Source organism: Cupriavidus consociatus, assembly GCF_017814975.1.
In the GTDB taxonomy this organism is placed as follows: Bacteria; Pseudomonadota; Gammaproteobacteria; order Burkholderiales; family Burkholderiaceae; genus Cupriavidus; species Cupriavidus consociatus.
On the sequence record NZ_JAGIQA010000018.1, the window covers coordinates 115,031 to 160,319 of the forward strand.

37 protein-coding genes and 1 pseudogene are annotated in these 45,289 nt (G+C 60.2%); 20 read left to right on the forward strand and 18 right to left on the reverse strand.

Annotated features, from left to right (window positions below):
• Window positions 1-254 precede the first annotated feature (254 nt).
• The 4 genes from J8I82_RS23625 to J8I82_RS23640 all read right to left on the reverse strand — a co-directional run bounded on the left by J8I82_RS23625 (window position 255) and on the right by J8I82_RS23640 (window position 4,161).
• Complete coding sequence (locus J8I82_RS23625; RefSeq protein ID WP_209761291.1) at window positions 255-2,009, reverse strand: P-loop NTPase fold protein; 1,755 nt, start codon at window positions 2,007-2,009, stop codon at window positions 255-257.
• A gap of 453 nt (window positions 2,010-2,462) precedes the next feature.
• Window positions 2,463-2,825: a hypothetical protein gene (locus J8I82_RS23630; RefSeq protein ID WP_209761292.1), complete on the reverse strand. Its 363-nt coding sequence runs from the start codon at window positions 2,823-2,825 to the stop codon at window positions 2,463-2,465.
• Window positions 2,826-2,836: 11 nt separating this feature from the next.
• The gene (locus J8I82_RS23635) at window positions 2,837-3,043 is read right to left on the reverse strand and encodes a hypothetical protein (RefSeq protein ID WP_209761293.1); all 207 of its coding nucleotides are present in this window, start codon (window positions 3,041-3,043) and stop codon (window positions 2,837-2,839) included.
• 38 nt (window positions 3,044-3,081) lie between these two features.
• Entirely contained in the window at window positions 3,082-4,161 is a 1,080-nt protein-coding gene (locus J8I82_RS23640; RefSeq protein ID WP_209761294.1) for a helix-turn-helix transcriptional regulator, read from the reverse strand.
• Between the two features lie 140 nt (window positions 4,162-4,301).
• Here J8I82_RS23640 and J8I82_RS39385 point away from each other — a divergent pair, with 140 nt between their 5' ends.
• The 7 genes from J8I82_RS39385 (at window position 4,302) to J8I82_RS23675 (ending at window position 14,550) form a co-directional block, all read left to right on the forward strand.
• A complete protein-coding gene (locus J8I82_RS39385; protein WP_284183136.1) occupies window positions 4,302-4,826 on the forward strand; it encodes an SHOCT domain-containing protein in 525 nt (174 codons plus the stop codon).
• 19 nt (window positions 4,827-4,845) lie between these two features.
• Window positions 4,846-5,952 carry a chemotaxis protein gene (locus J8I82_RS23650; RefSeq protein ID WP_209761295.1) on the forward strand — a complete coding sequence of 369 codons (1,107 nt, stop codon included), beginning with the start codon at window positions 4,846-4,848 and terminating at the stop codon, window positions 5,950-5,952.
• A gap of 58 nt (window positions 5,953-6,010) precedes the next feature.
• A complete protein-coding gene (locus J8I82_RS23655; protein ID WP_209761296.1) occupies window positions 6,011-7,636 on the forward strand; it encodes a hypothetical protein in 1,626 nt (541 codons plus the stop codon).
• The gene (locus J8I82_RS23660) at window positions 7,612-7,914 is read left to right on the forward strand and encodes a YkgJ family cysteine cluster protein (RefSeq protein ID WP_245180029.1); all 303 of its coding nucleotides are present in this window, start codon (window positions 7,612-7,614) and stop codon (window positions 7,912-7,914) included. The genes J8I82_RS23655 and J8I82_RS23660 overlap by 25 nt, the downstream gene beginning before the upstream one ends.
• A 227-nt stretch (window positions 7,915-8,141) precedes the next feature.
• Window positions 8,142-9,401: a DUF6361 family protein gene (locus J8I82_RS23665; protein ID WP_209761297.1), complete on the forward strand. Its 1,260-nt coding sequence runs from the start codon at window positions 8,142-8,144 to the stop codon at window positions 9,399-9,401.
• On the forward strand, window positions 9,395-11,227 hold the full coding sequence (locus J8I82_RS23670; protein WP_209761298.1) for a phospholipase D family protein: 1,833 nt from the start codon (window positions 9,395-9,397) through the stop codon (window positions 11,225-11,227). The genes J8I82_RS23665 and J8I82_RS23670 overlap by 7 nt, the downstream gene beginning before the upstream one ends.
• On the forward strand, window positions 11,224-14,550 hold the full coding sequence (locus J8I82_RS23675; RefSeq protein ID WP_209761299.1) for a helicase C-terminal domain-containing protein: 3,327 nt from the start codon (window positions 11,224-11,226) through the stop codon (window positions 14,548-14,550). The genes J8I82_RS23670 and J8I82_RS23675 overlap by 4 nt, the downstream gene beginning before the upstream one ends.
• Window positions 14,551-15,401: 851 nt before the next feature.
• On the opposite strand, the gene J8I82_RS23680 is transcribed toward J8I82_RS23675, so the two are convergent.
• The 6 genes from J8I82_RS23680 to J8I82_RS23705 are packed head-to-tail and all read right to left on the reverse strand — an operon-like array spanning window position 15,402 to window position 22,591.
• Complete coding sequence (locus tag J8I82_RS23680; RefSeq protein WP_209761300.1) at window positions 15,402-17,057, reverse strand: acyl-CoA synthetase; 1,656 nt, start codon at window positions 17,055-17,057, stop codon at window positions 15,402-15,404.
• Between the two features lie 28 nt (window positions 17,058-17,085).
• Window positions 17,086-18,228, reverse strand: coding sequence for an acyl-CoA dehydrogenase family protein (locus J8I82_RS23685; protein WP_209761301.1), 1,143 nt, complete (start codon window positions 18,226-18,228; stop codon window positions 17,086-17,088).
• 11 nt (window positions 18,229-18,239) lie between these two features.
• A complete protein-coding gene (locus tag J8I82_RS23690) occupies window positions 18,240-19,370 on the reverse strand; it encodes an iron-containing alcohol dehydrogenase (RefSeq protein WP_209761302.1) in 1,131 nt (376 codons plus the stop codon).
• Between the two features lie 26 nt (window positions 19,371-19,396).
• Window positions 19,397-20,965: an acyl CoA:acetate/3-ketoacid CoA transferase gene (locus tag J8I82_RS23695; protein WP_209761303.1), complete on the reverse strand. Its 1,569-nt coding sequence runs from the start codon at window positions 20,963-20,965 to the stop codon at window positions 19,397-19,399.
• Between the two features lie 37 nt (window positions 20,966-21,002).
• A complete protein-coding gene (locus tag J8I82_RS23700) occupies window positions 21,003-21,443 on the reverse strand; it encodes a MaoC family dehydratase (protein ID WP_011296169.1) in 441 nt (146 codons plus the stop codon).
• Window positions 21,444-21,469: 26 nt separating this feature from the next.
• Window positions 21,470-22,591, reverse strand: coding sequence for a glycoside hydrolase family 88 protein (locus J8I82_RS23705; protein ID WP_209761304.1), 1,122 nt, complete (start codon window positions 22,589-22,591; stop codon window positions 21,470-21,472).
• 163 nt (window positions 22,592-22,754) lie between these two features.
• Here J8I82_RS23705 and J8I82_RS23710 point away from each other — a divergent pair, with 163 nt between their 5' ends.
• Entirely contained in the window at window positions 22,755-23,633 is an 879-nt protein-coding gene (locus tag J8I82_RS23710; RefSeq protein WP_209761305.1) for a LysR substrate-binding domain-containing protein, read from the forward strand.
• 57 nt (window positions 23,634-23,690) lie between these two features.
• Here the strand turns inward: J8I82_RS23710 and J8I82_RS23715 are convergent, their stop codons facing one another.
• From J8I82_RS23715 to J8I82_RS23740, 6 genes are read right to left on the reverse strand one after another with little or no spacing between them, the layout of a single operon-like run.
• A complete protein-coding gene (locus J8I82_RS23715) occupies window positions 23,691-25,283 on the reverse strand; it encodes an aldehyde dehydrogenase (NADP(+)) (protein WP_209761306.1) in 1,593 nt (530 codons plus the stop codon).
• A complete protein-coding gene (locus J8I82_RS23720) occupies window positions 25,280-26,500 on the reverse strand; it encodes an ABC transporter substrate-binding protein (protein ID WP_020423669.1) in 1,221 nt (406 codons plus the stop codon). Before J8I82_RS23720 ends, J8I82_RS23715 begins: the two co-directional genes overlap by 4 nt.
• 56 nt (window positions 26,501-26,556) lie before the next feature.
• On the reverse strand, window positions 26,557-27,585 hold the full coding sequence (locus J8I82_RS23725; protein WP_041680796.1) for a branched-chain amino acid ABC transporter permease: 1,029 nt from the start codon (window positions 27,583-27,585) through the stop codon (window positions 26,557-26,559).
• Between the two features lie 14 nt (window positions 27,586-27,599).
• Complete coding sequence (locus tag J8I82_RS23730; protein WP_209761307.1) at window positions 27,600-28,487, reverse strand: branched-chain amino acid ABC transporter permease; 888 nt, start codon at window positions 28,485-28,487, stop codon at window positions 27,600-27,602.
• Window positions 28,488-28,508: 21 nt separating this feature from the next.
• The gene (locus J8I82_RS23735) at window positions 28,509-29,213 is read right to left on the reverse strand and encodes an ABC transporter ATP-binding protein (RefSeq protein WP_011296176.1); all 705 of its coding nucleotides are present in this window, start codon (window positions 29,211-29,213) and stop codon (window positions 28,509-28,511) included.
• A 2-nt stretch (window positions 29,214-29,215) separates the two neighbouring features.
• A complete protein-coding gene (locus tag J8I82_RS23740) occupies window positions 29,216-29,995 on the reverse strand; it encodes an ABC transporter ATP-binding protein (protein WP_209761308.1) in 780 nt (259 codons plus the stop codon).
• A 692-nt stretch (window positions 29,996-30,687) separates the two neighbouring features.
• Between J8I82_RS23740 and J8I82_RS23745 the strand changes: the two genes are divergently transcribed.
• Window positions 30,688-30,870 carry a hypothetical protein gene (locus J8I82_RS23745; protein WP_209761309.1) on the forward strand — a complete coding sequence of 61 codons (183 nt, stop codon included), beginning with the start codon at window positions 30,688-30,690 and terminating at the stop codon, window positions 30,868-30,870.
• 337 nt (window positions 30,871-31,207) lie between these two features.
• On the forward strand, window positions 31,208-31,606 hold the full coding sequence (locus J8I82_RS23750) for a hypothetical protein (RefSeq protein ID WP_209761310.1): 399 nt from the start codon (window positions 31,208-31,210) through the stop codon (window positions 31,604-31,606).
• Between the two features lie 451 nt (window positions 31,607-32,057).
• Here J8I82_RS23750 and J8I82_RS23755 read toward each other — a convergent pair whose 3' ends face one another.
• The gene (locus J8I82_RS23755; RefSeq protein ID WP_209761311.1) at window positions 32,058-32,309 is read right to left on the reverse strand and encodes a hypothetical protein; all 252 of its coding nucleotides are present in this window, start codon (window positions 32,307-32,309) and stop codon (window positions 32,058-32,060) included.
• A 2,063-nt stretch (window positions 32,310-34,372) separates the two neighbouring features.
• Between J8I82_RS23755 and J8I82_RS23760 the strand changes: the two genes are divergently transcribed.
• The 9 genes and pseudogenes from J8I82_RS23760 to J8I82_RS23795 all read left to right on the forward strand — a co-directional run bounded on the left by J8I82_RS23760 (window position 34,373) and on the right by J8I82_RS23795 (window position 43,860).
• Window positions 34,373-35,149, forward strand: coding sequence for a hypothetical protein (locus tag J8I82_RS23760; protein WP_209761312.1), 777 nt, complete (start codon window positions 34,373-34,375; stop codon window positions 35,147-35,149).
• Window positions 35,150-35,371: 222 nt separating this feature from the next.
• Window positions 35,372-37,339 carry a TnsB C-terminal domain-containing protein gene (locus tag J8I82_RS23765; RefSeq protein WP_209761313.1) on the forward strand — a complete coding sequence of 656 codons (1,968 nt, stop codon included), beginning with the start codon at window positions 35,372-35,374 and terminating at the stop codon, window positions 37,337-37,339.
• A gap of 5 nt (window positions 37,340-37,344) precedes the next feature.
• Window positions 37,345-37,641 (forward strand): hypothetical protein, encoded by a 297-nt coding sequence (locus tag J8I82_RS23770; protein ID WP_209761314.1) that lies wholly within the window; start codon window positions 37,345-37,347, stop codon window positions 37,639-37,641.
• Window positions 37,642-37,707: 66 nt separating this feature from the next.
• Window positions 37,708-38,691: a TniB family NTP-binding protein gene (locus J8I82_RS23775; protein ID WP_209761315.1), complete on the forward strand. Its 984-nt coding sequence runs from the start codon at window positions 37,708-37,710 to the stop codon at window positions 38,689-38,691.
• A gap of 32 nt (window positions 38,692-38,723) precedes the next feature.
• Window positions 38,724-39,104 (forward strand): annotated as a pseudogene (locus tag J8I82_RS39655) (TniQ family protein); the annotation flags it as partial.
• Between the two features lie 123 nt (window positions 39,105-39,227).
• Window positions 39,228-40,802 carry a hypothetical protein gene (locus J8I82_RS23780; protein ID WP_245180030.1) on the forward strand — a complete coding sequence of 525 codons (1,575 nt, stop codon included), beginning with the start codon at window positions 39,228-39,230 and terminating at the stop codon, window positions 40,800-40,802.
• 460 nt (window positions 40,803-41,262) lie between these two features.
• Entirely contained in the window at window positions 41,263-41,652 is a 390-nt protein-coding gene (locus J8I82_RS23785; RefSeq protein WP_209761317.1) for a TIR domain-containing protein, read from the forward strand.
• Window positions 41,652-42,644 carry a caspase family protein gene (locus J8I82_RS23790; RefSeq protein WP_209761318.1) on the forward strand — a complete coding sequence of 331 codons (993 nt, stop codon included), beginning with the start codon at window positions 41,652-41,654 and terminating at the stop codon, window positions 42,642-42,644. The genes J8I82_RS23785 and J8I82_RS23790 overlap by 1 nt, the downstream gene beginning before the upstream one ends.
• A 40-nt stretch (window positions 42,645-42,684) precedes the next feature.
• Window positions 42,685-43,860, forward strand: a complete 1,176-nt coding sequence (locus J8I82_RS23795) for a S8 family peptidase (protein ID WP_209761319.1) — start codon at window positions 42,685-42,687, stop codon at window positions 43,858-43,860.
• A gap of 285 nt (window positions 43,861-44,145) precedes the next feature.
• On the opposite strand, the gene J8I82_RS23800 is transcribed toward J8I82_RS23795, so the two are convergent.
• Window positions 44,146-44,340, reverse strand: a complete 195-nt coding sequence (locus J8I82_RS23800) for a SymE family type I addiction module toxin (protein WP_245180031.1) — start codon at window positions 44,338-44,340, stop codon at window positions 44,146-44,148.
• 418 nt (window positions 44,341-44,758) lie between these two features.
• On the opposite strand from J8I82_RS23800, the gene J8I82_RS23805 reads away from it, so the two are divergent.
• Window positions 44,759-45,253 (forward strand): caspase family protein, encoded by a 495-nt coding sequence (locus tag J8I82_RS23805; protein WP_209761321.1) that lies wholly within the window; start codon window positions 44,759-44,761, stop codon window positions 45,251-45,253.
• Window positions 45,254-45,289: the final 36 nt, after the last annotated feature.

Genomic DNA, 45,289 nt, shown 5'->3' on the forward strand with positions numbered 1-45,289 from the left:
AATCGTGAGTCTGGCGATCTCGATATGCGGCATCCGCCGGAGGCTTTCCATGTCCGCAACGGCAACTGAAGCCTAAGCATAGCGAAGGCTGTTATCCGGCCATTCGAGCCCTTCAACGCGGCAAGACGAGCGACCGTTCATGGCCGTCCTCTGCCCTCGGCGTGGCCTGGTCAGGGCTCGGGGGGCAGAGGATATTGTCGACCCATTGCTCTCGTTCAAGTTTCAAAGACCGATGTCCTATCTGTGTACCCTGCTTAAGGCTGCTCGGCGTCGCCAGTTGTCTGACCGGCTTGTGCAGGTTCAAGCTCGATGGCCAGCGCCGTTGTGGCGAACAACCTCTTCACCAGCTTGCTCAGTCGCGCTGATTCGGGACTCTGATCGTTCGCAATCGCTCGGCACGCCTCCATGAAGCGGTCCGTCGCGTGACCGAAGTGCTGATCGTAGGTGCCTCGTTGGAGTCGCATCTGAATCATGCGGCGCATGAATTTCGGCAAGTCGTCGATGCCCATCTCTCGGATGGCCGACTCAAAATCGTGGGCCGTCGCCCGCTTCATGGCAACTTCTTGCAACGTGCCCCAACCACTGTGTTCGATGATGTGGTTGCAGGCCTCTACCACGGTCGCCTGAGCCTGTTGTTGCGAGACGACGTTGTCGAATGTGGCTTGAATGTCAGGATGCAAGGGGTTGCCAAACGGGTTGTTGTCGTCTTCCGGAGCGGAGCCTCCACGAGCCCGGAACGCCGTAATCCAGGCTTGGATCACCTGCTCAGCCAAACGCTGTCCGCCATCCAATTCGCTTAGAACTCCGTGGAGTTCCGTAGCGACATAGGGATCGAGCAGGCCTGCGACGGCGGAGAAACCGGCGGCTTCTGCAATGAGATTCGTATCGGTCGCCCGGTGGTCCCAGATTACTTTCCTGATGAAGTTGCGGGCACTTTGTCGAGCCTCGATGGTTTGCGCCTCGCCAACGTAACGTTCGATGATAGCCTGGACCTTTTCACTTTCGAAAAGGCCGGATTCCAGGAACTCCACGAGCACCTTCTCGAAATCGTCGCATCGGTTGATGCCGAGTTCGCTCATGAGCATCCGCCAACGGTCTTCGCGCTTTTCCTCTTCGGTGGGCTCGTTCTGTTTGTTACGAAGGAACGTTGACCACTCCGGATTTCCGACGTTCAAAGCGAACTGGAAGTCGGGACCATCCTCAAGCCCTCGGTAATGAATAGCTCCGAAGAGAACGATCGAGGGCACGACTCGCGCTTGAATCGAGTCGCTCAGATCCCTATTCGCGAGGATCTGATTGGCTGCCCGGATCACCTTCCCAATAATCCGAATGTTCGTGAGGCCACACGCGATGATGGCTGGTCTTAGCATTGCCTCGTATTTGGGCGAGGGCAGGAGCTTGATCGCGATTGAGAACGCTTCATCTGGTGTCGTCGAGAGCTTGATCTCCTGGTCGATCACTTTCTCTCGAAACGTGGTCCAAAGCATCCGCTGCTCGCCCTCTGTCGCAAGCTGGTCATCGTTAAGAACGAGAACGAACCGAGTCACGAATTCCTTGGAATATTCGTCAATGAAGCCGAGGATCTCGTCGATCCCGAGCTTCGCGTGCTTGCGTTCGATGTCGTCAACGACGATCACCCTCTCCCTTAAAGCGAGTGGCGCGACGAGCAGCAAGTTGATATCGTTGATGGCTGCGAGCGCCTTGTAGTGGGTGGCCGCAGCTTTCACCCCGCTCGTGAACAAGTTCTTAACGACCTCAAGCTTGCCGCCGCCCACCGCCGCGTCAGGCAAAGCCCCCTCCATTAGCTTGCGTTTGACTTGGTCAATACTCGACAGGCCGAACAGCGATATGTAGAGCGCTTTCTTGACCTTCACGTCTTTGGATTCCGCCTTGACCTCGTTCCAAAGATGGGTCTTGCCCGTTCCCCACCTGCCGGACAAAGCGACGACTTGGTTATCGACGTTTTCGAGCAGTTCGATTAGTTGTTTCTTGGTTCTCACAAGCGACACGGCGGTCCTCCGTCGGCTTCCGGGGGGTAGCGTGCCGACGTTGGCAACGGCTCACCGGGTAAGCTCGTCGGCATTATCGCAGTGGGCCGGTATTCAGATCAAATCACCAGACGACTCACCTCGCGCTTGAAGGAAACCTCGGCTTAAACGACACGGACATGCCACCTCCTATCTAGGCGGTTGTGATACTTGAGGATATCCGAAGTTCGGATGTCCGCTTTGAAAATCGATCCTCGGACAGCCGTTGTTGGCCGGACTCGGCCATCGGCCCTGGCGCGTGAGCGCGTGGGACCGTTCCCAGACGTTCTGGGACGATAACTCATCCACATTGCGCCACTGCGCGACAAAGACCAACATGATGTAGTGGTTCTCAAATCGTGGGACGCGGAAGGAAGCAGCAAGTTCACAACGCTTCCAGGCCTCCGCGTACCTTACTGCTTTTCCCTCCGTGCGCTACTTGTGACCTTGCCACGCGATGTCGTCATCCTCGTCATATGCGGGGGCAAATACAATGTGCGCCCATTGAGGAGTAGATCGTTCGAGCGCGCTTCCACGGCGCGGACGCTGAACGCCATATACAAAGAAATGCTCCCCGGCTTCGATCATTTGCCGCTCGGTCTGACGAAACTCGTACATGGAAAGCGTTGGCGCATTCGTGAAAAAAGCGTTCCCCTCCCACGGTGCTTCAGGGGTCCAGACCCGCCAGACGTACTTGTACATACGAGGGTCGCGGTGAATCGGCGGCGCAAAATAGTGGCCAATAGCGGGCGTGTCCGCCCATATGAGGTTGAACTCGTCATGGCTAGGCATCCACATGATGATGGAACTCAGTCGGCGCTACGTTGGATCAGCGCGAGCAACCTGTTGCCGCGAGCGAACGGACAACCCTGTGAATCATAGGTAAAGTTTCGTGCGATGCTGTATTTGCCCAGTACCTTCATATGGGCGTCATGGGCAATGCCATCTCCATGCTCTTCCGTGGCGATGAAGCCCATGACCAAACTATGCGGATCGCGGATCGTTTCGAGGCACATTGCATGCTCCGTAGTGAGAACGATCCAGATCGTAGGGACTAATGTGGGCCGGTGGTGTCCAGATTCTCGACAGGCGCCGACTCCTGTTCATAGCGCGACAATGCGCACTTCAAATGAGCGACCATGTTTTCACGCATATCCGGTGGCGAGACGATTTCCACAGTCGTGCTCTTTTCCAATAGCAGATTGGTCAGTGGTACCGATGGCACCACCGTCGCCACCAGCAGGAAACCGCCCTCCTCTTCGACAATGATCTGATCATCACTCAGATGCAACGAGCGGAAGGCGTGTTCAATCCGCTTGGCATCAATCATTTCGCTGACTCGCAGAACAATCTGGATCGGCTTTCCTGCGAAAAATTCCATGCTCCTATCCTTCCGGATATAGGCGTCCAGGTTGAATGTCCGATCGCGGGCCAGATCGATGCCAGCGGGCCGGGCCTCGATGATGCGATCCATTCGCAGTGGAAACATCGAACCCTCGGCCGTGCGGCGCCTGTTCTTCACAATCAGATACCAAAGCGGCCCTTTTTCGATCAACGCATGGGGGAGGGCGCGATATTGCTTGGGCGCTGATTCGCGCGATGTCCGATAAGTTATATCAAGCGACTCATCGTTGTAGAGCGCGTGACCGACGATCTGAAACAACTCATGCTTGATCACGGGTGCGACGAGGGGATAGCCCGCATGAAGTCGAGCGGTCTTGTCCATCCAGAGGCGCGCGGCTGCGAGGTTCGATGCGGTGGGATGCTCTTCGAGGACGTGCGTTGCCGCGATGAAGTCGGCCTCCAATGCTCCGACAACGCTAGCGGGAAGATGGCGATAGGCGAGGTGCCGCAGTGTCAGGAGCGCGATGGCCTCGTTGACGGACGGTCGGCGCCCGCCAGGCGTTGGCGACAACGCCTTCCAGACGCGCCCCTTCGTCGCACCGTCCGGTTTCGCGAAACCGCAGTTCTCAAGCTCCGAAAGGGCGCGTCGAATCGTTCTCCTGTCTGCATGTCCTTCGAGTGCGCTTTGCAGCTCGCCAGAGGGATATCCGTTGGGACGGCTTGCCATCAGTTCGAGGGTCGCGATCGCGAGATCGCTTAGTGGCTGCGCGTGGGTGCTGTTCCTCTTCATGACAGGGCTTCGCTGAGTGTGGATGCAATGCTAACAATATGGACACCATCTGACCAGATTCACGAATAGCATCAGGGAGGACTCGATCTGTGACACCCTTTGGCTCGGCTATCCGCCCCCTCCAAAGTGGGGTAACGAGTGTGGGGCAGCAGGTCGATATACCTCTGGACAGGGATCATTCCCAAAGTTGGCTGGGTGAAGGAGAGGCAAGTGTTTTCCTCCGCTTCAAAAACAAGGCTGGGGACCAGGGGCTCGAATCACTGCTTATCAAAGACAGAAAGCCGGGCAATTTCTTCTCTGGCGAGGGGTGGCGCGCAATGCGAATGATCATGTTTCTGTTGGGCCTGTTTGCAATGGGCTCCGTGTTGTACGGCATTTCAGCGGGCGTGCAGACCATCCAACGTGGGCTTGCGCGGCTGCTCAACCATGAGGCATCGGCGGCAAAGCCTGCGCCCGTTACGTTGGAGATCACGGGGTCTGGCAACGCTAAAGACCCGGCTCCGTCGTGTCAGGGCAACATCGGCGCGCTGCGCGAGCTCTATGAACTGCACAAACAAGGCGCGCTTACCAAGGAGGAGTTTCAAGATTGGAAGCACCACCTGCTGAACGCCGTTCACTCAATGTCAAGTATCCGTAGAAGCGGACACTTCCGTAATACCCCCTAAACCTGGAAGGTTTCAAATCATGCCTCTGCCACTCATCATCGGAGCCGCCGCACTTGTCACCGCCGCATATGGTGCCAAGAAAGGCTATGACGGCTATCAAAAGCACTCGGAAGCTGACGAGATCGTCAAGGATGCCAAGGCCCGTTACGAACGCAAGAAATCTGCCGTTGACACCCAAGAAGAGAAAACCACCCTCGCACTCGATCTGTTGGGCAAGAAAGAACTGGAAATCGGCAAGAGCATTGGCGAGTTCAAAACCTTGGCCGACAAACTCCTGCAGCAACTCAATGCCGGACGGGAAAACAAGCTGAACATCAGCATCCCCAAGCATGAGCTGCAAAAGATCGAAAACTACAGCTACACGGCCGTCAGTGTACTGGGCACAGCGGTTGGCGCAGGTGCTGCAGGTGCTGCTGTGGGATTCGCCGTCTATGGCGGTGTCATGGCGCTAGGTGCGGCTTCCACCGGGACCGCCATCTCAGCCCTATCTGGTGTGGCTGCCACCAATGCCACCCTGGCGGCGTTAGGCGGCGGCGCGCTGTCGGCTGGCGGGCTGGGTATGGCTGGCGGTACGGCTATTCTGGGCGCTGCGGTGGCAGCGCCGGTGCTCGCCATTGCTGGCTGGGCTTACAATAGTCACGGCGAGGAAGCCCTCAAAAACGCCCGCAAGGCCAACGACGAAGTCACCCGTGCCGTTGAAAAGTTGATGAAAGCCAGCGAGCAGCTTGCGAAGACTGAAGACTATGCTCGGAATATCAGGGGCGAGTTGACTAAGATCTTTGGGCAGTTCCAGCAATATTTCGACACCCTTAAGGGCATCAACAGCTTTATTGAGGACATCAAGGGCCGGAATGTCGACGTGGAGGCCGAGGTGGAAAAACTCGGCCACGATATTCTCCGCGTCATCGAAAACGGCTTTGCGCTGGCGGCAATCCTAGTGAACCTCATTATTGTCCCAATTTTCCGGCCCACGAAGATCAATGGCAAGGTCATGCACAACAAGGACGGTGTGCCAGAGATGGAGAAGGATGCCGATGGCTCCATGATCCTCAACGATACCGAGCTGGATCTGGCCTTGCGTCAGGCCGCGTCCAAGGCAGAAAGCATCGAAACGGCTCGTCCCTAAACTGGGAGCGTTGCAACTGGCGCGGCGCACAATCCGTTCATCTCAAACACAAGAAAACATGTCGACCGCAGTCGCCAACTACCCTTGGGCCGAAGAGCTCGAAAGAACCGTGGTCAACAGTCTGGTCACCACGTTTGGCTTGGACTTCCTTCTGTTCAAGGACAAAGTTGGCGGCGAGGTGGACACTATCCACAATGTACGCCAGGGCGTCTGGGGCACGGAACAGGAACAGCAGACCTACGAACAGCGTGAGCGTTACGACGGCACGGCGTATCACACGCATCCGAATTACATAGCCACTGGCAGGAGAGACAAAGCCTCGCACCAGGCTGGGCAACTGCACGATGCCTATCGCGGCCAAACCATGGCAAAGGACGAGCAACGTAATCTCGACCATGTTATCGCCGCCAAGGAAATTCACGACGATGCTGGGCGGGTGTTAGCAGGACTCGATGGTGTGGAGCTGGCTAACCAGGGTAGCAACCTGCAGACGACACTTGAAACGATTAACAAGTCCAAGAAACAATCCCCCATCGATGAATATTTGAAGAATCTGCCAAGACTCTTGGAGGGGCATGAAAAGGATTTGACAGAAAAGCAGGAAAAATTGCGCAACCTGCCGCGCGATACCCCCGAGCAGCGGCACAACGCGGAAGTTCTAGAAGAAAAAATCGCAAAGACACAGAAAAAGATAGACGGACTAAAGTCGATCGATGCTGAGGCAATGCGGGAAAAAGATCAGCAGGCGCGAAATAAATACGATAGAGCAATCGATCGTGCCTACTACGGTGGCAGCAAGTTCATGCTGCAAACTGGTTTTGCGGCGGGTCTTTCTGGCTTCAAGATGGGCACCCGACAAATGCTTGGGCTGGTCATGGCGGAGCTCTGGTTCGAATTACGCTTGCAAGTTCCAAGAATTCTTGACACCCTAAAAAAGGAATTCAGCTTCGAAAAATTCGTCGATCACGTACGGAGCACTTTTCGGGGTATCTGGCGGCGTATTCGGCTGCGTTTCAAGGATTTCCTGACCGACTTTAAGGACGGGGTTTTCGGTGGCGTCATGTCCAGCCTGATGACCACGATTTTCAACATCTTTGCCACCACGCAAAAGGCAACGATCAAGATTATTCGGGAGATCTGGGGGCAGTTGTGCAAGGCGTTCAAGCTGATCTTCTTCAACCCTGAGAAACTGGGCTTTACCGATTTGTGCAAAGCCGTGATGGGCGTGCTGTCGGCGGCTGCGGGCGTGACGGTGGGATCGATAGCCCATGCGCAATTGCTGCCGTTGTGCAATTTCCCATTCGGCGCTGAACTGGCGTCGTTCGTGAGCGCTTTGGTCGCCGGGCTGGCAACGCTTGGGTTCACCTATGTATTGCTGCATAGCAACGTGGCACAACGTGCTTGGGCTTACCTCGAATCCATGATGCCGCATGCGGATACGGTGAAGAAGTATCAAGCTATCAATGCGGAACTGGACGGCTACCTGACCGAGTTAGCGCGTCTGGAGTTCGACATGGACACCGAGCAGTTGGCAGCGTTTTCTCGCGATTTGTCCGCTTGCAACGACGAAATGCAGCGTGGTCTCGTTTTGAAAGATGAAATCGCCAAGCAGGGCATTGAGTTGCCTTATGAAATGGGTAATACGGCGAGCACGCGCAAATGGCTGGCATCCCTGGCGAAGTGAACGCGCCGGCTTCGCGCGCTTTTCCCTGTACGCAGTGCGGGCGCTGCTGTGAGAACGTTCATCTCTCCGAGGAAACACTCTTTTTGGATGGCGGTGACGGAGCATGTAGGCACTACCAGGCAGCGAGCAAAGCCTGTTCCATCTACAGCGAACGCCCTGACATTTGTCGGGTTGATCGGATGTATGAGTTGCGATACGCGCGCTTGCACACTTGGGAGGAATTCATTGCTCTAAATCTGCGCGTTTGCGACCATCTCGTATCCCAGTCCAAGCGATAGTCAATGAACCGACTTGGAGATAGAGCAAGCGCGCGCGGCGCCATCTGATATCGACTGAAGGAGCGTCTTCAGAAGTCCAGTGGTTTTCCGTGCTCGCCCAAAGTCAATGTTACTTTGGCATGGCCGATTAACAGGACTAGACAGGATTTTTTTAAGAGTCCGAAGAGTCTTTTCGACAGGCTTGACCGAAGCAGTGCGTGACGCACATATCTTGCAGATCGGACGGCATGAATATCGACGGAGATTGGATGAGCAGCATTGGATGGATCGATTTTTCTTCGACGGACCGCAAGCGCGTGCATGAAGTGCTCGCGCTGATGAAAGAACCGGGCACGCTGGATGAACTCGGCTTCGGACAGCTCCGCGATGCATACGCAGACACGCTCTTTCCCGGCTTCACCACGGTTCAGACGCGCGCACGGTATTTCCTCGCCGTGCCGAAGATCATGCTGGACTGGGCGGAGTTGCCGGACGCGAAGCGCCGCCGCCGACCGCTCGACGAATATCTGAAGATCGCGGAGAACGAATTCGCCAGGACGCTCAAGACCAACTACGATGCGGCGGACCTGGAACCCGAAGGCGTGATCGGTCACACCGTAGTGGAGCAGGGCGGCGTTGCGCGGCGCCCGTCCTCGACTTACTGGAACGGCCTGCGCGTGTTTGAAATCGTACGCACGCAAAGTTCGCTCGCGGAGTTCTGCCGCTACTGGCGACGCGACGGGGGAGCTCAGGAAGTCGTAAGCTCCCACGAAGGCAGCGACGACGCCGGGCAACGCTTCGAGTCCGCCGTGCGACGGCCGCCCGGATCGCGAGGCGACTGGCCGACCGGTCTCACCTTGAAACTGGACGTGGACGAAGCGCTTTTCCTGCGCGAGCGCTTCACTACGGCGCGTGACCTTGGCGACACGGTTTGCGCCCAGTTGCTTTCCAACGACCTGGCGGCCAGTGCGCTGAGCGACGACCACGCCAGCTTTGCCGCGTTCAGCGCATGGGCAGCCGGACAACTCTCGTTCAGCCAGACGTGCCGCAACAACATTGCGGCGGCGCAGCGCTTCAGCCTCGCAGTCGAGGGCGCGCATATCGTTTTCAACCGACTGATTGCGGAAGGCATCGACGATGACCGTCTGCACGCGCTCTGCGATGAGCTCTACGCCGATTGGCGCGCAACAGTCAAACTCGCCGGCATCTTCCATCCGGGCGCGGATCTCGAGTGGCTGAGCGTCGCCGAGGCGGGCGGCACGCGCGTGAAGCGGCGGACCATCGAATTCCTCGAACGATGGAATGCGCTGAATCAGGCTCACGCGCCGAAGCGCTCCGATCTCGATGCCCTTGTCCGTACTCAGGCCGTCGAAAACAAGCCCGCTCGCTCGTTGTTGATCAAGCTGCCGCGCGAGCGTGCCGACTGGTACGGCATGAGTGCGCTCGACTATCGCTGGCAGACCGTGCGGCGCATGTTGAACGATATCGTCGAGGTGCTGCCTTGCTGAAGCTCGAAAGCGATCGTCTCGACTACGGCGGTCAACTGCGCGCGCCTGCCGGCTATGCGTTGCACTCGGCCATCGCAACCACCTTCTCGCTCGATCTCGAAACGCTCGCCGCCGCTTCGCTTGCGCTCTCGCTGGATCAGACGCTGGAAGAAGAGGAGGAAGGCGAACTGTCGAGCGAGCGTGTGGCGTTGCTCGAGTCCATCGATCAGCTTCAGAAGCGCCTGATGGTGTTTTATCAGCGCGGCAACATCAAGGTGCCGGACAAATTCAATCGCCTCTTTACGTTGCTCGAGCCGCTGCTCGTGCCGGTCGTGGCGCTCGAAGGCGCAGACGGTCCGTTCGCGTCCTTCCATCCGAAAGTGTGGCTGCTGCGGTTCACCGCGCTGGATGAGGATGGTGCGGACCGCTGGCGCTTGCTGGTGTTGTCGCGCAACCTCACGTTCGATCGTAGCTGGGATCTCGCCGTGTCGATCGACGGCGAAACGGCACGCAGCGGCAACGGCGATCCGCGTCTCCTCGCGTTTCTGCGCTCGCTGGCGCAGGACCCTCGCCACGTTGCGGAGATCGAAGTCTGGTGCGATGCCCTCAGACATGTCGCTTGGACGGCGCCCGATCAGTTCGACCCGGCGTTCGAGGTGCTGCCGGGCTTTCACGGCGATGAGAAGACCGCTGGCGTGCCGCTGGATCTGCCGGACAAGTTCGGCGATCTGCTGGTCGTGTCACCTTTCCTCGATGCCGATGGACAAAGCATGCTCGCCGAACTGGCCAGCCGCACGCGCGATGACGCGAGACGCACGCTCATCAGCCGGGGGGACACGCTCGACAAGATTGGCAGAGACGCGCTGGACAAATGGGATTGCCTGTCGCTGTCGGAGCGCGTGGTCGACGGCGAGGAGCGGCACGAAAGCCGCGCGCCAGAGCAACAGAATCTTCACGCCAAGCTCATCGTCGCGAAGCACGGTGCGCAGGCCATCTGGCATGTCGGTTCGGCGAATATGACGAACGCCGCGTTCGGGCAGCCGGGCAAGCTGGCGCCGCCCCGTAATCGCGAACTGATGCTGCGACTGACGGGGATGAACCGCAAGATCGGTCCCGACGCCTTGCTGGAAGCATGGAAGACGTCGAACGTGTTCCACAAGCACGAGTTTCGCGAAGCCGGATCGGCCAGCCCCGAGGAAGACAGTGCGATGCGCCGCGCCGTGCATGCACTCAGTTCCACCGGGTGGCTGCTCCATGTGAAGGAAGATCAGAGCGAGCCGGGCCGGTTCGATCTGCGGCTCGACATGCAGCCGGACTGCGCGGCCCTACGATTGCCTGCGGGCTATGAGGCCATCGTGCGCCTGCTCTGCCGCGACGATCCGCGCGCGCTCGGCGCTTCGATGGCATGGACCGGCATCAGCCTGACGGACATCAGCGCATTCCTGCCGGTCGAGATCGTGTCGCCGAAAGGCGTGCGCAAGCGACTCGTCGTGCAGGCGGCGTTGTCCGTTGACTTGCTCGAGCGGCGCAAGGGTGCGCTGTTCCGGGATATCGTCGGCGACGGCAGAAAGCTCCTGCGTTACCTCGCGTTGATTCTGGACCTGGATCCGTCGCGCACCGACTGGTCGCGCGCCGACGGCAACGGGCAGGGCGCAGACGTGTTCGGGCTCGACGGCAAGGGCGCGCTCTACGAGCAACTCCTGCGGGCGGCCTCGCGCGCGCCGCGCCGGATGAGCCGTGCCATCGATATTTACCGGCGTATTCGCGCCGAAGTCGAGACTTTGCCGGAAGGGCTGGACGCGCTCTTCGACAGTTTTGTCGCCTACCATCAGGAACGAAACGCATGAAGCATGAAGCGCAACAGCGCATCCACGACGCGCTGGGTGACTTGAGGGACTTTCAGCGCGCAACAGTCACGCAGGCGTGCATGCGTCTCGACGGCCCGAAGGGGCTTCACGGCCGACTGCTGGTCGGCGATGAAGTCGGACTCGGCAAGACGCTGGTGGCCCGCGGGGTCGTGGCTTCGCTTTTGAGCCGCCGCCTGGAAGACAATCGCGCTGCGCAGCCGCTCAGAGTGGTTTATATCTGCTCGAATCAGGCGCTTGCGCACGAGAACGCGGGCAAGCTCGCCGTGTTCAGCGGCAGTGAGCAGGAGCAGTGGGTCAGTTCGCTGAAATTCGGTCGTCTCGCGGAACTCGGTCTCAAGCAGGACGACCCGGAACCCGGCACGCTGATGGAATCATGCTCACTCACGCCAGCGACTTCGTTTTCGCTGAGCCGGGGAGGCGGGAATGCGCTGGAGCGCTACATCCTCTGGCTCGCTGTGAAGAGTGCACGCCAGATCAATGACACCGAGCACCTGGAAGAGTTCTTTCGCAACGGCGTGAAGGGCGCATGGGAGTACGCTGCGTGGTACTGCGATAACCGGGAGCTCGAGCCTCAGGCGCGCGCGGAGTTCATCGGGCGTCTTAAGGAGGAGCCGAAGCTCGACGCGTCCGCGCGAACTGCGGCGAAAGCGTTGCAACTGAATCTGCATTCGTGGGCCACTCTGATCCAGAGCCTCTCCGAAGCGGCGGCCGAAAAGATCAGGACGATCAAACACGGCTCGCATCTGACGACCTGCGTGCGCGGCGGCATCCGGCAGATGTTCGTCGAAGCCTGCGCGCGCAATCTGAAGGCGGATATCTTTATCCTCGATGAATTCCAGCGGTTTTCGGCATTGCTGCACGCCGGCCCCGCTACGCCGGATGCGGCTGCCGGCGAGGACACCGTTTCGGAGGAGCAGATCATCGCGAGGCGGGTGCTGCATGAAGGCACCGGCTATGCAACGCTTCTGCTGTCGGCGACGCCGTTCAAGGCGCTGACGCATCTCGACGAAGATCAGGAGGGCCAGGCGCACGAGAAGCAGCTCAACGATCTGCTCGGCTACCTGTGCCGGGACGACAAGGACGTGCTCGGTCGTTATGCAATTTCGCGCGATGCCCTGCTGCGGCAATTGCTGACGCTGCCGGCAGCACCGTTGGTGCCGGGCACGCTCAGCACGGTCGAGCGCGACCGCGTCGAGGATGCGCTGCGTCCTTATATCTGCCGCTCCGAGCGGGGCGCAATCGAGCCGGACATCGAGAAGATCTTCGTGACCGTGCGGGCGCACGAACTGGATGCACGCCCGCAAATGGCGGAGATCGATGGATTCGTCGCACTCGACCGTCTCGCACAGGCGCTCAAGTCACTTAGCCGTGGTCACGCCGTGAGCGATGTCATGCAGTTCCACAAGGCCGCGCCATGGAGCCTGTCTTTCCTGAGCGGCTATCAGCTTCGCGAGACGCTTCGCCTGCATGCAAGAGATACGCCCGTCAAGGAGGCGCTGAAGGAAGCCGGCGCGGGCTGGATTCCGTACCAGCGCTTCCGGAACTACAGTCTGGATCTGACGCGCGAGGCGCCGAGCGGACGCTTCGCGCAAGTGTTGCGTGCGGCTGCGCCCGAGGGCGCCGAACGCTTGCTCTGGGTGCCGCCAAGCCTGTCCAACTATGTGGGCTGCGGCCCCTTCAAGGACAAAGAAGGCTTCAGCAAGACACTGCTGTTTTCCTCGCTCGTGCTGGCTCCGCGTGCACTGAGCAGCTACGTTTCGTACGAGTGCGAACGGCGTCTGCTGGCCAGGGGGCGCAAGCGTCACGATTATCTCGACAACCGCGACGCGTACAAAGGCACCTTGCTGTTCGATGGATCGAAGATCGGTCCGGCGTGGGGGCTGATCTATCCGTCCGCGCGTCTGGCGGCCGTGCCGGTATGTCATCCTGGCGTTTCGCTCGATGGAGTCAGGCAGCGCGTGCGCGACGAACTGACGGCGGATTTCCGCCTGCTGTGCGAGCGCTACGGGCACGGGACGCAGCGTTACAGCGCGCGCTGGTACGCGCTCGCGCCGTTCCTGCTCGACATGATTCACGATGGCGACAACGACACGCAGGCATGCGCAACGGGCTGGGCGCGCGCATTCTCGCGATTTTCCGTGGCCAGTCAGACACGCAAGGCGCACGTGCCGCGCGTTCTGGAGGCGCTTGCCCGCGCCGATGGCGGACTTGGCGAGCCGCCTGCCGACTTGCTCGGCTGGCTCGTGGATCTTGCCATCGCCGGGCCGGCGGTGTGCATGCGGCGCACGCTCGGCACGGTCTGGGAGACCGGCGCGGCCGACGACTCCGACGACAAACTGCTCGCGCACGCGACGGACTGCGCATCGTCGTTCATTGACAAGATGAACCGCATGGAATCGCAGCGTGTGCTGCGGGCCGTGCTGCCCAGTGCCAAGCCCTGGGTAGCCGTCTCATCGTACGCCGCGATGGGCAATTTGCAGGCCGTGTTCGACGAGTTCCTGCATCTGCTCAAATCGGTTCATCGCGGCATGGACGAGTCGGTCGGGGCGTTTCACGCGGCCATCGCGCCGGGTGCGGTGTCGCTCACGGCGCAGACCGCGCTTCCACCGCTGAAAGGCCAGATGAAGCGGCACGACGTGACGTTCCACTGCCACTATGCCGTGCCATTCGGTAATCAGAGCAGCACCGAGGAAGAGGGCATCAAGCGGATCACCAACGTGCGTGCATCGTTCAATTCGCCGTTCTGGCCGTTCATGCTCAATTCGACGTCCATCGGTCAGGAAGGACTCGATTTTCACTGGTATTGCCGGCGCGTCGTGCACTGGAGCCTGCCTGCCAATCCGATCGATCTCGAGCAGCGTGAAGGGCGCATCAACCGCTATAAATCGCTGGTGGTGCGCCAGCGTGTCGCGCAGGCTTATGGCGACGCACTGACTTCGACCGCGCCGTTGCAGTCACACGACGTCTGGACGCGACTTTTCGATCTTGCAAGCAAGGATGAGCGCCGAACGGATCTCGTGCCGTACTGGTATGTCCCGCGTGGCTCCGCGTGCCTCGAACGGATCGTACCGGTGGCGCCGTTCAGTAGCGAAATCGACCGACTTGACGAGATTCTGCGGATTCTCTCTCTTTATCGATTGTCGTTCGGCCAGCCACGACAGCAGGAGCTCATCGAGAACCTGCTCAGGCGGAATTACAAGGACGCCGATCTGAGAGAGATCCGCGATGCGCTGCTGGTCGATCTCGCGCCGATCAACCGTGTTCTGAAAGCGACAGGCGAAGACCGCACAGATGCGGCTTAAGGAGGCGAGAGCCTTGGGGTGCTGTCCGCCAGCGGCCGAGCCCGCGTGCAGGTGCGGGCACGGAGCTTGGCGGCGTCACCGCTAAGGGATAGCTGGTAGCTACCAGCTCCTGGTGCGCAGTCGGGCGTCGACGGTATCGGAAACCGCGACAGTCGCAGAACGACCCTTCTGCGCCGTTCGAATCTTCCTCAACACGATGACGGCTATTCGAGTCCAACGGTCATTCGCCCTAATGCTGCTTCGGCAGACGGTCGCCATTTCAGTCATTCAGCAATCAGCGCGTCAAAACGGCAGAAAAGGATCGGAGCAACTTCACGGGTTGCCATGCCTACGGCCGCCTATCACCGCCGATTTAGCCGACCACCATCCGAAATTACTCTGTACTCATGCTTGTCCGGCGCCATCACCCGGCCACTGGCTCCATTTCCGCCCTGCGCCCCTCCGTAAGGCCGCCCAATACATGACCCGAAGTTCCGAAGACAACTCTGCCTCTTCGATCCTGCATCCAGGTGGGAAGCCGCTCAAGTCAATGCCAAGGTCCACCGCCGCAGCTAGACAGATCACCATGCGCCTCGGGCACGCTGAACGCATCTCCGCGCGATAGAGGAAGAGCAGCGCGGCCTGGTAGCCGATACCGTGACGCCTGGCCATATGCCGTGCCTGCCGAGCGGTAGCCCCCCGCCAGTCACGCATCTCGCGCAAGATGTCGCCAAGGCGGTCGATCAACCGGTCTTCGCTGCCAATGCGATGCCGGACACGAGTCTTCTGCTCCGCCACGACCGGGCGCTCACGGATATCCCGAAAGTGAAGAGCAGGTTCGGCTGGCCACCGAAACCCATTCACGGGAGAACTCACGTCGGTACGTGGCCGGGCCAGGGAGCGCCGCAGCTTGCTTGTTGCCTGAGGAGGAACTTCTGGATCTTGCCGGTCGACGTCCTGGGAAGTCGGCCGATGACTACCTTCTTCGGCGCCTTGAAGTGCGCCAAGTGGGCGCGGCAATGTTCGATCAGTTCGCGCTCGCCAACCCTAGCGCCATCGGCGACTTCGACAAAGGCGCATGGCGTCTCCCCCCAACGCTCGTCCGGCTGGGCGACGACGGCTGCCACGCGCACCGCGGGGTGCCGGTAGAGCACCTCCTCCACCTCCAGCGAGTTGATATTCTCTCCGCCGGAAATGATGACGTCCTTGGAACGGTCCCGGATCTGTACATAGCCATCCGGGCAGACGACTGCGAGGTCACCCGAGTGGAACCAGCCGCCGGCAAAAGCTTCCGCCGTGGCCTCGGGGTTCTTCAGGTAGCCCTTCATCGTCATGTTGCCGCGGAACATGACTTCGCCGATGGTCTTCCCGTCCCACGGCACCGGCACAAGGGTTTCGGGATGCAGCACGGCCATGCCTTCCTGCGCAGTGTAGCGGACGCCCTGCCGTCCTTTCCGTTCCGCCAGCGCATCGATGCTGAGGTCGTTCCATTCGGGCTGCTCCACGCAAACCGCCGCGGGGCCGTAGACCTCGGTCAGCCCGTAGATCTGGGTGATCCTGATCCCCATGCGCAACAGGCCCTCGATCACCGGCATCGGCGGCGGCGCGCCGCCGATGAGTCCGTGGACCGGATGGTCGATGCCCGCCTTCCACGCTTCAGGTGCGTGGGCAAGCATCGCATGCACGATCGGCGCTCCGCAGTAATGCGTGACCTGGTGCTCGCGAATCGCATCGAGCACGGCGGCAGCATCCACCCGCCGCAGGCAGACGCTGGTACCGGCGTTGGCCGCCAGCGTCCAGGCGAAGCACCAGCCATTGCAGTGGAACAGCGGCAGCGTCCACAGGAAGACGGCGTGCCGGGGCATGCCCCAGTCGAGCATGTTCGACAGCGCAGCCAGATAGGCGCCGCGATGGTGGTAGACCACGCCCTTTGGGTTGCCCGTGGTGCCGGACGTATAGTTGAGGGCGATGGCCTGCCATTCGTCGACGGGCTCGCCGCCCTCCCAGTGCGGATTGCCCCCGGCCAGGAAGCCCTCGTATTCGATCTCCGCCAGCCTGCGGCCCGCTTTGACGGCGGGATCGATGATGTCAATCACCAGTGGCTTGTCGTCGAGCAGCGCCAGTGCGGCTTCGACTACGTCAGCGTACTCCGTGTCGGTGATCAGCACCTTTGCATCCGCGTGCCTGAGCATGAAGGCGATGGCGGCCGCGTCCAAGCGCACGTTCAACGTGTTCAGCATGGCGCCGCTCATGGGCACGCCGAAATGCATCTCCAGCATCTCCGGCGTGTTGGCGGCCATCACGGCCACTGTATCGCCAGTCCTGACGCCGGCGGCCACCAGCCCCGACGCGAGGCGGCGGCTGCGGTCCAGCATTGCCCGCCAGCTCGTGCGGCGCTCGCCGTAGATGATGGCTGTACGCTCAGGGTAGACCTCGGCCGTCCTTCGCAGGAAGGAGATCGGTGTCAGAGGCACGAAGTTGACCGGGCTGCGCTCCAGCCCATTCGCGCTGTGTTCGACGTGTTCCATGGATTGCCTCACTGGCTGCAGCCGTGCGTCAGCGCATTACGTCGCGGGAGATGATCATCCGCTGGATCTCGGAGGTCCCCTCAACGATCTCAAGCACCTTGGCATCTCCGAACGCGCGCGATACCGCGTACTCCGTCATGATCCCGTTGCCGCCGTGGATCTGCACGGCCTGGTGGGCCGCCTCCATGGCCTTCTCGGTTGCGAAGAGCTTTGCCATCGAGGCCTGCCGATCGTAGGGCCGGCCCTCGTCCTTGGCCACCGCAGCGTCGTAGAGCATCAGGCGGGCGGCGTGTGCGTGGGTCGCCATGTCGGCCAGCTTGAACTGCAACGACTGGAACTGGTTGAGCGTCTTGCCGAACGCTGTGCGCTCGCTCATGTAGCGGACAGAGCGTTCCAGCGAGCCCTGCAGGATGCCCAGGCCCAGCGTTCCGATCAGGATGCGGCCGGTGCTCACTTGTGACAAGGTCTGCCGGAGGCCGGCCCCGACCTCGCCAAGCAGGTGGTTGGCAGGAATGGCGCAGTCCTCGAAGAACAGCTCGAATGTGGTCGATCCGCGCCAGCCGATCTTGTGCAGCTTCTTGCCATGACTGAAGCCGGACGTGCCGTTCGGCACGATGAAGTTCGAAATCTCCTTGCGGCCGTCGGGCCGGGTTCCCGTCACCGCCGCAATGACGATCGGGCCGGTGATCTCGGAACCCGAGTTGCTGATGAAGGTCTTGGCGCCATTGATGACCCAGCAGCCATCCTTCAGCACGGCGCGGGTCTGGATATTGGCGGCGTCGGAGCCGGCGTTCGGCTCTGTCAGGCCGATGCAGCCGACCTGCGTGCCCGTCAGGATCGGCCGCAGGAAGCGCGCCTTCTGGCCGTCGGTGCCGTAGTTGTTGAGCAGGCTGGCCGCCGTCGAGTTGGCCATGATGGCCACTGCCACGGCGCAATCGACGCGGGCGATCTCTTCCAGCGCAATGGCGAAGCCAAGCCAGTCGCCGCCGCTACCTCCCCAGGCTTCGGGGTACGGCAGCCCGATATAGCCCAGTTCGCCGGCCCGGCGCCAGATCTCGTAGGGAAAACTCTCCTCTTCCCACAACCGGTGGGCGACCGGTGCGATCTCTTCCTCGGCGAAGCGGCGCACCGCCTCGCGGATCATCTCGTGGTGTTCTGCGACGTATGACATCGTCTTCCTCCTCAATACGATTCCTGCAGCATCGCCATGTAATCGTCGACCGTGGCAATGCGGGGATTGGTGGCGTGGCAGTGGTCCTTCGTGGCGGCGACAGCGATGTCTTCCAACACGTCACGCGGCACGCCCATGGCGCCGAGACCGGCCGGCAAGCCGAGACGGGCGTTGAGGTCGCTGATGGCCTGAACCGGGTCCCCGCCGGCGGGCAGGCCCATGGCCTGTGCCAGTGCGGCCTGCTTGGCTTGGGTCGCCGGCTTGTTGAAGCGCAGCACGGCCGGCAGCAGCACGGCGTTCAGCGTGCCGTGGTGCAACGAGACGCCGGGCACCGCGCCCAGCGGGTGCGACAGGGCATGCACCGCGCCCAGCCCCTTCTGGAAGGCCAGCGCGCCTTCCATGGCGGCCATCATCATGTTCCAGCGCGCGTCGCGGTCGCTGCCGTCGGCGGTGGCCTTGCCGATATTGGCCACGCCGCGGCGCAGGCCGTCCAGAGCGATCGCCTCGGCGGGCGGGTTGATGGCCGGCGCCAGGAAGGTCTCGATGCAGTGGGCGATGGCGTCCATGCCGGTCGCGGCGGTCAGGGCCGGAGGCAATCCCAGCGTCAGTTCGGGGTCGCAGATGGCGAGCTTCGGCAGCAGGAACGGACTAAGCAGGCCGAGCTTGCGGCCGGACTCCATGACGATGACAGCGCCCCGGCCCACCTCGCTGCCGGTACCCGCAGTCGTCGGGATGGCCACCAGCGGGGCGACCCGGCTGGTGATCCGGCTCGCGCCGCCCTCCACCGCCGCGTAGGTCTGCAGCGGTGCCGGGTGGGTCGCCAGCAGCGCGGTGGCCTTGCCCAGGTCGATGGGCGACCCGCCGCCCACGGCCACGATGCCGTCGCAGCCATTGCCGAGGTAAAGGCCGGTCGCGGCGGACACGGCGGCTTCCGTCGGGTTGGATGGGGTGTCCTCGAAGACGGTGGGCGTGCAATCCGGGCCCAGGGCGTCGAGCACCTTGTCGGCGATACCGGCGGCGCGGATGCCGCGGTCGGTGACGATCAGCGGTCGCTGGATGCCCAGGCGCTGCAGCTCGGCCCCCAGCATCCGGATGGCGCCGAAGTCGATGTGAACGGTAGTCAGGTAGTTGATGACAGCCATGTTTTCCTCGTAGATATGTCGATGCGTCAGGCGCGGAATAGCGTTGGGTCCATGCGCGGAAGCGGCTCCGCCACGCGCACCGGCGGGAAGGCCATCAGGTCTAGCACCTGCGACCTGATGTCAATACCGGGCGCAACCTCCTCCAGCACCAGTCCGTCTGGCGCCACCGAGAAGACTGCGCGCTCGGTGATGACCTTGGCCTCCTGGCCGCGCTCGGCCACGTTGCGCCCGAGCGGATAGGTGATCTCATCCACGCGCTCGACGAACTTGCGCACGCTCCCCTCACGCCCGACCGACAGGAAACCGTCGGTGGTGTCGGCGGCGAGGCCGCCGGTGGTGAAGGTGCCGGTGAACAGCAGCTTGCGCGCGTTGTAGGCGATGTCGATGAAGCCGCCCGGCCCCGGATTGGCCGCGCCGAAGCGGCTGACGTTGATGTTCCCGGCCCGGTCGAACTGGGCAAAGGCCAGCGCCGCCATCGGGCAGTTGCCGCCGTCAATGAAGTCGAACTGCGAGGGGCCGTCGATCAAGGCCTCCGGATACTTGTTGGCGGAGAATTGCCAACCGCTCATCACGACGCCGCCGAAGGGGCCGTGCTCGGTGGTAAAGCTGTAGCGATGCAGGCCGCCGTCGGCGAACAGGCCGTCTTCCATCATCACCGTGGGCACGTCGGACGAAGCGCCGAAGCCGAAGATGCTGACCTCGCCGGGCCTGATTTCCCGGGCCGCCCGCCGAGCGATCACCTTGTCGGCGCCGGGCGTCAGGCGGTCCGAGGCGCGACCGTCGAAAAGCTGGCCGCCGAGATAGGCATCGTCGTACCGGATGTCGGTGGTCATCATGGCGTCGGGTTCCACCACGACGCGATCCACCAGCACGCCGGGAATCCGCACCGCATGCGCCGGCCGGGCGTGGCGCGGCACCAGCTTGCGCACCTGTGCGATCACGGTGCCGCCTGACGCCTTCACCGCCAGCGCCATGGCCAGCGCGCACGACGTGATCGGCTCGTCCTCGAAGCTCAGGTTGCCGTGCTCGTCGGCGCTGGTGGCACGCAGGAACGCCACGTCGAGCGGCCAGCTCGGATAGAAGAGGTATTCCTTGCCGTCCAGCTCCTGCATCCGCACCAGGTCGTCGGTGGCGCGCGCCGTGTACTTGCCACCCTGCTGGCGCGGATCGATGTAGGAGCCGAGGCCGATGCGGGTCAGGTAGCCTGGGCTGCGCCGGGCGACTTCGCGCAGCCAGTGCATGGTGGCGCCGATCGGCCAGCAGTAGGCTTCCACCCGATTCTCGCGGATCAGGCGCATGAACTCGGGGCGCTCGCCGGTGGCCGGATTCACCGCATTGGTAAAGTTGCCCGACACGATCCGCTTCATCAGCCCTTCGACTGCCACGTGATCCATGCCGCGGATGCCCATGCCGTCGCCGACACTGACCGGGAAGAAGAAGGTCAGGTCACGAGGCGATCCAGTCTCATGGAAGCGTTGCGCCAGCGCCTGGAACAACGCGTCCGGCGTCAGCCAGCCGATCACGCCGACGCTGCCCACGCTCTGGCCGGGCCGGATATCCGAAACGGCCTGCGCCGCAGTACAGATCTTGCTCATGCGATCTCTCACCTTTCTCGCCGCTCGCAGCCCGGGCTCAGGCCTGGAAATGGATAATGTGGGTACCGACGCAGACCGTCTCGCCCCGCTGGTTGAGTAGCGTCGCCTCAGCCCACAGGCGCTTCTTCTCGTCGTCGGCGCGGGCAATGCGGTAGTTCACGGTGAGGGTGTCTCCGATGCGAACGGGCTTGGTGAAGCGCACGTTGTCGTAGCCGTAGGAGACCGCCGGGCGTTTGATCATGTCGAGATACTTGGTCACGGCGCCGGCGATGAAACCGACCATCATGGCGCCCTGCGCGATGCGGCCGCCGAAGCCCATGCGCTTGCAGTATTCTTCGTCCATGTGATTGGGGTGGTTGTCACCGCTAATGCCGGCGAAGGCATAGATGTCGTACTCGCCGAGGGTGCGCGTGTAGCTGGTGTGCGTGCCAATAAGGGTGGATACGTTGCCTTCGTGCGGGATCTTGATGTCGGACACTTGGTTTCTCCGGGAGTGGGTTGGGTTCAGACCTGGGTGGCGTCAATCCTGCCCGCGAGGATGAGCAGAGATTCGAAGAGAAAGTAGTCGCCCCAGACCAGTTCGTTATCCATGGCGACGCCATTGCGCTTGTTGAAGCAGCCGCCGGTGAGGATGCCCGCCTGCCGTACATCGCCTGGGCTGACCGGGGTCAGGAAGCGGATCACGAGTTGCTCGATGCTCTCGACGGCGGCCTGGCGGTAGACTGCCGCCCGCTCCGGGATGAGCGCAGCCAGTTTGAACAGGCTGGCGGCGGCGATGGCAGTGGCCGAGGTGTCGCGGTTAGTGTGCGGGATGGCGGGATCGTCGAAATCCCAGAAGGCCACGCAGTCGGCGGGCAGGTGCGCGACCCACCAATCGGCCACGCGGATCGCGTCGGATTTGAACGCCTGCTCGCCGCACGACAGCGCCTGTGCGAGGCCGAGCATGCCCCACGCCTGGGCGCGGGCCCAGGTGCTGCTGTCATGAATGCCCTTGTGCGTGTAGCGCTTCACGAGCGAACCATCGGCAGCATTGAATGTGGCGGACTGGCAAACCGAGCCATCCTCCCGCACGCATAAGGCAATGTGCTGGCGCAGGTGCTGGCGGCCGATCTCGCCCGTGCCGAGCGCGGCGTCGTGCCGCAGCAGCAGCGCCACGGTGCCCGGAATCGCATCGATGTTGACCTCGCACGCCCCCACGCTGGAAGCCTCCTCAGCCTCGGTGCCGAGCGGGATCAGGCGGGCTGCTTCGCTGTACATTTCCGCCAGGCCACGCGAGCCGTCGAGGGCGAGCCCCGCGGCCTGCGGATCGGCCAGCAGCGAGCCGCCGAGTTGCGCGCCGTACCAGAAGAGGAACCCTTTGAACACCGACTTCGACACCACCCGCGGCGCCAGCCGTGCGGACCACATGCGGGCGCTGTCGCGGTACTTCTGCTCGCCAGTGCGCAAGGCAGCCAGCCACAGCATCCCGACCCAGAACCCACCGGTCCAGTCGCCGGCCGGGGTGCGTGTCCAGGTGCCGTCGGCCGGATTGCCATAGTGCGGAAAGCCCACCTCGTCCTGCGCGATCGTCGCATCGATGCGTTGCAGGATGCGATCGAGCGCATCATCGATCAGTCTGGAATCCATATGTTTGTCTCCATGCGTACATTGGCTTGTCCGGTCTCCGGTGCCAGCCTTGCGGACCGACTGGGGTGGCGTGCGGAGCGGGGTATGCATGGAATCCTAGGGATTGCACAAACTAGTGTCCAATATATAATTAATGGATCTTTGATACTCAATGGATATAGTGATGGACCTTCGCCACCTGCGGTACTTCATCGCCATCGCTGAGGAACTTAATTTCACGAGAGCGGCCGAGCGACTGCACATCGCACAGCCTCCGCTGAGCATGCAGATCCGCCAACTCGAGGAGGAGATGGATGTCACACTGCTAAATCGCTCGCGTCGGCACGTGGAGCTGACGGAAGCGGGTCGCATTTTCCTTGAGCAAGCGCGGCAGATCCTGCGAGCTACCGAGAGGGCAGTCGTGCAGGCGCAACGCGCGCATCGCGGCGAGACGGGTCGGCTGACGGTCGGCTTCTTCGAACACACGTCCTATACGCTGCTGCCGCCCATCCTGCGCGCCTACCGAGAACGCTTTCCTTCCGTCGAAATCCTGCTGCGCTGGTTTCCGGTCGTCAAACAGGCGGAAGCTCTGCGCCGGGGTGACGCGGATATTTCCTTCATGCGGCCGGTGCCAGACCTTGAGGAAGTGACATGGGAGACCATCCTGGAAGAGCCGTTCGTGCTGGCCGTGCCGGCAAGACACCCGTTGGCGAATGCTGAGTCGATTTCTCTGAAGAAATGTGCGCAGGAGCCCTTCATCATGTACATACCAGAGATGGCGCCGGACTTCCACGCCATGAACATGCGCATGTGCGCGTCGGCGGGTTTTGTACCGAAGGTTATCTCGGAAGTGGGGCAGGTCTATACGCTACTCGGCCTGGTCAGCTCCGGTGCGGGCATCGGCTTCGTGCCAGCATCAGTCCGGAAGGTGAAGTTCGACCACGTGGTTTACAAGCCGATCGAAGGCCGGCAGCCGACAATCGAGATCATGCTCGGCTATAGCCAGCGCACCCCAACGCCGCTCATGACGGCGTTCATCGAGACGGCCAAAAGCATGCTGTGAGGGTCCCCCCGACCTCGCCCGCTGCAACATGGGCAAGGTGGAGGATGGCGCGGGTGTTCAGTCGCGACGGGAGGTCGGCGACAGGCTACCGTCGACGTGGCGGTCGAGCGCCAGTGGGTTGAAGTCGGCCAGCGCGGCCGGCAACAGGCTGGATGGGAAGTTCTGATAGCACACTGGGCGCAGGAACCGCTCGAGGGCGGCACTGCCGACCGACGTGCTGCGCCCATCGGACGTGGCCGGGAACGGTCCGCCGTGGACCATGGCGTGGCTCACTTCCACGCCGGTCGGGAAGCCGTTTACCAGGATTCGGCCCGCCCGGTCTTCCAGCCGCGGCAGCAGTTCGGCCGCGAGAGCTTGGTCCGCCGGCGCCATCTGCAGCGTGGCGGTCAGTTGCCCTTCCAGCCCGTCGAGCACCGCCGCCACATCCGCCGCCGAGCGGCATCTGACGATCAGCGAGCAGGGACCGAATATCTCCTCACCCAGTTCGGGAAAAGCCAGAAAGCTGGCCGCGTCGGTGGCGAACAGATGGGCCGTCGCCGCGCAGGCGCCGCTGCTGCTTTCGCCGGTGGCCACGCCTCGTACTGCCTCATGCGACTGCAGGCGCGCCACCCCGGCGGCGTAGGCGCGGCCGATGCCGGGCGTCAGCATCGTACCCGCCGGCTTGCCTTGTACGGTCCGCCCGGCTTCGGCCTCGAAGCGATCACAGTCGTCCCCTTCCAGCGCGATCACCAAACCGGGGTTGGTGCAAAACTGGCCGACGCCCATCACGAGCGAATCGACAAATTCCCGCGCGATGTCTTCGGCACGATCTGCCAGCGCATGTGGCAGCAGGAGCACCGGGTTGACGCTGCTCATTTCGGCGTAGACCGGAATCGGCAAGGGCCTGGCCATTGCCTGCCGCAAGAGCGCGAGGCCACCGGCCCGGGAGCCGGTGAAGCCGACCGCCCGGATGGCGGGATGCCCGACGAGCGCCTGTCCTACGTCATTGCCAACGCCAAAGAGCAGGGAGAACGTCCCCTCCGGCAGCCCGTATTCGGCCACCGCCGCCTGGATGACCCGGCCGACCAGTTCGGAAGTGCCGGGATGCGCTGGGTGGGCCTTGACGACCACCGGGCAGCCCGCCGCGAGGGCCGACGCCGTGTCGCCGCCGGCCACCGAGAACGCCAGCGGGAAATTGCTGGCGCCGAAGACGGCCACCGGGCCCAGCGGGACGTTGCGTCGGCGCAGGTCGGGGCGCGGCAGCGGCGTGCGATAGGGCAAGGGCGTATCCAACGTCGCCCCATGCCAGTGCCCGGCCCGTACAACCCCTGCGAACAGCCGCAACTGGCCCGCCGTGCGCGCCTGCTCGCCCTGCAGACGCGCTCGCGGCAGAGCCGTCTCGGCCATGGCGCGCTCGATGAGGGCGTCGCCGAGGCCTTCGATGCCGGCGGCGATGGTTTCCAGGAAGCTGGCGCGGGTCTCGGGCGTCGTCTCGCGATACCTCGCAAAGCTGCTCGCAGCGAGGCGGCAGGCCTGATCGACGTCGGTGGGGCCGGCGCCCCCGAACGCGGGCTCGATGTCGGCGGCAAGCGCCGGAGAAAACGCCTTGAACGCGCCGGCGGTGCCGCTGACGCTGCTCTGCCCGATCAGCATATGTCCGGTGATCCTCATGACGCCTTCTTCCCAATGAGCGGGCAGCCACCTTCTTCCATCGGCCGGAACGCCTCGTTGGCGGGAATGGTGGCGATGAGCTTGTAGAAGTCGCCCGCGTACTTCGATTCCGACGGCTTCTTCACCTCGAAAAGATAGAGCGGGTGGATCTTCCGGCCGTCTTCGCGGATGCTGCCCTTGCCGAACAGCTTGTCGTCGGTGGGCATCGCCTTCATCTTCGCGACCACGGCAGCGCCGTCGCCGTCCGCCTTCATCGCCGCCACTGCCTTCAGGTAGTGGGTCACCGCCGAGTACGTGCCCGCCTGCGCCATGGTTGGAAACTTGCCGTTGTTGGCGGCGGCGAATTCCTTGCCGAACTTGCGGTTCTCGTCGGTCATGTCCCAGTACCAGGTCTCGCTCAGCAAAAGGCCTTGAGCGGCTTTGAGGCCGAGCGCCTGGACATCGCTGCTGAAGACGAGCAGGCCTGCCAGCTTCTGACCGCCGGCGGTCACGCCGAACTCGGCGGCCTGCTTGACCGCGCCGATGGTGTCCCCCCCGGCGTTGGCCAGGCCCACTACCTGTGCCTTGGAGGCCTGAGCCTGAAGCAGGTAGGAGGAGAAATCGTTGCCCGGGAAAGGATGCCGGACCTTGCCGAGGACCTTGCCACCGTTCTTGACGACAACGGCCTCGGTGTCGCGTTCGAGCGAGTGGCCGAAGGCGTAGTCAGCAGTCACGAAGAACCAACTCTTGCCACCCGACTTGACCACCGCCTTACCAGTCCCATTCGCCAGTGCCCACGTGTCGTAGGCCCAGTGGATCGCATTGGGCGTGCAGGCTTTGCCGGTGAGGTCGGAGGTGCCGCCGCCGGTGACAATCATCACCTTGTTCTTCTCCTTGGCCACTTGGTTGACCGCCAGGACGACCGACGAGGTCGGCACGTCGACGATAGCGTCCACCTTGTCCACGTCGAACCAGCGGCGGGCGATGCTCGCCCCGACGTCCGGCTTATTCTGGTGGTCGGCGGCCACGATCTCCACCTTCAGGCCATGCTTCTCGGGCGCAAAGTCCTGGACCGCCTTCTTCGCGGCCCAGACCGAACCGGGACCAGCCAGCCCGGCATAAACGCCGGTCTGATCGTTGAGCACGCCGATCCGGACCACGCCGTCCGTGATCTCGGCCTGCGCCGTCGAGGCCGTCAGCAGCGCGGCGAGCGAAAGCAGCTTGATGCGATTGTTCATCATGTGTCTCCTCTACTGTGGGGATAGATATGGGGTGTTCCGTTCAGCGCCAGATTTCATGCCTTTCCTTCCACGCGCCGGCCAGGCACGCCTGCTCCGGCGGGCGTTTCGTCATGACTTGGTGCCGGCACGGCAGCGTGGCACGGTGCGGGCCGGCCGCGGCGGTTGCCTACAATGTTCTGGCACAACGCGTTCAACTCGCCGACGATGCCGCGGCGGAACGCCAGCACGCACACGACGAAGATGCTCCCCATGATCACGGTGATCATGGAACCGACCTTGTCGGCCAAGGCGTTCTGGATGGCGACCACTATGCCCGCGCCCACCACCGGGCCGAAGGCCGTGCCAAGGCCGCCCAACAGCGTCATCAGCACGACTTCGCCGGAGGTGTGCCAGTGCGCGTCGGTCAGCGTGGCAAACTGGAAGACCAGGGTCTTGGTGGCCCCGGCAAGGCCGGCCAGGCCCGCCGAGAGGACGAAGGCCAGCAGCTTGTAGCGCGCGACGTCGTAGCCCAGCGAGGTGGTGCGCGCCTCGTTCTCGCGGATCGCCTTCAGGATCTGGCCGAAAGGCGAATGGATGATGCGGTGGATCAGCCAGAAGGCGAACAGGAAGATCGCCAGCACAAAGTAGTACATGCGCAGGTCCGACGCCAGGTCGATCAGGCCGAACAGCCTGCCTCGCGAAATGGCCTGCATGCCGTCCTCGCCGCCGGTGAACGGCGCCTGCAGGAACAGGAAGTAGAACATCTGTGCCAACGCAAGCGTGATCATCGCGAAGTAGATGCCCTGCCGGCGAATAGCGAGCGCCCCGACGACAAAGCCCGCGGCAGCCGAGACGGCCGTGCCGAGCAGCAGGCCGAGTTCCGGGGTCAGCCCCCAGGTCTTCATGCCGTAGCCCGATATGTAGGCCGCCGTGCCGAGGAACGCCGCATGGCCGAACGAGAGCAGGCCGGTATAGCCGAGCAGCAGGTTGAAGGCGCAGGCGAACAAGGCGAAGCACAGCACCTTCATCAGCATCACCGGATAGAGCACGGCCGGGGCCGCCAGCGCGCCCAGCAGCAGGACACCGTAGCCAAGATTTCTCATTTTCATACTCGACCTCACTTTTCCTTGCCAAACAGGCCTGCCGGCCGAACCATCAGCACGATGACCATGATCACGAAGACCACCGTGGCCGACGCCTCCGGATAAAACACCTTTGTCAGTCCTTCGACCACGCCCAGCCCCAGCCCGGCGACGATCGCGCCAAGGATGGAACCCATGCCGCCGATCACCACCACCGCGAACACGACGATGATCAGGTTCGACCCCATCAGCGGACTTAGTTGCCCCGTCGGTGCTGCCAGCACGCCGGCCAGCCCGGCCAGGCCCACGCCGAAGGCATAGGTCAGCATCACCATCACCGGCACGTTGATGCCGAAGGCTTGGGTAATGCTTGGGTTCTCGGTGGCGGCGCGCAGGTAGGCGCCGAGGCGGGTCTTCTCGATCGTGAACCAGGTCACCAGGCACACTGTGAGCGAGGCGCCGATGACCCACGCGCGGTATTTCGGCAGGCTCATGAAGCCGAGGTTGAAGGCGCCGGCCACCTCCTCGGGAATCGAATAGGGCTGCCCCGAGACGCCGAACTGGAAGCGGAACAGGCCTTCGATAATCAGCGCCAGCCCGAAGGTGAGCAGCAGCCCGTACAGGTGGTCGAGCTTGTACAGCCACCGCAGCAGGCCGCGTTCGATGGCGATACCCGCTAGCCCGACCAGCGCCGGCGCCGCCAGCAGCGACCACCAGTAGCTGATGCCGAGATACTCCAGGGCCGCCCAGGCGACGAATGCGCCCACCATAAACAGCGCGCCGTGGGCAAAGTTGATGATGTTGAGCATGCCGAAGATCACGGCAAGCCCGAGGCTGAGAATCGCGTAAAACGAGCCGTTCACCAGCCCGAGCACGAGTTGCCCCAACAGCCCCTGTAGCGGGACTCCCAGAATCGTTGTCATGTTGTCTCCTCCGCAGCGGTCTCAGACACCCAGGAGTTCCTGGAGCAGGTGCTGCTTCTCGTGAATCTCGTGCTGGTGGATCTCCGCGGCGATTTGGCCGTGCTCCACCACGTACATGCGGTCGGCCAGCGGCGCGGCGAACCGGAAGTTCTGCTCCACCAGCACGATCGTGTAGCCCTTCGCCTTGAGGTCGCGGATGACCTGGGCGAGCTTCTGCACGATCACCGGCGCCAGTCCCTCGGAGATTTCGTCCAGCAGCAGCAACCGCGCCCCGGTGCGCAGGATGCGCGCCATCGCCAGCATCTGTTGCTCGCCGCCCGAGAGCCGCGTGCCCTGGCTATGCCGCCGCTCGTGGAGGTTGGGGAACATCGCGTAGATCTCTTCGAGGCTCATCCCGCCGCCACCCACCTGCGGCGGCAGCAGGAGGTTCTCCTCGCAGGAGAGGCTGGAATAAATCGCCCGCTCTTCCGGGCAAAAGCCGACGCCGAGACGCGCGATGCGATGGGCCGGCATGCCGATTGCCTCGCGGCCGTCGATCATGACCGAGCCGGCACGCCGCCCCGTCAGGCCCATGATGGCGCGCAGGGTGGTGGTACGGCCTGCCCCGTTGCGGCCGAGCAGGGTCACGCACTCTCCCTCGTTCACCAGCAAATCGATACCGTGCAGGATGTGCGATTCGCCGTAGAAGGCATGGAGGTCGGTGACCCGCAGGTATTCCGTCGCCATGATCAATGCCCTCCCGGCGCAGCGAGCGCGGCATCGGCGCTGCCCATATAGGCCTCGATGACCTGCGGGTTGGCGGAGACTTCCGCGTATGTGCCCTCGGCCAGCACGCTGCCGCGCGCCAGCACCGTGATGGCGTCACAGATGCCGGACACCACTTTCATGTTGTGCTCCACCATCAGGATGCTGCGATTGGCCGAGACCTTCTTGATGAGCTGCATGACGCGGTCAACGTCCTCGTGGCCCATGCCCTGCGTGGGCTCGTCGAGCAGCATCAGCTCGGGGTCGAGGGCCAGCGTGGTGGCGATTTCCAGCGCGCGCTTGCGACCGTACGGCATCTCGGCGGTCGTCATGTCGGCGAAGTCCTCCAGTCCGACGTCGGCGAGCAATGCCATGGCCCTGTCGTCGAGCGATGCGAGGACTTTCGGCGAGCGCCAGAACTGGAAGGAAATCCCGAGCCTGCGCTGCAGCGGGATACGTACGTTCTCGAGCACGGTCAGGTGCGGAAACACCGCCGAGATCTGGAAGGAGCGCACCACGCCCCTGCGTGCGATCTGCGCCGGCTTCTCGCCGGTGATCTCGGCACCGTTGAACCGTATGGTGCCGCGCGTGGGATCCAGGAACTTGGTAAGGAGGTTGAAGCAGGTGGTCTTGCCTGCACCGTTCGGACCAATCAGCGCGTGGATGTGCCCACGCCTGACCTTGAGACTGACGTCGTTTACGGCGACAAATCCCTTGAATTCTTTCCTCAGTCCGACGGTTTCAAGAATGAGATTGCTTGCCATGGTCATTTTCGCGCCCGTTGTTGGGTCTTCTGGAGAATATGGCTGCAACTAATACACGTCCAATATATTATTGGTTAGTCATTGACACTTTTTGTGTATATGTCGGAGGCGCGCAGCCAGCCGGGCGCCACTCGCGAATTGTCCCGGACGTCAGGACACGAAGGGCGTGTCGAAGCGCCACAAAGGCGAGAGAAGCGATTGCGAACAAGAGTCTGTTGCTTGAGCGGAGCGGACACACTAACGTCCACGCGTCGGTGGAGGCGAATGACGCTTCGTGGCCGAACGCGGTCAACGGAGGGGAGAGTAGCGATCTCGCGTGCGCAGCACCCTTGTGCAGCGCACGCGGTGAGCTACTTGCCTCTACGACGGCTTACGCGAGGTTGCCGACGAGGCTTTGCTGATGTATCCGTTATATGAGGGATAGCAACGAGTTGCTTCGGGCCGCGTGGGTTTGGTGCTCAAGGAGCGCCCGGTGTTTGCTTGGCGGCTTTCGGTATCCTAAGGACGACACGAAGGCACGACTGATATGACTGGGATCGACATCCCGGAAGATTTTTTCCGCATGAACCATTTCCAGCCGCGCTGGCGGGGGCGCAGCCCAAGCTTGCCGGTCGCGTGGTCGACGGAAGATTTGTGGTGGGACTCAGCCAGCAGGAGCGCACCGAGCGTTACGGATGTGCCAGGACCTGGTCGTGCAACTTCTGCACTACTGCGGGAAAAAGACTGTCGAGCATCCGGATTGGAGCGGCGGCGACACATTACTCGCGCTAGTAGAAGAGGGCATTCGCAGCAAGCAGACAGAGTGGGACCTCGGTGGCACCGAAGTGGACTGGATCGTGACCCGTGTGCGGACGGGCTATTCGAAAGTGGGATGAGCGGCCGGTCACTCTGACCGCAGACACGCCAGCGCTTCTTGTGAACAAACAGTCTCCGGAACGCGCACCCTGCCAAACGGCCGTTACCAATGTGCGCCTAGTTCGACAGGCAGTGCCCACGCATGCAGCACTGCGGTTCGCTGTCATATCCTGAAGCATCTACTCGACGCGCCGAAAGGGCCAGCGTGGTAACGGTGGGTAGCCCTCGGGCCTCTTGCGCAGAAGTGGTGTGGGAGGCGGCAAGGCGGCGGTGTGCGATCGGAACTAACGAGACCTTCTCAGACGGGAGGGCGACATGGGACCCTGCATGAAATGCGGCACGTGGTGTGAGGCGGTAATGTATGAGCTTTCCGCATGTTTCGAAAAGCTCAGCTTCTTTCCGGATACCTTGCCGGTCGCGGATGTCGGTGACTACCTCTGGATGGAGGAGTTTTGCTCTTGTGACTGTCGTGCCGCGGCGCGTCCCTCGGTACTTGCCAAACACGATATCCCGGTGCGATATCCCGGATCGGGTCCCGTTGAAACCTGTGCCCGCTGCGGCGCGCCGGTCGACATGACCGCCTGGCACCTCGCCGTGTACCAGATCGACATGCGGATCGTGAGCGACGTTGTGCTGCAGCCGACGAATGGCACGCTCCTTGCCGTCCTATGTCGACGGTGTTGCCCCGCGGAAGCCGGTGCCGAAGTCGAGCCCGCTGTGGCTGCCCCGAAAGAAGCCTTCACACAGGATGTATAGCAAGTCGCAATCAAGGCGCTCTATTCGATTCGGACGCCTCAGCGCTTCGAGACCGGCAACACACCTTTTTTTGCGCGATATCGCTTGCCAACGCCGCGATGGCAACCGCCAGTGAGAGCTGACGCGCCGCGCAACCGAAGTCTCGTCATGGTCACCGCGCTCTCCGCCCGGCTGACCTGGCGAGCACTGGAAGCTCTTGTTTCGTATCCTGGCAGGTGTAACTAACACAGGCGGCTGTCCGGTGTGAAAATTCGCATACTTAGTCAGGCGATTCGATCTTCAGAATTTGGCTTAGAAGAAGAAAAACCCCTAGTTTTATGGGAAATGTGCAAATACGCTTGAGATTTTTGATGGTTGGTATAGTGTGTAAATGAACACACCTTCCGCATAGGCCTGTTCGTTAAGTCCTCCGCTCTTGTAGGGTGACGATGATGACGAAACGGCTGACTCTTTACTCCCCCGATTGCACCGAGACGACGCCGACGCGCGCCACGAAGCAGACGGCGTAGCGCGGCCGGTGTGTGAAATCCGTCAACCCGAAGGTAAAAGTACCCACCGCAGGAATCGGGTGGCCACCGAGATCACGGCTGGTGCGCGGCGTCTTGCCGATCAATGCGGTCGGCGGAGAAATCCGTCGAGGCCGGCATTCGTCGCGCCCCTCCTGAAGAAGTGAAATGCCGATTTCATAGAGAGCGCTAGGCATCGCCCAGCCTCCAACCGCTTCCAGGAATAGAGGCGGCTCAAGGACGCTGGTCGCCAAGTTGTACGGAGGCAAGAGCGGTGAGGTCGCCGCGATGCCAGTGTAATGCGGGGGAGTGCTATGCCGATCTGGTCTACCAAACCTGTAGACGAGGAGCCGAGGATTGTCCTGCGGCGATGGAGGGTCATCGAGACGGATCAGCAACAGTGCCACCTAGTTGGTCAAAACGTGGCGACCGGCCTGGCGCGTGTTAGCTCCGCCATTGTCGCGATGGATGAATCTTGCACTTGGGCAACTACCGTCTCGGGGCGGCTTTATTCCTTGGAAGGGTCGCCGGGGCAGTGCTCCGATGCGGATTACGTTTGGGCGTTGTGGGCGAAATTCAACTCTGTGCATGCCTCTGCCGATGTGACTTCCCGCTTTGTGGCAGCAGAATCGTATCTCCAGCGCTATTCCGATGCGAAGGATTCGGGCCCTCCGTTGAACTAAGGGTAAATTCAATCCCGGTTCTCGGCTTCCGCCAGACTAAGGTGGCCGCTGGTGAACGAGACGCTAAGGGACCACAGTTGTTCACCACGTTGTTTGGCAAGGAGTGAAGAGATGCTGCTTGTTACTGTTGAGCTTCTCCCTGGCGGTGACCGAGCGAGGCGTCGCACATTGGGCACCGCAGAGATATGGAGAACGGGTTCCGGCCCGATCGCTGATTACAGCGTCGAAGTAGACGAAAATCTGTTCCCAATGCTGGCCGGAGAGGTACATATGTATCCCCGGTGGTCCGCGCGCCTATGGGATCTCGTCATTCGTGCCATTGCTGTGACGCTTGTAGGCGCCGAGGAAATGCCCTCCAGGCCAACCCTGCCAAGGGTGCCTGTCCATGAGGACGGTGGCCTTCGGTATGTTAGGGTCAGCGAGATTCCCGAGCCGTCCCGAACGTATTTCGAGCATAACGTCGCACATTCCACTAAGCCCGTTGTGACCAGCGATCCTGAGCCTCTCGGTTGTGCGTATGCATGGGACTGGGAAGACTTCCTAGGCGGAGATCGCTGAGCGTGAGAAGGCGACGATGAGCGAACCGCATCATGGTGTGTGAATACGCATAGCCGCCTGTCAAATTCGCACACCATAAGCCAAAAAAGGCTGGAAAGTGATCCTTTAGTTCGTCCTTACGACACACACAGCTTCGCGTTTTTCACACCAACCGCATTGGTGCTTTGCTTGCTCTCTCGACACTCGGAGATGCCATGAAGCCAATGCGCGTTGCCGACGCTCAATGCTTGGGCGCTCACGCAGACCCACAGAGCCCGGAGTCCGGGGATTGCCTTATCACGTTCCGCAGGCTTTCCTGGGTGCCTGCTTCCGACGCCCACCTCGTCGTCGTCGTTTGTAGGCGGGCATTGCCTGAATGCCTCTGCTCTCGAGTGTTCTCACTTCGAAGCGAAGGGCAACTCGCATCCGCGTTAGACCGCGCCATGTCGGTGCGAATGCCTTGTCAAGTGATCACGGACGGCCATCTGCCTGAACCCACCCGCCTCTTAGTCTCCTGGGCTAGCAATCGGGGGGTGGAGGTGCTCGAACTCAAGGACGCAACGGTTGAGCCGGACGTCTTTCCATGCTTGCTGAGATTGTCCGTCGTCTGGGCTCAAGCACGTCGTCGGGCGCTGGAGCCTGCGGCTGCAAACGAGGAATTCGAGCGGTGGCGTCTTGCATTCAATAGCGCTCTCAGCAGCGACAGCAGTAGACGCGCCCAACCTTGAGAGTGTGGAAGTCTTCATTGTCGTCAAAAAAGCCGATCGCGTCAGCTACGTATCTTTCGCGATTGCAGGAATGAAAAAATAATCAAAATTTTTGTACATGAGGTGGCGGAGAATTTTGCAGTAAAAACATCGACATACTCACCTATATGAGAATTGTTCTTGCTTTTTTCAGTTGTTTACGTTGACTAATACTGAATGTCTGAGCTGCCGCCACTCAGCAGGTGCGCGCCCTAGGAGGCGAAGAGGGTGCCGTGCTGAACATACGGTGCTGACTGGCGTCGTGATGGTTGCACCCGCGCATGGAGGTGACTGATGTCCAACGAAGATGACCGAATTCGGATAGCACGGCCGCAATGCTCATCCGATCTGACCGCGACAGCGTTGGAGCGCTGTGAGGCAATCCTTGTCGCAACCGAGGAGGCATTCAACGTCGCACCCATGATCACAGGAGAGCAAAGGGGATGCAGAAAACCAGCGGCGGGCGTCGTCGGCTTCCGAGTCGAGCGCTTTCCAAGTAAAAAGAACGCCCGGGATGGCGTGAACATCTATTTTTCCTGCGAATCCAGCCTCGAGTCGGCTTTCGCTCTTGAGCTCGAGCGCAATAGGTCGTTTCAAGCCTTCGTTTCGCAGGCGCTCGCCGTACCCCTGCCAGATGGAACAAAGCAGATCGTCGACTTTATAGCCCTGGATTGGGAAGGGATTCCTCACTACCGCGAAGTGAAGGTGTCACCAAGCAAGACCAGTCACCGCGCGATGGAGAAGGTGATGACAGCGCAGCGTGTGATGCGAGGTTGGGGACTCGACTATCAGATCGTCTATGCAGACGAACTGCCGTGTGGGCTGCCGCTGAGCAACCTCCGATACCTGTACTCCCAGTACACCTGCGTACCTACCGCGGTGACGCAAGAACTGATTCTTGAACGCCTGCGGGCTTATCTTCCTTCAACCTATGGAGCGCTACGCCAACAGTTCGGTGAGGAGGTGGCGTTCCTCATGTTCGTCGGCCTGCTCGAGGTCGACCTGTCGAAGCCAGTCAACTATGAAACCGTCTTGACGCGCTGTGCAACGACAGCGCACGGACATCGGTAGTGTCAGAAAGGAGAAGTGCAATGAAGAAACATGTCATGAAGTTCGGGGAATTTCCTACGGCCGGTCCGGTGTCATTGGACTGCTGCATGGGCGATGTGCTTGTAATAGATGACGCCGGTGAATTTTGTAGGCCGGAGGTATGCGTGATTACGGATATTTATTCGGGGACCATCGTGGCGCTGACAATCCGCCCACGGCCCGAACCACGGAATGGAGATCATCATGGATGCCCAGATATCGACGACGCCTAGCGCCGACATCGTACTCTACGAGGGTATGCGGTTCGAACTAGTTGGGACACAGTACGAGATTGTTTCTAATCACAACGGGGCGGTTCGTTATTTTGCTGTAGTCGGTGGAAAGCGGGCAATAACGATGCAACGCCAGAAGTTTGACACCCTTGTCCGGAACGGCCAACTGATACTGCAGCAAAGCGCAGAGAGTTCGATACTTCTCGGGATATCGGACGAACGCCTACAAAGGGCACTCCTGAAGCTCAGGTGTGCACAGGCGGCAATCAGTGTTCTCTTGCATCCGAGGTCGGAACGTGAGGTAGCAGCGTGGCTGCCCGGCTACTGGGCTAGCCTCGGGGTTGACACGGACATGCCTCATCCCCGGACCGTGACACGATGGGTCGCCCGGTTGATTGACAGGGGGACACAAGCATTTGTGCGCGACCACAAGCCTCATGGCAATTCGCACCCGAGGTTCGACGCGGACGTTGAGGATGCACTCGATTTCGTAATTCATGAGCACTATCTACAGCCCGAGAAGTGCACGTGCGCGGACCTGCATGCATATCTAATCGGACGCCTCGCCGAGACAGGAAGGCTGCTGACCTTAAGGAAAGGTGAGGTCATGAGTCGTAGGAGTATCCAGCGAAGGGTAGCGAAACTCGACCCTCACGATGTCGACGTGGCGAAATATGGCAAAGACGTCGCCGACAGGAGAGCGAGAGCTTCAGGGGTAAAGACAAAATGTCGCCGCGTCCTCGAATACGTGCAGTACGACTCGGTATGCCTCGATATTCTGGTTGTTCACGATGACACAGGAGAAGTCCTGGGTAGACCTTGGATGACCGCATATCTGGACATCTACTCGCGCTGCCTAGTGGGTCGGCACATCAGCATGCTACCGCCATCGGCGTGCGCCGCACTAGCTGCGTTGAAGGATCTGATCACAGCGCCAACGCGAGGCAAGCCTGGCGGCATACCGGAGGCCGGTACTCCTGATTTTGGATCGGAATTTGAGAACTCGGGCCTGATGCGCGCGACGGATAAGCTCGGCATCCGTACTAAGTTGCCAGCAGTGAGGGACCCAAATGACAAAGCCTTCATCGAGTCCTTCAATGGAACCGTACAGAATTTCTGCCACCACTTTCCGGGTACGACATTCTCCAAGCCAGAAGATCGCAGACACTACCCGGCGGAAAAGAAAGCCTGCCTCGGTCTGGGGGCTTTCATCGCTCGATTCGACGACTGGACTGACAACGACTACCACGTTCGGCCGCATAGCGGTACCGGCAGGGCTCCAATCAAACTTTGGAATGAATCGGTCCGGCTTGTACAGCCTCTCTATTACACGGAGGAGGATGCCGATCAAATCTGCCGCAAGCCAATCAACTGCAGGATCAATGACGGCCGTGTCCATCATTACATCACCCTCGATTGGTATAGCCCGACGCTAGCTGCCCTGGAGCGCGCAGGAAAAAAAGACGTGGTGATGCTGATCGACGAACTCGACCTCAGCTACGTGCTTGTCGAGAATCCGGATGGTCCAGGAATGCCGTCGATTCGTGCCGAATCGACGGAGCCCGAGTACACGGCTGGCCTTACCCTTGACCTACACGAGGCTTGCTTGAAAGAGCGGAAGCAATGGGCGGAACGTGATGTGGCCGAACTCGGGCCGTATGGTCTTCTGTACGCGAAGTATAAGGTCCTCCAGGCGGCACAGGATGCGGTAGCGGCAGGAAAAAAGATCCGAACGATCAACATGCGGAAAATGGAAGACCTGCGCGAAAAGGCTGCGCAGGCGCAAAAGGTTGTAGAAGATCGCGGCCTTTACCGACCCTCTGATCTTGGGGTTCCTCGAAAGCCATCGACGGGAACTACCAATGACGATTCGGCGAACACAGATGACGAGACGCTGCCGCGCCGTAGCCGTCCAAAGGCCTTCGATGCCGAGGAGTAATGATCATGGCCGAACTTACCTGCCAGCCCCTAACTGAGGTGTTGGAGCGTCGCGATACGCCGTCCCGAGTTGACGGAGGAATCAAGGCCACCACAATTCCCAGCCCCAAAGTCGCCAGCGCCATGCTTAGCATACGCAAACTTCTCGATGGCGCTCCATGTGCTTCCGTAAGCCTGATCTACGCGCCCGTGACCGGATTGGGCAAGGCTGGGTTCGCGATCCGCCTCATTAACGAGCACCTTCGGGTATCGCTATGCAATCACGGATGGAAAGGACCGGGCTATCGCCAACGAAACGATTGACAAGCTTGGTGTTGCTCGGCAGGAACGTCTTCATCCGACTGCCATTGAAGTCAAGGAGATTTGATCATGCCGACACAAGCTCATTTCTCGCTGCCGAAGTCACTATCACAAGCGGAAGGGGATGCCTCATCCATAGTCTATGGGCAGATCAAAGCCATTACCATCCGCCACCCTGATTACGTGCTGGCAATGGAGGGCATACGAGAGTGTATTCGCGACTCTGCCTATTCTGAGGAGTCGCGTGGCTGCATGGTGGTGGGGGAGGGGGGGATGGGCAAGACAAGATTGGCCAAGCAGCTCATAAAAGACCTTGACGATACTCCTACGCGAATTAAGCGTCGATGTGAAATCAAGCTTCGGCATGCATTCTATGTCTCCATCGATGGGAAGTTATCTGCCGAGGCGTTGGAGGAATCAATGCTACGTGAACTTCACGACGCGAATCCGGCTGGCGGAAGCCCACAAAGCAAGATGGCGCGCATTCTCGAACAATTTGACCAGTGCGAGACTTATGTTGCGCTTATTGATGAGGTGCATCAAATGGCACATAAAAAACGCTTGTCTGCGCCCATTGAAGGTGTACTTAAGAAGATAACTGAGAGTAAGACGGTTGTATGCCTGATGGCGGCTGAAGGCGGACTGGAATTGTTTAGGAATGATCCCCAGATGGCACGAAGATTTCCGAAATTTACGCTTCACCCGTTCACACCGGGAATACCGAAGGATCCGGGGCTACTGCAAGGGTTCCTGTTGGGGATGCGCAACGAGATCATCAAACGAACACCTATCAGGGATATGCCTGACTTTGAGGTATATACGAACGTCTTGCGCATGTATGTTGGCGCCGGCGGAAACATCGCGTTTACCACGACGCTTCTTGCGGACGCCGCTAAGCGAGCCGTGAGGGAGGGACGTGAGTGTTTTACTTTGCAGGATCTGGCTGCTGTCTGGTCGGTTGATAACTTCGATTCGGTAAGGCTGCGTTCCTGCAGCGAGAATCCCTTCACCGCAGACGAGCGTACATTGGGTCGGGCCATCAGGAGGCTATGATGGACTCTCAACCATTGGCCGTGTTGCCGATCATGGTGAACGACGGGTCCTGGCTGGAGAGTCCGGGGAGTGTTCTGACACGTGCCTCCGGTGAGAATGGCTATAAAAGTCCAGAGAGCATGGTTTCAGTTCTACTGGGCATGGATTCTTGGGGATATGCGGAAAGCGCTTGTTGCAACCGCGAGCGCTTTAGGAGGATTCTTTGGCGTTGTGGGATCCGAGATGTCGAAATAGAGCAGCTCAGCTATGTGCGGTCGGCAATGACGTCCGAGGCAGACCGAATGGTTGGCGCCCTCGCTTTTCCGGAAGCCATTTTTGGCTGCGAACTGGGAGCATTCTGTCCCGTGTGCCTCGGGGAAGATCCGTACTGGCGACGCCTCTGGGCGCTGCTTCCCTTTGCGGGGTGTCCAATACACGGGGTACTGATGCCTCGAACGTGTCCTGTCTGTAATTCACCTTTGGGATTCAACCGTCGATATCTGGATCGGTGCAACTGTGGAGGAGATCTAACGCTCGCAAAGGCAATTGAAGTCGACGTGTCGGCAGTAAAGTGGTGGCTTGATCTCGTGCGTCGAGGTGATCCTTGCGCTGTCCTTGCCGCTTACACCTTTATTGGCGTATCGCGGGTTCTGGGAGATGAGGGCAGGCGTTCTGAGGAAGCTCTGAAGGCTATCAATATTACTGCGAAGTGGCACCAGTCTCGCGACGCGTCGGAACTTGTGGAATACGTAGATCGGCAAATCATGCACCCGCGGCTGGTGCTGCTACCTTTGCTAATGCGGGAAGGGACGATGTGTGCCTCACTTGCGTTCGAGGCACTGAAGCATTGCAGGAAAACCACCGAGCATGTACCCATCGATGACGCACCTTTGACCAAGCGTCAGGCTCAGATGGCACTCGGGATCAAGCAATCGCACATGACGCATTTTGTGGAGAGAGGACTCCTCGACTTCGATTCCGGACTCCATGCCGCTGCACAGATGGTCAGCAAGGCTGCCACGAATAAGATTCTTTGCGATGTAAGTTGTGTTAAGACGGCCGACGGGGTGCCTCAGCCTCTAACCATGTCACTCGCTGCAGTGGTACAAGAGATCGAAGGAGGCCAGCGGGTCTCTGGTGGCTTCGATCAGAAGGTGGGGCTGACTTCGCTGCGCACGTTGAAGCAATTTAAGAGTGCGGAGCAGCGATGCCTCGGCTATCTGGATCTTGAGCAGACGGCGGCACGCATCGGTGCCTATGATGCAGCAGTCAGAAGCGTCATAGAATTTGGCTGGCTCAAGGCCGAACAGGTAAAAACGCCAGGACACCCCAAGAAGCTGATGTGTCTGCAGGCCGATGTCGATGCTTTTAACCAGACTTTCGTGTTTGGCGGCGTCTTGGCTCGCACCGTAGGTCAGAACTCTACAAATTTCACAGAGAAGCTAAAGGCAGTCGGTGTTGAGCCCGTCGCGGGTCCAACAATCGACGGCAGTCTGCTCTATCTTTTCCGCCGCGAGGATCTCGTTGGTGTGAATCTGGAAGAGCTAAGAGATCTAAAGCGCTATCCTACGGCCACAGGGAGAAGGCCTGCATATCTCCCGCCGAGTAAGCCGGACTCAATGACCTTGGTCGAGGCAGCGAATCAACTCGAAATTCCATGGGCCGAGGCGCTTCTGTTGGTGAGACAGGGAAGGTTGAAGCCATCTGGAGATCTATCTCGCGAATGGAGAGTGACCATTGATTCTGTGCAAACGTTGCAGAACCTTGTGGGCAGCCACAACTGGATAACGATAGATAAGGCCGCACTATTGCTCGGCGTTTCTCGCGTACATTTGGAGCACGGCCTAGCGGTGCACGCGGGTGCGTCGACAATACACTTAGGAAGTTTACGCCTGATAACCAGAGAGGATCTTCGATCGATCCGGGAGCTTAAGAGCCAGTACTACACTGCCAAGGAAGCCGGTGCCATTTTCGGGTTGAACAGATCGCATTTGCCCAACATGGAGAATCGGGGTGAGATTGCCTCGAAAGAGGCGCCATCAGGTTCAAGCCCGCACCTAGTCAGGCTTTATGCGAAGAAGGACGTGGATCGGATCTTTCGAGACTGGAAGCGGAACGAGTCCGTAGAGTAGTTTACCGTTACACCAGTCAGCTACGTCCATTTATCTTGCGCGGAGTGCGCCGGACTCATATTTTGCTCTGCGCTTTCCCTGGCTATCAGTCCGGCAAAACACGAGGCTGACCTTCAGGTGCGTGCTGAATAAAATACATACCGCAAATTCAAACAAGTGGCGAATACGCGCGACAACTACTGTTTGCAAACGGGCGAAGCAGCAGAGGTCTATTTGCTATAGTTTTGCCCTTCTAGCGAGAGTGTGTACCCACTTCATTCGGGAAAGGCGCTCGTAGTGGCAGTTGTTGGCCCCAACGGCGGTTACATCCGGCGTCCTCGACATTTACTCGCGGCAGCGGAACTCGAAGTCATTGAATTTGTTAGGAGTTGAAAGGCGTTGGGCATGGCCCTCGGCGTTTGTTGTTGTTGTAAATAGGTTGTTGTTGTCGCGGATGTTTTAATTTAGAACGGAGCAAGCAATGGCTAAAAAAAGGGTTTTCATCAGTTTTGACTACGACCACGACGAGACGCTAAAAACATTTCTCGTGGGGCAAGCAAAAAACGAGGACAGCCCTTTCGAATTTGCAGACTGGTCGATCAAGGAACATATCAATGACGATTGGAAGGCCAAAGCTCGTACAAGGATCAAGTCTGTCGATGTCGTTTGCGTGATTTGCGGCGAGCACACCGATACAGCGACGGGCGTGAGTGCCGAGGTTAAGATTGCGCAGGAGGAGGGCGTCTCATACTTCCTGCTCCAGGGATATGCGGACAAGACTTGCAAGAAGCCCAAAGCAGCCAAGGACACCGACAAGCTCTATAAATGGACTTGGGATAACCTCAAGAAGCTCGTGGGCGGAGCCCGCTAATGAAGAGAGCACTCGTCATCGGCATCGACGACTATCCCGCCAGCCCTTTGCGCGGATGTGTAAACGATGCGACGGCCGTTTCCCGGTTGCTAGAGGCGAATGGGGATGGGTCGCCAAACTTCTCGGTCCGAACTCTGACAAGCAATGACGCAGATGTAGGAAACGCTGCGCTTCAATTGGCGGTCTCCGAGTTGTTTAAGGGCGGTAACGCTGAGACTGCGCTGCTCTATTTCGCCGGTCATGGGATTATTAACCCGGAGACCAATGCTGGCTATATCGTCGGCAGCGATGGTCGCCGTGGCGCCTGGGGCATGTCGTTGGCCGAAATTCTGGGGCTCGCGAATGACGCACATCCAAGAATTCGTTCGACTGTCATTATCCTAGACTGCTGCCATTCGGGCTATGCCGGTGAAGTAGCGGGATTGCCTGTCGGCAGCCCATCGGTGATCGGTACCGGCGTTACTATTTTGACCGCATGCCATCGTGAGGGCACCGCAGAGGACGGGCAGCGCCATGGGGTCTTTACGGACATTCTTCTCGATGGCCTTCAGGGAGGATGTTCTGACATCCGTGGAAACATTACGCCAGCGGCGCTCTATTCCCATGTAGACCAGACGTTGGGGGCGTGGGAACAGCGCCCCATCTACAAGGCAAACGTTCAAAGCTTTGTAACGCTTCGCCAAGTCGAGCCCAAGATTCCGTTTGATGTGCTTCGTCGGCTGCCGACTTACTTTCCGGAGCCGGCCACTGTCTTTGCGCTCGATCCCTCTTTCGAGCCAGATCGCGAAAACATACCTGAAGAATTCAGGAGCATTCCGGTCAACGAGGACAACGTTAGAGTTTTCAAAGAGTTGCAAAAATGCAATCGGCACGGCCTCGTCGTTCCGGTGGACGCCGAACACATGTACTACGCGGCTATCGAGTCCAAAGGTTGCAGACTGACTGCGCTCGGAGCGCACTATCGCAAGCTCGCCGAAATGAAGCGCCTGTGATGACTTCGACCCGCTGAACCACTGCATCAGAATAAGAGATATGAAGCGCTACATTATCCTCCGACGTGATGCCACACAGCAAACAGGGCTGCGGAACTTCGGCCCCGCGTTGGAGGCGCAGGATAGGGCATTACCAAATCTTTCGACCGAACGAATCCCGGATCACGCCATCGCCGAGCTAGCGGGTGATCCTCTGGTGGAGATGATCACACCGGCAATGCCAACCAGATTGATCACACCTCTGACTTCCGACGCTTCGGCCTCGGAAATGTCGGAGCCGAATTGGGGAATCGAGGCTATTGGTGCTAGCCAGAGTCCGTGCACAGGGGCTGGCGTGACAATGGCGGTGTTGGACACCGGAATCCATCGTACTCATCCGGCATTTGATGGAATTACTCTGATTGAGAAGGATTTTAGCGGCTGTGGCGATGGCGATAGTAATGGCCACGGGACGCATTGCGCTGGAACTATTTTCGGGCGCGATGTAGGGAAGCGCATCGGTGTTGCTAGGGGCGTGAACCGCGCAGTAATTGGCAAAGTTCTCAGAGACGACGGAACGGGGCAGTCCGACATGGTCTTCAATGCGCTCATCTGGGCGATGCAGGAGCGTGCTGACATCATCTCTATGTCGCTCGGTTTCGATTTCCCGGGCATGGTCACCAGACTGACCCAGGATGGTTGGCCCGTCGATCTCGCGACGTCGAATGCGCTGGAGGCATACCGCGGTAACCTACGAATGTTTGATGCAATCATGAGCGTTCTAAAGGCGCAGACTGCCTTCGGTGTGGCGCCGCTGGTAATCGCTGCAGCGGGCAATGAGAGCCGGCGTGCAGTGAATCCAGAATATCGAATTGCGGCTGCACTCCCTGCTGCAGCCGCTGATGTAGTGTCCGTGGCAGCAGTTGGACGGGCCGGTACAAAATACGCCGTCGCCAATTTTTCCAATAGTCTTGCCTTGATTGCCGGCCCTGGTGTGGACATTACCTCGGCATGGCCAGATGGCGGGCTGCACACGATCAGCGGGACCAGTATGGCATGTCCTCATGTGGCTGGCATCGCGGCCCTTTGGTGGGATTCAGTGCGTAGATCCGGCGTGCGTCCGACCGCTAAGAATGTTATGGCGAGACTATTGGCACATGCCCGCAAGGATGAGTTCGTAGCAAACACTGATGAAGCCGACATCGGGCAAGGTCTCGTAATGGCGCCACAGGGTTGACGCTCGTTTTATCCCAAAACACAGAAGAATGAGCGCTTCTGCGCCGAGCACCAGGCGGTAATCGGTCGGCGAATATCGTGCCGAATTCGTATCAATTGCCCTTGACACCGGCCCTTGTGTTTGCCGAGCTGTTGTTAATCCTGAGTCGATCGACTGCATGGATCGGCCAGTTTGAGTGTCAGAGAACATCGAGCGGCTTGCGCCGCTCGATGTTCTCTGACACTTGTACCGGCCGCTGCATAGTTCTCGATAACAATCGGTTTGCTGATCCTAGCCCCAGGGGTGCTATTTCGGAGAAATAATGAGACGCTTGCGCTGCACCTCCACCTTGAGGGGTTGTCCCACCAAAAATCCAGCCTCTTCGAGCCAAGCACCCTGCAAGCGAATCCAAGGAATGGCTCGTAAGCCGGTGAAGTTATTACTGCGACCCGGCACTACTGGAAAGTGCGTGCGCCCTGTCTTGATGTTGCGCACGTGCATAGATGTCGCATCTGATGTCATAGCGAATCCCTACGAGATTATTCAATTCACCCCAGGTCGACGGGGCGGCCAGGTACTTGAACACCGCTCGTAGACGGCCCGCATCTTTTCCCTTTCGGGTCTTGTATGAATGCGCGCTACCCGGCCTTAGCTAAGGCTATGGACACAAAAAGAGCCGCCTGCTGTCGGGCGCGGTCAAACCGCTACGAGAGGTGTGTTCAGCACCAACCGCAAGGCTATGGAATCCCGGTAGTGAGGGCAATGAGAATATTCCGAGTTGTTGGACGTCAATCAGGCAGAGCATGCCAGCGCTTACCAGTAAGGGGCCGCCTTGAATAAATATTTCGAAGCTGCAAGAAGATTAAGGTAGCTAGCCTGCCGCCCCATATTTTTTACGTAAAATTCAAAAATAACAATCATGCGCGACATTCGCTTCCTGCTGAAGACGCATTACACGGAGAGTCGAGCATTGATCATCGGCATCAATGCTTACAAGAATGCAGCACCTCTTTCGTACGCGTGCAACGACGCCGCAGAGATGCGAGACATTTTGGTTGATGAATTTGGTTTTCCTGCGGCCAACGTTACTTGTCTGCTTGACGAGGAGGCGACGAGGGAAAACATTCTTCGTGCTTTCTTCCGATTTACAAAGGACGATATAGGTCTGGACGATCGCATCTTCGTATTCTTTGCCGGGCACGGGCAGACACTAACGGGAAGCCGTGGTGAAATCGGTTTCTTGGTCCCTCACGATGCCGTACTAGACGACTACAGTACCTTCATTCGATGGGATGACCTTACGCGCAACGCGGAGCTCATTCGTGCGAAGCACGTCCTGTTCGTCATGGATGCGTGCTATGGGGGGTTGGCGCCAATCCACCCAAGTTACTGTAAGCATCAACAAGCCTTATAAGCAGCATGTCGATGAGGCTTTGGGCGAGGCGGACGA

Bases quoted from the DNA above. Each gene is read 5' to 3' on its own strand.
- J8I82_RS23785 (WP_209761317.1), top strand. From the start codon at position 41,263: ATGGCTAAAAAAAGGGTTTTCATCAGTTTTGACTACGACCACGACGAG.
- J8I82_RS23740 (WP_209761308.1), bottom strand. From the start codon at position 29,995: ATGGCAAGCAATCTCATTCTTGAAACCGTCGGACTGAGGAAAGAATTC.
- J8I82_RS23750 (WP_209761310.1), top strand. From the start codon at position 31,208: ATGTATGAGCTTTCCGCATGTTTCGAAAAGCTCAGCTTCTTTCCGGAT.
- J8I82_RS23685 (WP_209761301.1), bottom strand. From the start codon at position 18,228: ATGTCATACGTCGCAGAACACCACGAGATGATCCGCGAGGCGGTGCGC.
- J8I82_RS23690 (WP_209761302.1), bottom strand. From the start codon at position 19,370: ATGGCTGTCATCAACTACCTGACTACCGTTCACATCGACTTCGGCGCC.
- J8I82_RS23805 (WP_209761321.1), top strand. From the start codon at position 44,759: ATGCGCGACATTCGCTTCCTGCTGAAGACGCATTACACGGAGAGTCGA.
- J8I82_RS23650 (WP_209761295.1), top strand. From the start codon at position 4,846: ATGCCTCTGCCACTCATCATCGGAGCCGCCGCACTTGTCACCGCCGCA.
- J8I82_RS23665 (WP_209761297.1), top strand. From the start codon at position 8,142: ATGAATATCGACGGAGATTGGATGAGCAGCATTGGATGGATCGATTTT.
- J8I82_RS23710 (WP_209761305.1), top strand. From the start codon at position 22,755: ATGGACCTTCGCCACCTGCGGTACTTCATCGCCATCGCTGAGGAACTT.
- J8I82_RS23795 (WP_209761319.1), top strand. From the start codon at position 42,685: ATGAAGCGCTACATTATCCTCCGACGTGATGCCACACAGCAAACAGGG.
- J8I82_RS23655 (WP_209761296.1), top strand. From the start codon at position 6,011: ATGTCGACCGCAGTCGCCAACTACCCTTGGGCCGAAGAGCTCGAAAGA.
- J8I82_RS23630 (WP_209761292.1), bottom strand. From the start codon at position 2,825: ATGTGGATGCCTAGCCATGACGAGTTCAACCTCATATGGGCGGACACG.
- J8I82_RS23680 (WP_209761300.1), bottom strand. From the start codon at position 17,057: ATGGAACACGTCGAACACAGCGCGAATGGGCTGGAGCGCAGCCCGGTC.
- J8I82_RS23725 (WP_041680796.1), bottom strand. From the start codon at position 27,585: ATGAGAAATCTTGGCTACGGTGTCCTGCTGCTGGGCGCGCTGGCGGCC.
- J8I82_RS23715 (WP_209761306.1), bottom strand. From the start codon at position 25,283: ATGAGGATCACCGGACATATGCTGATCGGGCAGAGCAGCGTCAGCGGC.
- J8I82_RS23770 (WP_209761314.1), top strand. From the start codon at position 37,345: ATGGCCGAACTTACCTGCCAGCCCCTAACTGAGGTGTTGGAGCGTCGC.
- J8I82_RS23635 (WP_209761293.1), bottom strand. From the start codon at position 3,043: ATGTGCCTCGAAACGATCCGCGATCCGCATAGTTTGGTCATGGGCTTC.
- J8I82_RS23765 (WP_209761313.1), top strand. From the start codon at position 35,372: ATGGATGCCCAGATATCGACGACGCCTAGCGCCGACATCGTACTCTAC.
- J8I82_RS23640 (WP_209761294.1), bottom strand. From the start codon at position 4,161: ATGAAGAGGAACAGCACCCACGCGCAGCCACTAAGCGATCTCGCGATC.
- J8I82_RS23705 (WP_209761304.1), bottom strand. From the start codon at position 22,591: ATGGATTCCAGACTGATCGATGATGCGCTCGATCGCATCCTGCAACGC.
- J8I82_RS23730 (WP_209761307.1), bottom strand. From the start codon at position 28,487: ATGACAACGATTCTGGGAGTCCCGCTACAGGGGCTGTTGGGGCAACTC.
- J8I82_RS23660 (WP_245180029.1), top strand. From the start codon at position 7,612: ATGGCTGGCATCCCTGGCGAAGTGAACGCGCCGGCTTCGCGCGCTTTT.
- J8I82_RS23760 (WP_209761312.1), top strand. From the start codon at position 34,373: ATGTCCAACGAAGATGACCGAATTCGGATAGCACGGCCGCAATGCTCA.
- J8I82_RS23775 (WP_209761315.1), top strand. From the start codon at position 37,708: ATGCCGACACAAGCTCATTTCTCGCTGCCGAAGTCACTATCACAAGCG.
- J8I82_RS23800 (WP_245180031.1), bottom strand. From the start codon at position 44,340: ATGCACGTGCGCAACATCAAGACAGGGCGCACGCACTTTCCAGTAGTG.
- J8I82_RS23695 (WP_209761303.1), bottom strand. From the start codon at position 20,965: ATGAGCAAGATCTGTACTGCGGCGCAGGCCGTTTCGGATATCCGGCCC.
- J8I82_RS23675 (WP_209761299.1), top strand. From the start codon at position 11,224: ATGAAGCATGAAGCGCAACAGCGCATCCACGACGCGCTGGGTGACTTG.
- J8I82_RS23735 (WP_011296176.1), bottom strand. From the start codon at position 29,213: ATGGCGACGGAATACCTGCGGGTCACCGACCTCCATGCCTTCTACGGC.
- J8I82_RS23755 (WP_209761311.1), bottom strand. From the start codon at position 32,309: ATGCCTAGCGCTCTCTATGAAATCGGCATTTCACTTCTTCAGGAGGGG.
- J8I82_RS23790 (WP_209761318.1), top strand. From the start codon at position 41,652: ATGAAGAGAGCACTCGTCATCGGCATCGACGACTATCCCGCCAGCCCT.
- J8I82_RS23720 (WP_020423669.1), bottom strand. From the start codon at position 26,500: ATGAACAATCGCATCAAGCTGCTTTCGCTCGCCGCGCTGCTGACGGCC.